At 65.2% G+C, this 57671-nt stretch carries 49 protein-coding genes, 1 tRNA gene and 1 pseudogene (1 of these 51 running past the window's edge); 29 read left to right on the top strand and 22 right to left on the bottom strand.

Translation table 11 applies throughout. The features are described 5' to 3' along the window. The 3 genes in view from EG885_RS06180 to pip are tightly spaced (at most 9 nt apart) and all read right to left on the bottom strand, a layout consistent with a single transcriptional unit that may run on beyond the window. A protein-coding gene (locus EG885_RS06180; protein ID WP_131573611.1) for an amidohydrolase crosses the window boundary here: on the bottom strand, window positions 1-1086 show its 5' portion. The gene continues 339 nt to the left of window position 1, outside the view; the window shows 1086 of its 1425 coding nt (coding positions 1-1086); its start codon is at window positions 1084-1086; the stop codon falls past the left edge of the window. 9 nt (window positions 1087-1095) lie between these two features. Beyond that, on the bottom strand, window positions 1096-2880 hold the full coding sequence (locus EG885_RS06175) for a S9 family peptidase (RefSeq protein ID WP_131573610.1): 1785 nt from the start codon (window positions 2878-2880) through the stop codon (window positions 1096-1098). After that, the gene (gene pip / locus EG885_RS06170) at window positions 2867-3844 is read right to left on the bottom strand and encodes a prolyl aminopeptidase (protein WP_165571056.1); all 978 of its coding nucleotides are present in this window, start codon (window positions 3842-3844) and stop codon (window positions 2867-2869) included. Before pip ends, EG885_RS06175 begins: the two co-directional genes overlap by 14 nt. 881 nt (window positions 3845-4725) lie before the next feature. Between pip and EG885_RS06165 the strand changes: the two genes are divergently transcribed. The 9 genes from EG885_RS06165 to EG885_RS06130 all read left to right on the top strand — a co-directional run bounded on the left by EG885_RS06165 (window position 4726) and on the right by EG885_RS06130 (window position 13056). Next, window positions 4726-5118 (top strand): hypothetical protein, encoded by a 393-nt coding sequence (locus EG885_RS06165; protein ID WP_131573608.1) that lies wholly within the window; start codon window positions 4726-4728, stop codon window positions 5116-5118. 57 nt (window positions 5119-5175) lie between these two features. Further along, the gene (locus tag EG885_RS23050; RefSeq protein ID WP_207392215.1) at window positions 5176-5436 is read left to right on the top strand and encodes a hypothetical protein; all 261 of its coding nucleotides are present in this window, start codon (window positions 5176-5178) and stop codon (window positions 5434-5436) included. Between the two features lie 56 nt (window positions 5437-5492). Next, window positions 5493-5831, top strand: coding sequence for a hypothetical protein (locus tag EG885_RS23260; RefSeq protein WP_242679529.1), 339 nt, complete (start codon window positions 5493-5495; stop codon window positions 5829-5831). A 439-nt stretch (window positions 5832-6270) separates the two neighbouring features. Then, entirely contained in the window at window positions 6271-7329 is a 1059-nt protein-coding gene (locus tag EG885_RS06155; protein WP_131573607.1) for an ABC transporter substrate-binding protein, read from the top strand. A 74-nt stretch (window positions 7330-7403) separates the two neighbouring features. Then, window positions 7404-8249: an ABC transporter permease gene (locus EG885_RS06150; RefSeq protein WP_207392212.1), complete on the top strand. Its 846-nt coding sequence runs from the start codon at window positions 7404-7406 to the stop codon at window positions 8247-8249. 3 nt (window positions 8250-8252) lie between these two features. Next, window positions 8253-9035, top strand: a complete 783-nt coding sequence (locus EG885_RS06145; RefSeq protein WP_131573605.1) for an ABC transporter ATP-binding protein — start codon at window positions 8253-8255, stop codon at window positions 9033-9035. After that, entirely contained in the window at window positions 9032-10573 is a 1542-nt protein-coding gene (locus EG885_RS06140; protein ID WP_131573604.1) for an amidohydrolase family protein, read from the top strand. Before EG885_RS06145 ends, EG885_RS06140 begins: the two co-directional genes overlap by 4 nt. 73 nt (window positions 10574-10646) lie before the next feature. Further along, window positions 10647-12104: an amidohydrolase family protein gene (locus EG885_RS06135; protein WP_242679528.1), complete on the top strand. Its 1458-nt coding sequence runs from the start codon at window positions 10647-10649 to the stop codon at window positions 12102-12104. Between the two features lie 268 nt (window positions 12105-12372). Beyond that, entirely contained in the window at window positions 12373-13056 is a 684-nt protein-coding gene (locus EG885_RS06130) for a pentapeptide repeat-containing protein (protein ID WP_131573602.1), read from the top strand. Between the two features lie 261 nt (window positions 13057-13317). Here the strand turns inward: EG885_RS06130 and gfa are convergent. Next, window positions 13318-13878: pseudogene (gene gfa, locus EG885_RS06125) on the bottom strand (S-(hydroxymethyl)glutathione synthase); the annotation flags it as partial. 503 nt (window positions 13879-14381) lie between these two features. On the opposite strand from gfa, the gene EG885_RS06120 reads away from it, so the two are divergent. Both EG885_RS06120 and EG885_RS06115 read left to right on the top strand, forming a co-directional pair. Then, entirely contained in the window at window positions 14382-14957 is a 576-nt protein-coding gene (locus EG885_RS06120) for a hypothetical protein (RefSeq protein ID WP_131573601.1), read from the top strand. A gap of 17 nt (window positions 14958-14974) precedes the next feature. After that, window positions 14975-16564 (top strand): gamma-glutamyltransferase, encoded by a 1590-nt coding sequence (locus EG885_RS06115; RefSeq protein ID WP_131573600.1) that lies wholly within the window; start codon window positions 14975-14977, stop codon window positions 16562-16564. 362 nt (window positions 16565-16926) lie between these two features. Here EG885_RS06115 and EG885_RS06110 read toward each other — a convergent pair. The 3 genes from EG885_RS06110 to EG885_RS06100 form a co-directional block, all read right to left on the bottom strand. Further along, a tRNA-Ala gene (locus EG885_RS06110) sits at window positions 16927-17002 on the bottom strand. A 129-nt stretch (window positions 17003-17131) separates the two neighbouring features. Then, entirely contained in the window at window positions 17132-17527 is a 396-nt protein-coding gene (locus EG885_RS06105) for a DoxX family protein (RefSeq protein WP_131573599.1), read from the bottom strand. Between the two features lie 55 nt (window positions 17528-17582). Next, window positions 17583-17900, bottom strand: a complete 318-nt coding sequence (locus tag EG885_RS06100) for an FYDLN acid domain-containing protein (protein WP_131573598.1) — start codon at window positions 17898-17900, stop codon at window positions 17583-17585. Between the two features lie 97 nt (window positions 17901-17997). On the opposite strand from EG885_RS06100, the gene EG885_RS06095 reads away from it, so the two are divergent. Together EG885_RS06095 and EG885_RS06090 are read left to right on the top strand one after the other, a co-directional pair. Continuing rightward, complete coding sequence (locus EG885_RS06095; protein WP_131573597.1) at window positions 17998-18693, top strand: M48 family metallopeptidase; 696 nt, start codon at window positions 17998-18000, stop codon at window positions 18691-18693. A 31-nt stretch (window positions 18694-18724) separates the two neighbouring features. Next, window positions 18725-19369 (top strand): GntR family transcriptional regulator, encoded by a 645-nt coding sequence (locus tag EG885_RS06090; RefSeq protein WP_131573596.1) that lies wholly within the window; start codon window positions 18725-18727, stop codon window positions 19367-19369. A gap of 151 nt (window positions 19370-19520) precedes the next feature. Here the strand turns inward: EG885_RS06090 and EG885_RS06085 are convergent, their stop codons facing one another. Further along, window positions 19521-20147, bottom strand: coding sequence for a lipid-binding SYLF domain-containing protein (locus EG885_RS06085; protein ID WP_131573595.1), 627 nt, complete (start codon window positions 20145-20147; stop codon window positions 19521-19523). Between the two features lie 70 nt (window positions 20148-20217). After that, window positions 20218-21213, bottom strand: coding sequence for a porphobilinogen synthase (hemB, locus tag EG885_RS06080; protein WP_131573594.1), 996 nt, complete (start codon window positions 21211-21213; stop codon window positions 20218-20220). A 95-nt stretch (window positions 21214-21308) separates the two neighbouring features. On the opposite strand from hemB, the gene EG885_RS06075 reads away from it, so the two are divergent. The 4 genes from EG885_RS06075 to EG885_RS06060 are packed head-to-tail and all read left to right on the top strand — an operon-like array spanning window position 21309 to window position 27141. Next, window positions 21309-21881 carry a hypothetical protein gene (locus tag EG885_RS06075; RefSeq protein WP_131573593.1) on the top strand — a complete coding sequence of 191 codons (573 nt, stop codon included), beginning with the start codon at window positions 21309-21311 and terminating at the stop codon, window positions 21879-21881. Window positions 21882-21923: 42 nt separating this feature from the next. Beyond that, on the top strand, window positions 21924-25430 hold the full coding sequence (mfd, locus tag EG885_RS06070; protein WP_131573592.1) for a transcription-repair coupling factor: 3507 nt from the start codon (window positions 21924-21926) through the stop codon (window positions 25428-25430). Next, complete coding sequence (locus EG885_RS06065) at window positions 25427-26545, top strand: aminodeoxychorismate synthase component I (RefSeq protein ID WP_131573591.1); 1119 nt, start codon at window positions 25427-25429, stop codon at window positions 26543-26545. Before mfd ends, EG885_RS06065 begins: the two co-directional genes overlap by 4 nt. Continuing rightward, on the top strand, window positions 26506-27141 hold the full coding sequence (locus tag EG885_RS06060; RefSeq protein ID WP_242679527.1) for an aminotransferase class IV: 636 nt from the start codon (window positions 26506-26508) through the stop codon (window positions 27139-27141). Before EG885_RS06065 ends, EG885_RS06060 begins: the two co-directional genes overlap by 40 nt. 251 nt (window positions 27142-27392) lie before the next feature. Here the strand turns inward: EG885_RS06060 and clpA are convergent, their stop codons facing one another. Next, window positions 27393-29717 carry an ATP-dependent Clp protease ATP-binding subunit ClpA gene (gene clpA, locus EG885_RS06055; protein ID WP_131573590.1) on the bottom strand — a complete coding sequence of 775 codons (2325 nt, stop codon included), beginning with the start codon at window positions 29715-29717 and terminating at the stop codon, window positions 27393-27395. A 209-nt stretch (window positions 29718-29926) separates the two neighbouring features. Continuing rightward, complete coding sequence (gloB, locus tag EG885_RS06050; RefSeq protein ID WP_131573589.1) at window positions 29927-30673, bottom strand: hydroxyacylglutathione hydrolase; 747 nt, start codon at window positions 30671-30673, stop codon at window positions 29927-29929. 57 nt (window positions 30674-30730) lie between these two features. On the opposite strand from gloB, the gene EG885_RS06045 reads away from it, so the two are divergent. From EG885_RS06045 to EG885_RS06015, 7 genes are all read left to right on the top strand, one after another. Next, window positions 30731-31552: a class I SAM-dependent methyltransferase gene (locus EG885_RS06045; RefSeq protein WP_131573588.1), complete on the top strand. Its 822-nt coding sequence runs from the start codon at window positions 30731-30733 to the stop codon at window positions 31550-31552. A 260-nt stretch (window positions 31553-31812) separates the two neighbouring features. Next, window positions 31813-32379, top strand: coding sequence for a F0F1 ATP synthase subunit delta (locus EG885_RS06040; RefSeq protein WP_131573587.1), 567 nt, complete (start codon window positions 31813-31815; stop codon window positions 32377-32379). Then, window positions 32379-33914, top strand: a complete 1536-nt coding sequence (gene atpA / locus EG885_RS06035; RefSeq protein WP_131573586.1) for a F0F1 ATP synthase subunit alpha — start codon at window positions 32379-32381, stop codon at window positions 33912-33914. The genes EG885_RS06040 and atpA overlap by 1 nt, the downstream gene beginning before the upstream one ends. Window positions 33915-33926: 12 nt before the next feature. Further along, complete coding sequence (locus tag EG885_RS06030; protein WP_131573585.1) at window positions 33927-34799, top strand: F0F1 ATP synthase subunit gamma; 873 nt, start codon at window positions 33927-33929, stop codon at window positions 34797-34799. A 20-nt stretch (window positions 34800-34819) separates the two neighbouring features. After that, complete coding sequence (gene atpD / locus EG885_RS06025; protein ID WP_131573584.1) at window positions 34820-36244, top strand: F0F1 ATP synthase subunit beta; 1425 nt, start codon at window positions 34820-34822, stop codon at window positions 36242-36244. 10 nt (window positions 36245-36254) lie between these two features. Further along, window positions 36255-36704: a F0F1 ATP synthase subunit epsilon gene (locus EG885_RS06020; RefSeq protein ID WP_131573583.1), complete on the top strand. Its 450-nt coding sequence runs from the start codon at window positions 36255-36257 to the stop codon at window positions 36702-36704. Between the two features lie 118 nt (window positions 36705-36822). Beyond that, a complete protein-coding gene (locus EG885_RS06015) occupies window positions 36823-37170 on the top strand; it encodes an H-type lectin domain-containing protein (protein ID WP_131573582.1) in 348 nt (115 codons plus the stop codon). On the opposite strand, the gene EG885_RS06010 is transcribed toward EG885_RS06015, so the two are convergent. Together EG885_RS06010 and EG885_RS06005 are read right to left on the bottom strand one after the other, a co-directional pair. Further along, window positions 37167-37943, bottom strand: coding sequence for an alpha/beta fold hydrolase (locus EG885_RS06010; RefSeq protein WP_131573581.1), 777 nt, complete (start codon window positions 37941-37943; stop codon window positions 37167-37169). The two genes, EG885_RS06015 and EG885_RS06010, sit on opposite strands and share 4 nt — an antisense overlap. Continuing rightward, on the bottom strand, window positions 37940-38551 hold the full coding sequence (locus tag EG885_RS06005) for a 2-hydroxychromene-2-carboxylate isomerase (RefSeq protein WP_131573580.1): 612 nt from the start codon (window positions 38549-38551) through the stop codon (window positions 37940-37942). Before EG885_RS06005 ends, EG885_RS06010 begins: the two co-directional genes overlap by 4 nt. A gap of 86 nt (window positions 38552-38637) precedes the next feature. Here EG885_RS06005 and EG885_RS06000 point away from each other — a divergent pair, with 86 nt between their 5' ends. Beyond that, window positions 38638-39657, top strand: coding sequence for a ribose-phosphate pyrophosphokinase (locus tag EG885_RS06000; protein WP_131573579.1), 1020 nt, complete (start codon window positions 38638-38640; stop codon window positions 39655-39657). 71 nt (window positions 39658-39728) lie between these two features. On the opposite strand, the gene purD is transcribed toward EG885_RS06000, so the two are convergent. Next, complete coding sequence (gene purD / locus EG885_RS05995; RefSeq protein ID WP_131573578.1) at window positions 39729-40985, bottom strand: phosphoribosylamine--glycine ligase; 1257 nt, start codon at window positions 40983-40985, stop codon at window positions 39729-39731. A 76-nt stretch (window positions 40986-41061) separates the two neighbouring features. On the opposite strand from purD, the gene xseA reads away from it, so the two are divergent. Next, the gene (gene xseA / locus EG885_RS05990) at window positions 41062-42645 is read left to right on the top strand and encodes an exodeoxyribonuclease VII large subunit (protein ID WP_131573577.1); all 1584 of its coding nucleotides are present in this window, start codon (window positions 41062-41064) and stop codon (window positions 42643-42645) included. A gap of 74 nt (window positions 42646-42719) precedes the next feature. Here xseA and EG885_RS05985 read toward each other — a convergent pair whose 3' ends face one another. Beyond that, the gene (locus tag EG885_RS05985) at window positions 42720-43919 is read right to left on the bottom strand and encodes an MFS transporter (protein ID WP_131573576.1); all 1200 of its coding nucleotides are present in this window, start codon (window positions 43917-43919) and stop codon (window positions 42720-42722) included. 8 nt (window positions 43920-43927) lie between these two features. Continuing rightward, window positions 43928-44572, bottom strand: a complete 645-nt coding sequence (gene eda, locus EG885_RS05980; protein ID WP_131573575.1) for a bifunctional 4-hydroxy-2-oxoglutarate aldolase/2-dehydro-3-deoxy-phosphogluconate aldolase — start codon at window positions 44570-44572, stop codon at window positions 43928-43930. 284 nt (window positions 44573-44856) lie between these two features. On the opposite strand from eda, the gene rpsB reads away from it, so the two are divergent. The 3 genes from rpsB to EG885_RS05965 all read left to right on the top strand — a co-directional run bounded on the left by rpsB (window position 44857) and on the right by EG885_RS05965 (window position 48703). Further along, a complete protein-coding gene (gene rpsB, locus EG885_RS05975) occupies window positions 44857-45642 on the top strand; it encodes a 30S ribosomal protein S2 (RefSeq protein ID WP_131573574.1) in 786 nt (261 codons plus the stop codon). Window positions 45643-45727: 85 nt separating this feature from the next. Further along, a complete protein-coding gene (tsf, locus tag EG885_RS05970; RefSeq protein WP_131573573.1) occupies window positions 45728-46606 on the top strand; it encodes a translation elongation factor Ts in 879 nt (292 codons plus the stop codon). A 396-nt stretch (window positions 46607-47002) separates the two neighbouring features. Next, on the top strand, window positions 47003-48703 hold the full coding sequence (locus EG885_RS05965) for a hypothetical protein (RefSeq protein WP_131573572.1): 1701 nt from the start codon (window positions 47003-47005) through the stop codon (window positions 48701-48703). Window positions 48704-48710: 7 nt separating this feature from the next. Here the strand turns inward: EG885_RS05965 and opgC are convergent, their stop codons facing one another. The 6 genes from opgC to EG885_RS05935 form a co-directional block, all read right to left on the bottom strand. Then, complete coding sequence (gene opgC / locus EG885_RS05960) at window positions 48711-49853, bottom strand: OpgC domain-containing protein (RefSeq protein ID WP_131573571.1); 1143 nt, start codon at window positions 49851-49853, stop codon at window positions 48711-48713. After that, a complete protein-coding gene (gene mdoH, locus EG885_RS05955) occupies window positions 49850-52000 on the bottom strand; it encodes a glucans biosynthesis glucosyltransferase MdoH (RefSeq protein ID WP_131573570.1) in 2151 nt (716 codons plus the stop codon). Before mdoH ends, opgC begins: the two co-directional genes overlap by 4 nt. Then, complete coding sequence (locus EG885_RS05950; protein WP_242679526.1) at window positions 51997-53499, bottom strand: OpgD/OpgG family glucan biosynthesis protein; 1503 nt, start codon at window positions 53497-53499, stop codon at window positions 51997-51999. Before EG885_RS05950 ends, mdoH begins: the two co-directional genes overlap by 4 nt. Before the next feature lie 225 nt (window positions 53500-53724). Then, window positions 53725-55971: a phosphoenolpyruvate--protein phosphotransferase gene (ptsP, locus tag EG885_RS05945; protein WP_131573568.1), complete on the bottom strand. Its 2247-nt coding sequence runs from the start codon at window positions 55969-55971 to the stop codon at window positions 53725-53727. Between the two features lie 59 nt (window positions 55972-56030). Next, window positions 56031-57287: an aspartate kinase gene (locus tag EG885_RS05940; protein ID WP_131573567.1), complete on the bottom strand. Its 1257-nt coding sequence runs from the start codon at window positions 57285-57287 to the stop codon at window positions 56031-56033. A gap of 134 nt (window positions 57288-57421) precedes the next feature. Further along, window positions 57422-57671 (bottom strand): DUF1178 family protein (locus tag EG885_RS05935; protein WP_131573566.1); only part of this gene is annotated, 250 nt, incomplete at its 5' end.

Here is a 57671-nt window from a genome sequence, read left to right as displayed (position 1 = left end):
CACGATGAAATCGCATAGCGCCGTGTCGGCGGGCGTCAGGCCCGCGCCGCGATAGGCGCTGGCGATGTCGCCGGATGTCAGCGTCGCCTGAATTTCGGCGGCAAAGGCGCGGTCGGCCTCATCGAAAGGCGGCGGGCCGAGGCGTTCAAGATTGGCCTGCATGGTTTCTTCCAGCGGACCGTTGGGCAGCAGGTTCGACACCGCGCTCATGATCGAGATGGCGACCTTGGTGTCGGTCATCATCGCGGCACCTTCGGCGATGCGCTTGACCCGCTCGTTCAGCTCGAACATGCCCGGCAGGCTGGTCGAGCGGATGGCAAAGCGCAGCGTGGCGCGGGCCTGCACAACGTTCGGGGCGACCCCGCCCGCATCCAGAAAGGAATAATGGATCCGGCTGTCCTGCGGCACATGTTCGCGCAGATATTGCACGCCGGTGCACATCAGCTGCGCCGCATCCAGCGCCGAGCGGCCCAGATGGGGCGCGGCGGCGGCATGGCTGGCGCGTCCGGTAAAGGCGAAATCCATCCGCGTATTGGCCAGCGACAAGGCGGGGGCCACCTCGTTGAAGCAATGCGGATGCCAGGTGATTGCGGCGGCCACGCCGTCAAAGGCGCCCTCGCGCGCCATGAAGGATTTCGCCGCACCGCCTTCCTCGGCAGGGCAGCCATAGTATCGCACGCGTCCCGGCGTGCCCGTATCGGCCAACCAATCCTTGAGCGCACAGGCCGCCAGCAGCGCGGCTGAACCCAGCAGGTTGTGCCCGCAGCCATGGCCCTGCCCATTGCCAGGCAGCGGGCGCGGCTCTGCCACCCCGGCCTCCTGGCTCAGGCCCGGCAGGGCGTCGTATTCGCCCAGAAACGCGATGATGGGGCCGCCCTCGCCTGCCTCTCCAATGACCGCCGTCGGGATGCCCGCGACGTTTTCCGTAACGCGAAAACCCTTGTCCTTCAGCATCGCCGTATGCTCGGCAACCGAGGCATATTCGGTATAGCAGATCTCGGGCATGCCCCAGACGCGGTCGGACAGGGCGATCAGGTCCGGGGCGTGGCGGTCCACGCCGGTCCAGATGTCGGCTTTGTTCTTCATGGTCTCTCCTCAGAGCTCTTTGGCGATGAAACCGGCCAGCGTCCCGAAGACGCGGCGGATGTTGTCGATGCGCTTGAAGCCGTGGCCCTCATGCGCGATGCGCAGGAAATCGCAGCGCTTGCCCAGCCCGAACATCAGCGAGTTGATGATCTCGCTTTCGCAGGGCGGCACGCGGGGATCGCGGTCGGCATGCACCATCAGCAGCGGCGCCCGCACCCGGTCGATCCTGTTCACGGGCGAGATGCGCCGCAGCAGGTCGGCGTCCTTGTCCGGGTCGCCATATTCCGCCACCCGGATCATCCGCGCCCAAGGACCGGTCGCCATCAGATGGGTGAAGAAGTTGCCGATACCGTAAAAGTTGACCCCGCAGCGCCACAGGTCGGGATCTTCCGTCAGCGCGGCCATGACCATATAGCCGCCATACGACCGCCCGAAGACGGCGCACCGGGTCGGGTCCACGTCGCCCGCGCCGGTCAGATGCGCGCGAAGGGCGGTCAGATCCGACAGGCTGTCCAGCCGCTTTTCACGGTCGTCCAGCCCATGATAGGCTCGGCCATATCCCGTCGATCCCCGCACGTTCGGCGCCACGACCATGATGCCTTGCGACACCAGCCACTGAACATCAGCGCGCCATTCGGGGCGCCACTGCATCTCGGGGCCGCCATGGATGATGAAGACTGCGGGCCAGCCACCCGCAGGGCAGGCGCCCCGTGGCGTATAGGTGAAATAGGGGACCGACAGACCGTCAAAACTGTCAAACCGCGCAAGGTCGGGTTCGATCCCGTTCTCCAAAGACTTTGCACCATGCAATGTAAGGCAAGGGCCCCCGGCAAGCGGAATCTGGAAGACTGCCGGAGCCGATACAGGCGAACCGATCGCGCAGAGGGCGGCATCATACCCTGCCGGAACCGTCAGGCCGCTGACCACGCCGGGCATTGGCAAGGCCAGAGCGCGCACCTGCCCTGACGCAAGATCGACGTGATCGAGTTGGCTGAAGCCGTCGCGGTTGACCGTGACCACGATGCTTTTCTGATCGGAAGACAGGGCAAAAGCCTCCAGATCACAGCCCTCGATCTGATGGACGCAGCCCTGAACGACGCCGTCCGAAGCGAACCGCCACAGCGCCATCCGGTCACCGTCCAGATCGCAAAGGGCCAATCCACCACCCGCCTTCAGCATCCGCGCCGCCGCGAACCTGACCCGGTGGGGCGCCTGCAACACTGGCATCCGACGTCCCGACGCAATCTCGACCAGATGCAGTTTCTGATCGCTTCCTGCGCCCAGGATCAGGCGCACCAGCAGGCTTTCACCATCGGGGGAAAAGCCCAGAACCTCCTGATGACCTGCCGGCGTCGAGACTGGGGTGACGGCACGCGTCGACAGATCCATCACCTGCAGATCCAGCCGGTCCTTTTGTGGCGCATTGGCCGAATAGGCGATGCGCGCACTGTCCGGTGAAAACGCGCCCCACATATGCACGGTCATCGGATCCCGGGTCAGTGCCTGCACCTTGCCCGTCGTCGGGTCCAACAGGTGCAACTGCCACCGCTCGTCGCCACCGCAATCTGCGGTGAACAGGATGCGATCCCCGGCGGGATTCCAGGCAAAGCTGTTCACCGGTTCAGGGCGGTCGGTCAGCGGCCGCGCTCCGCCTGCATCCGACATCCACAGCTGAGGCATGCCGGTAGCATCGCTGATCCAGACCAGCGTCCCGGTGCCGGGCGAGCGGGCCGGGGCACGGCATGACGGGATGTCCAGAAGCGGGACGATTGCAGCCGGGTCAATTGCAGACATGGGTGGTGATCCTCTCGGCCAACCGGTCAGAGGCGGCGCGTTGCGCGGCCAGCATGTCCGGAGATGGTGTATGATTTGCGCAGGTGACGATTTCGAAGCGCGCTTCCGGCCAAGCCTGATGCAGCGTCCAAGCCGAAGTCATCGGCGTCACCATGTCATAGCGGCCCTGCAGGATTTCGGCTGGAATATGGCGGATGCCGTCGATCCCGGCCAGCAATGCCCCTTTTGGCAGAAAGGCATGGTTCATGCAGTAATGGGTAAAGAGACGCGCAACCGGAAGGTACTTCTCGGGGCTTTCCAGCAGCCGCGCGACATGCGCCGCATCGGGCCCGAAGGTCTGCGTCCGCGCCGAAAAGTTGCGCAGATGCCAGCCTGCCAACCGAGCGACCTCAAGATTGGGCGACATCAACCGGGTATGATATGCCTGCAGCAGATCGTCGCGTTCGTCTTCCGGGATATGCGCAGCGAACGGGGCCCAATGGTCGGGAAAAATATGGGCGACGTCATGAAACCACCAGCGTATCTCTGACGGCCGCGCCAGAAAGATGCCATGCAGACGCAAAGCCAACACGCGATCCGGGTGTGCCTGAGCATAGGCCAGCCCTAGACAGCTTCCCCATGAACCGCCTGCGACCATCCATGCATCAAACCCGAACAGCGCCCGGATCGCCTCAAGATCGTCGATCAGGTCGACCGTGGTATTTCCCCGAATGTCCGCCAGCGGTGTGGACTGACCGGCACCGCGCTGGTCGAACAGCACAATGTCATGCTTTGTCATGTCAAAGCCGTCCAGCGCTGAGCGGGTCAGCCCTCCGCCAGGTCCGCCGTGTAGAACGACCGTCGGGATCGTCCCGCGTGTGCCGTGCCGTTCGATATGAAGCTCATGGCCCCCTCCCACCCGAAGGCGGTGCGTCGATCTTTCGAGAGCATTGTCATCCGGTCGTGATGAATTTGTGCATATCATAGCTGAATTGCTAAGGGGGAAATGTGCCGCTAGCCCAATGCAAAATTTGCATGGGCAACCCGTTTTGTGCATGGGGCTGCGACGAGACTGCTCTTATCTCTTGTTCTGTGGGTTATACGGTTGATTCAGCCGGCTGCTTATTGTGTGTGCACAGACCAATTGGCTACGACGCAGGCGGCAAGGGCAAAAAAGAAGCAGTATGCTCAATTCGTGCCCCATCAGTTTAAGCTTCTCGGTGCAAACTGTATTCAAGCCTTTGACGACGGGTTCGGCCGACGCTCTGCATAGGGTGGTTTCAGAGAAGGTTAGACAGCAGGTCCATTCCCTCCGCCATTTGTTCATTTTATTGAACGAATTAAGGTATTTAGATGAGAAATCGGGTTCCTTAACGTGACACATAAGGTGACACACCGTGGTTTTACCACTCGACTCACGGGCTTTCCGCTTATCTGCCAAATCCATCCAGAAAAAGAGCAATGTCTGGTGCTTCCGCCGCCGCGTGAAGGCTGGGTGCGAAGGTCTGCACAGGGATGCGAAGGGCAAGCCGCACTCGGTGCTGTTCTTCTCCCTCAAGACTAAGGATCAGTTGGAGGCGGCCAAGAAGGCCAATGAACATGTCCGCAGGCAGGATGCTCGCTGGGCCAATCATCTCGACGGTGGGTCTGACGGGGCAGGGGATCCTAAGGCTGCGCTGGGGCGTCTGGAAACTGCGGACCTGAAGCGGGGCGATGGGCTGCGCGATCGAAGCGTTCCTGCGCTTGAGGACATAGTGCAGGCCCTGACGGGGGGGGGCCTGCGAGCCGGGAGAATATCGCCCAGCACCAGACCCCCAAAGCAGGCTGACCCTTGACCTTCTGATGGCCAATCAGAGGCCCCGGACGTTGAGCGAAGATCAGAACAAGCATAGTGCCTTGGGGAAGGGCCCAAGGAACAAAACCGCCCTGCAGCAGTATGACCGGCCATGGTCGGTGCTCACGACGATCACCGGAGATGCCATCCTGACCGATATCCGCACTGAGCATGCCAACCTGTTTGTTAAAAAGCTGCGTGAGCGGGGCATTACTGCCGGAACGACCTCCAATTCCGTCGACCAGATCAAGCCTGTGTTCGACACGGTGATCAGGGAGTTTGAGCTTGGTGTCCCCAACCTTTTTGAGAGTCTGACCATGACTGGGAAAGGCCTTGAGCAGCCCATGAGCGGCTGCCCTATGCCCTGTCCGAATGGCAGGCCATCTGGCGACGGTGCACGGAGGACAAGCAGACATGAACCTTAGAAAACGCGTGCGCGAACAGCGCTTTCCGATGATGGCACGTCCCTCAGAATTCGCGCCATGGATCTGAAAGACGTTCTTGGCGAGATCGAGCCCGGCGATGGGAATATCTTCCATCGACATCCCGCCTCTGTGGCGATTTTGACAACATCACCTTGCCACATTGCAATGCCGTCGGGCGGGGGTGTCCACACCATCAAAATGGATCGCTGCGTCCTAGAACACCGCAGGGCGGCCGATGCCGCGACGAACACCCGCATGGCCTGTCGCTGGCCCTCAATATCGGCTTTGTCCTTGTCGGCGGTCTTGTCGCCGCGTTGATCCGGCTGCTGCCGACTGAGTTGAGGCAGGGGTTTCTGCTGTCACCAAAGACGCCGATGGGACGGGCCGAGTGGGTCTCGATGGGGCTTCTGGCCGGCGCGATCCTGATCGGCAGCATCGGGGCCGCCATCGCGTATCAGAACGGCCCGCCCGCAATGATCGGGGCCTTCGATTTCGCCTATGTCGGGTTTTCGGTCATCTGGGGCATCGTGTTCTTCAACGAGACGCCCGACCTGATTGCCTCGGTCGGCATGATCTTCGGCGCTGGCGTCTTGTCATGCGCCGGTGAGGGTCGGGAATACCGGGCATTTGCGGAATGTCCAGATCGTGACCATTCTGGAGACCGTGACCAGTCCGGGGGGCGTTGCCTCCGAACCCGAACCCGAACCCGATAAGGCCTTCTACATCTTCGACAGCCCGGGTCATTGGATGACGACCGCGCCCAGCATGACCATCGCCACGCCTGCCCGACGCTGGATCACCTTGGGCCGCCCGCCAAGAGCCTCTGATCCTCGGCCCCCCGGATGAAGATCAGCGACGCCTGGTCGATCGTGTGCCGTGTTTTGCAGCGCGGATGGGAACAAACGGCCTGTAAATAATGCAGACAGCGGACCAGCCGAAAATTCTTGCCAAAATCTCTTCATGAATTTCCGGAACGGGATCTAACCTGACTTACAGCGCAGGGAGGGCGACTTTGCCCGATGAGACTTTGCCTTCGAGCACTGTTTCACCCTCTTCTTCAGGTTGGCGTGCCAGTTGTCATCGACGATGTGGTGGACTGCACCTGAATGATGCGCTCGCCCTGTCGTCACGCTTCAACAGCGAGGTCTGGACATGTGCGATAGATGCGGAACCACCTATAACTCGATCATGCAGGCAAGCCGCCGCGGCTTTCTCAAGGGCGGTGTGGCGGCGGCGGCCAGTCTGGCCATTCCAGCCGGGCTGCTTGCACCCGGTCAGGCAGCCGCCGCGGGCCTGACGACGATCAAGGCCACGCATGGGGCCGGGCTTTGCAATCTGGGCATCTTTCTTGCCAAGGAACGAAAGCTGACCGAGGCGGACGGGGTGGAGCTGGATTTTGTCGTGACCCCGACCACGACCGACGTCGTCACCTTGTTCGGCGCGGGCATGGTCGATGTCTCGGTCATTCCCTATTCGAACTTCATCACGCTGGTCGATGCCGGAGCGCCGGTGAAGATGGTCGCGGGCGCCGGTGTCGAAGGCTGCATCCTTGTCGCGGCCGAGGGCATCCGGTCTGCCGCCGATCTGAAGGGTAAATCGATCGGCACCTTTCAGGCCGACACGCTTGAGGTTCTGGCCTATGACTACATGGCAGCGGGCGGCGTGTCCTTTGCTGATGTCGAGATAAAATATTTCAACACATCGCCGGAAATGGCTGCCGCCTTCGTCAACGGCGCCATCGATGCCGTGTGCCACATCGAACCCTATGCCACGCAATGTCTGGAACAGCGCGCCGGATCGACGGTGCTGACCGACGGTCTGGACATCTATGGCCAGGGATATGCCGATTGTGTTCTGGCCGCGCGCACCCAGTTGCTGGAAGACAACCCCGGTGCGGTCAAGGCCGTGATCAAGGGCATGATGGTGGCGCAGCAGCAATCCGAGACCGACACCGCCAAGGCCCTGGCGGATACGGCAGGCATCTATTACCGGACCTCGCTTGAGGCGCTGACGCTGGCGCAGTTCCGTCAGCCGGTCAAAATCGACCAGCGCAGCAACACCCAGTTCTTTGCCGACCGCTCTGCGTCCATGAAGAAGATGGGCTATGTCCGCAATGACCTGCCGCCCGAGGCGGTGGATTGGTCCCTGCTGGACGAGGTGATCGCCGAGAACGCCGATCTTTACGCCTCGCTGCGCCTCAAGTCGGCCTGATCCAAGGACATCCCATGACAGATGGAAACGCGGACGCATCCCGCGACAGATCGATCACATCCAGGGTTCGCCCGATGACACTGCATCGCGGAATTTTGAAGCAGGTCGCCCCCCTGCTTTGGTCCGTCGCATCGCTGTCGATTTTCGTCGGCTTGTGGGAATTTGCGTGGTGGCGGGGTTGGGCGGACCCCCTGCTTTTGCCGCCACCGCATATCTTCCTGGCCAACCTTTCTGAACAGTTCCGCTTTTTCGACCCGAACGGCGATCGCGCAGGCGCACTCAGCGAGGGCGGCTCGATCTGGTCGGTGCTGGGGGTGATCGGCTGGACCTCGCTGCGCGTCACGACAGGGCTGATCCTTGGATTTGTGCTGTCGCTGATGACCGGACTGGCGATCCGATACTTTCGGATCTTCGGAAAGCTGACATTGCCGATGATCACCATGCTGGCGCCGATCTCTCCGGTGGCATGGATCCCGGTCGCCGTCTTTGTCTTTGGTATCGGCAATCCTCCGGCAATCTTTCTGGTGCTGATCGCGATCTATTTCGTGATGACGCTGGCGACGCTGTCACTGATCGACAACGTGCCGAAAAGCTATGTGCAGCTTGCGCGGATCATGGGCTGCTCCAAGCGGCAGATCTATCGCCATGTGATCCTGCCCGCGATCCTGCCGGATCTGTTCGTCACGCTTCGCATGAACCTGTTCGGGGCATGGATGGTGGTGCTGATTGCCGAGGCCGTCGGCGTCGGGTCCGGCCTTGGGCAGATCACGATGATGGCCCGCAACACCTTCAACGCCAATCTTGTTTTCCTGACGATGACCCTGATCGGAATCACCGGCTTTCTGTTCGATCAGGCTTTGAAACTGATTCAGCGCAAGGTTCTGTGGTGGATCGGTCCTGGCAATCCTGGAGGAATCTGAGCCATGCTTGGTCTGTCAATCAAGGACGTGTCGAAAATCTGGAATCCCGGCGGCCCCGACCCCGTTCCGGCGGTCAGCAACCTGACGCTGGACGTGGCACCGGCAGAGTTCGTCGTTCTGCTGGGGCCGTCCGGCTGTGGCAAAAGCTCTCTGCTGTATATCGTGGCGGGGCTGGAGCAGCCCACAAGCGGCACGGTCACATTCGATGGCCTGCCGATCACCGAACCCTCGCCCGAGCGCAGCCTGATCTTTCAGGAGGCGTCGCTTTATCCCTGGCTGACGGTCAAGGACAACGTGACCTTCGGGCTCAAGATCAACCATACGGCACCTGCCAAGCGCGAGGCCGCGGCCCAAAAGCTGCTGAAGCTTGTCGGGCTTGGCAATGCGGGCAACAAACGGCCTCATGAACTGTCCGGGGGCATGCGGCAGCGGGCCGCGCTGGCCCGTGCTTTGGCCATGCGGCCCAAGGTCATGCTGATGGACGAACCGTTCGCTGCGCTGGACATCCAGACCCGGGCCCGCATGCAGGGGCATCTGCTGGACATCTGGGAAAGCTCGAAAGCTTCGATCCTTCTGGTCACCCACTCGATCGACGAGGCGCTGGCGCTGGCCGACCGCATCGTCGTTTTCACGTCCCGCCCGGGTCGGATTAAGGCTGAAATCACGCTGGATCTGCCCCGTCCGCGCGATCTGCGCAGCCCTGAAATGGTCGACTATGCCCGCCGTTGCGAGGCCCTGCTGGCCGAAGAGGTCGAACGCGCATTCAAGGAACAGGAACTGGCATGAGCATTCAGATTGTCACTGCCCGCTGGATCGTGACCGGCGCGCAAGCCGACGCCACACCGGTCATCCATCAGGACGCCGCCCTGGCAAGCCGGGATGGCGTGGTGCTGGAGGTCGGTCCGGCCGATGACATCAAGGCCCGGTATCCAGACGCGATGGTGACGGATTATCCCGATCACCTGATGATGCCCGGTCTGGTGAACAGCCATCACCATCTGGGCATGACGCCCCTGCAGCTGGGGGCGCCCGATTACGCGCTGGAACTGTGGTTTGCCGCCCGGTTGTCGATGCGAAAGATCGATCCCTATCTGGATACGCTCTATTCGGCCTTCGAGATGATCTCGTCGGGCGTCACGACCGTGCAGCATATCCAAGGCTGGGCGACGGGCGATTTCGATCAGGTTCTTGGCGCCGCCACGGGGGTTCTGAAAGCCTATGACGCGGTCGGTATGCGCGTGTCCTATTGCTATGCGGTCCGAGAGCAGAACCGTTTCGTTTATGAAGCGGACGAGGATTTCTGCGCCCGCCTGCCGCCCGCCACCGGCAAGGCGATGGCAGAACATCTGGCCGCGCAAAAGATGAGCTTTGCGGATTTCATGGCGCTTTACGACGCGCTGAAAAGCGGTAACCGCAACCCGCGTGCGCGCATCCAGCTGGCCCCGGCCAACCTGCATTGGATGACCGATGACGGGCTGCTGGCCATGAAGGAAAAGGCCGACAGCGAACAGGTGCCGATGCACATGCACCTGCTCGAGACCGCCTATCAAAAGGAATACGCCTTCAGGCGAACCGGGACCAGCGCAGTCAGGCATCTGGAAAAGCTGGGCCTTCTGGGGCCGCAGCTGACCCTTGGCCACGGCGTCTGGATGACCGAGGAGGATATCGAGATCTGCGCGGGGACCGGCACCTGTGTCTGCCACAACTGCTCTTCGAATTTCAGGCTGCGCTCGGGTCAGTTGCCGCTCATGGATCTGCGCAAGCGCGGCGTCGTGGTCGGGCTGGGGATCGACGAGGCCGGGATCAACGACGACCGCGACATGCTGCAGGAAATGCGGATGGCGTTGACGGTCCATCGGGTGCCGGGCATGGACGCTGCGGATGTGCCGAACCCGACCCAGATCCTGCAGATGGCGTCGGAACATGGCGGCCTGACCACGGCCTTTGGGGCCGAGATCGGTCGCCTCGATCCCGGACGTCAGTTCGATGCCGTTCTTCTGGATTATGGATCGGCGACTTGGCCCTATCAGGATCCGGGCATTGCGCCTCTGGATGCGATGATCCACCGGGCAAAGACCAGGGATGTCCATGCCGTCATGATCGGCGGCGAGGTGGTCTTTCGTGACGGGCGCTTTACCCGGATCGACCGCGCCGAGATTCTGGATCAGATCGCAGCGGCCATGGCCGCGCCCCGCGACGAGGATGAACGACACCTGGAATGGCTTCGCGGTCAGGTTTTCCCAGAGGTCGAAAAATTCTATGCTGGCTATATTCGGGACACCGCCGAGCGTTCGCCCTTTTACAAAACATCCTCTCGTCTGTGATGTGAGTTAAGGCGACATCATGCAAACGATCTTTCAAAACGTCCGCCTTTTCGATCCAGATCGGCAGGCGGGGATGACCGCACCCTGCGATCTGATGGTGTCAGAGGGTCGCATCGCGCGGGTCGGCAATGACCTTGCCATTCCGCAGGGTGCCGAAATCGTCAAAGGCGCCGGAAACCTTCTGATGCCCGGCCTTGTCAACGGGCATTTTCATTCATCCGTCAATCACATGAAGGGCCGGCTTCCCTCGATGCCGCTTGAAATCTTCATGCTCTATGAATGTCCCGAGCTTGAAGTTCTGCGCCCCACCCCGCGAGAGGCTTATCTGCGCACGATGCTGGGCTGTATCGAGATGCTGAAATGCGGCACGACCTCGGTTCAGGACGATTGCTTTTTCGTGCCGCGCCCCGAACCCGACATCATCGACGCCGTCGCGCAAGCCTATCTGGACAGTGGGATGCGTGCGCGACTGGCCCTTGATCAACCCGAACTGTCGGAACTGGATAAATTGCCCTATCTGCGCGATCTTCTGCCGGCAGATCTTCGCGCGGAGCTGGCCCAACCCACGTCGGCAGGACGGGATGACTTGCTGGAGCTTTACGACCATCTGCTGTCTCGCTGGCATGGCGCTGCAAACGGACGCATCAAGGGCGCCGTGTCCTGCTCGGCGCCGCAGCGTGTCAGCCCCGCTTATTTCGCAGCGCTGGACGATCTGAGCCGCCAGCACGACCTGCCTTTTTATGCGCATATGCTGGAAACGAAATTGCAGCGCGTCTTCGGGCATCAATGCCTGAACGGCGCGTCACTGGTGCGTCACACCGCCGAGATGGGCTTTCTGTCCGACCGGATGAACGTCATTCATGCCATCTGGGTCGATGACGCCGATCTGGATCTGCTGGCCGACAGCAAGGCGACGGTGGCCCACAATCCTGTTTCCAACCTTCGGCTCGGCAGCGGCATCATGCCCTGGCGGGCGATGCATGACAGGGGCATTCCCGTTTGTCTGGGCGTGGACGAGGCCATCGCCGACGATGCGATCAATATGTGGTCGGTCATGAAGACCGCCTCGCTTGTGCATTGCCTGACGGATCCGGATTACACGCGCTGGCCCGCACCAGACGAGATCCTGCGGGCCGCGACCATTGGCGGTGGGCATGCAATGCGCGAGCAGGGTCTTGGCAGCCTTGCAGTCGGCGCCCCGGCCGATCTGAACCTTGTCAATCTGAACGCCATTTCCTTGACACCGTTGAGCAATCTGACCCGGCAGCTTTCGCTTTGTGAAAACGGCAGCGCGGTTCTGACGACAATGGTCGCCGGAGAGATCGTCTGCCGGAATGGCTGCCTGACCCGTGTCGATGAAGACGATCTGCTGGCAGAGGCCCGGCAGATCTTTGGTGCAAAGATCGGGCTGATGGATCAGGCCGATGGCGTGGTGGCCAGAGTGCTGCCCTATTATCAGAAAATGTACCAGATGGCATCCGAACAGGACGTCGGATTCGAGCGTCGGGTTCCGTTGCCGAAGACCAGATGAAAAGCCCTAGTCTTTCCCCCGCCGCATGCCGGGGTTCCGTCTTGCAAGCGCCTGTCGCAGATCACCGACAGGGGGCAGACAGTCGATATCCCCTTGGCAAACGGATCGCTGGCGCGATGATCAGGCCGTGGAACCGGCTTTGCCGGATGCGCCGTGACGACCGCCCGCGCAGCCTGCGTCCTGACGCGCGGCTGTGCGATCCTGGGGACGTCGGCAATGCTCTGCTCTGCCGGCTTGCAGGCCCCCCAAAGCAATGCGACTGAGGCCCATGACCGCGACAGACAGCATCACGGATACCGCCCCTGACCGCGTGGCGATCGATCAGTTGGTCCGAACAGGCCAGCCCGTCACGCTGACGCAATGCGATCTGCAGGGTCTGGATCTTTCCGGCCTCGACATGGTCGGCTGGCATTTCCAGCGCTGCAATCTGGCGGGCACCGCGTTCGAGCGCGCGGTCCTGGAGGATGCGCGGTTCACATCCTGCCGGGCGGGCGCCGCGCGCTTTGACGGGGCCGAGATGTCCGACATCACGATCGATGGCGGGGATTTCAGCAATGCGGGCTTTCGACGGGCTGTCCTCAGCTCGGCCCGGATCGCCGGCTGCAAGATGACCGGCGCCAATCTGACCGATGCCCGGACCGATGGGATCGGGTTGCAGGATGTCCTGCTGGTCCTTGCGGTCCTGCCAAAGCTGTCGCTGAGAAAAGCCGTGCTGAGGCAGGTGAACTTCAGCGAGGCCGACCTGAGCCAGTGCGATTTCAGGGATGCGGTGTTCGAAGGCTGCTCGCTGCGCGATGCCAATCTGACCGACAGCCGGTTCGAGGGCGCCGATCTGCGCGGCGCCGATCTGGGGGGCGTCCGGCTGACCGATGCCGGTCGGTTCCGGGGTGCCGTCATCTCGAAACAGCAGGCGGCGGATCTGCTGGGCCAGATGGGTCTGCGGGTTTTGTGACCGATCAGCCCAGATGCGGGGCGGTTCCGCCCGGCACGTCAAACGGGGCCGGTCAGGCCGATCCCGTCACTCAACCCGATAAGCGTCACCCCGTCGTCACCCCGGCGCGGCCTAGCGGCCGAAAAGCTTGTTCAGCAGCCGGGCAAACAGCGATCCGCCCTCACTGGCTGGTGGCGTCGGGGCCGGTTGGTGCTGCGGCCTTGGGGATGCGGTTTGCGAAGCCTTTGCGGCAGACGGTGGCGGCGTCGGTGCCGCCTGCGTCTTGGCCGCATGGGTCGCGATCGCATCCATCAATGGTGGCGACAACGTGTCATAGGGATGAAGCCCCAGTTCGCGCAGCCGCGCCCGGATCCCGTCCATTCGGGATGGATCGACCCCGGATTCGATGACCGAACTGACAAAGGCCGCAAATTCCGGCGCGGACCAGCCGTCTTCGCGTGACAATTCGGTATGCACGAAATCCAGCCCATGGAACGGATGGTCTCGATTCTCGATCCGCCCATACAGATGCACGCCGCAATCCCGACAGCGGTGACGCTGAATGGTGGCCTCTGCGTTCACGATCTCCAGCTTGTTGCCGTTCTCCAGCACTTCGACCGCGTCGCGCGAGACGACGGCGACCTGACTGAAGATCGCACCAGCCGGTTTCCAGCATTTGGTGCAACCGCAGACGTGATTATGCGCGGTCTGCGCCCCGACACGCAGCTTCACGGGATTGCTGGCGCAATGACAGACCAGAACGCCCCCGGAAAAACCCGGATTGCCCCGTTTGATGCCAGAATCGACGGCAGGATGTATCAGCACGCTTTCGGTGTTCGCCATGGTCCTCTCCTCCGATGACCAGATCAGGCCAGCCTCTGCCGGACGAGAGAGTTCGGCAAGCTGGCGGAAGGTGGCAGATGCAGGCAGATGGTATCCTGTCGCAGCGGGCGGATGTCGCGAAGGTCTTGACCGATCGATTGCAGGATGTCGCAAGGGCAGACCTGCGGGGCGATGCCCGGAGTCTTGGCGGTTGATCCAGCGACTTTGGGATCGGGGAACGATCACGGCAAGGCAATGCTCGGGCTGATGGCTGATGATCATTGGTTAGGTGGACGGTCGGCGGCAGACCGCAGGCCTGTTGACGGTCAATCAGGCTGATTGATTGGGGCTGAGATCAAGACGAACGCCGTGACGCTTGTGTCATCCTTGCATGATCGCATGGCGATGCCCCGGCTCTGCACGCGGGTTCCACAGTCTTGACGTCCCGCGTGCCGGATGCATTGACCCGCCAGTGCCTTGCGCAACACGGCCTGCTGACGGATGACAGCGGTGGGGTTGCCTTGATGTGGCCAGCGTTCCCCTTGATCGGGCTGGATGCCTCGGGGCCGATGCTGTCGGCCTGCATGACGGGCGACCGGCTGGATCGCGGGGGTGGCTGTGCCACCGGGGCCAAGGCGGTGCCCGCGACCCTGTCCACCCGCATCAACGCCCTGCCGATCCGACGTGCGCATAAGGTGCGGCTGCCGCGCGACGTGCCGATCCGGCCTGTCCTCGACGCATGCCACGTCCCGCCGGCATGGCTGCGGACAAAATCGCGCAGGCCGTCGGGATCGTTCACCAGCCGCCCAAGCGTCCAAGGGGTGGCGCCTGGATGGTTGAATGTTGTCGGACTTTGGCTCAGCATCGGGTCGCTGATCCCGGTTATCCCGGGTCACCATCGCATCAGGCGGTGCTGCCAGTTCGTCAACCTGCGTGATCAGCCGCTGCCACCGGTGGCGCGCGCTGTCAGGGACTGGCGGATCGCCGAGATGCGGCAGGATATGGAGACTGTGCGCGACCGCTTTCCCGAACTGTCGCTGTCCTCATGGGGCGATCGCGATGCGGCTTGGCGGCGCTGCGTCCCCGGCAAACGGAACTGATGACAAAAGGCCATGACATGACGAATCTTTCCAAGACGCAGCGCATCCGCAAAGAGGTCGTCTGGACCGATGGCGGCGTCGTCGCCTGTCAGCACCGCAAGGCGGCCGAGGTCGGGGCGGCGGTGCTGGCTGCCGGAGGGGATGCGATGGACGCGGCCGTCGCGACCTCGTTTGCGGTCGGCGTGGTCGAGCCGTGGATGTCTGGGCCGATGGGCGGCGGCATGATGACCCTGTGGCGCGCGGATGATCAGCGCGCCGAGGTGATCGAGTTCGGCATGCGCGCCCCTGCCGCGCTGGATGTGGCCGATTATCCGCTGGAGCCGGGGCGGCAGGCGGCGGATCTGTTTCCCTGGACGCGGGTCAGGGACGACCGCAACATCTATGGTGCGACCTCGGTCGCGGTGCCGGGCACGGTGGCGGGAATGGCGCTGGCGCATCAGCGGTATGGCCGCAAGGACTGGGCCGATCTGCTGGCCCCGGCGGTGGCGCTGGCGGATCAGGGGATGGCGCTGGATTGGTATTCATCGCTGCTGATCGCCTCGGGCGCGCGGCAGCTGGCGCGTGACCCGGATGCGGCAGCGCTGTTTCTGGCCGACGGGCAATGGCCCGATATCGCGGGCTGGACCACGGCGACCGATGCCCGGCTGGATCAGCGCGCCCATGCCGCCACCCTGCGCCGTCTGGCCGATCACGGCCCGCAGGATTTCTATGATGGCGCGACTGCGCGCATGCTGGTCGAGGATCTGCGGGCCAAGGGCGGATGCCTGTCGCTGGACGATCTGCGCGATTATCGCGCAACCGCCGCTGTGCCCCGGACCGTCCGCTATCGCGACGCGGTGATCCATGCGCCTTCGGGCCTGTCCGCCGGGGCCGCGCTTGTCCAGACGCTGCAGCAGATGCAGGGGGCATTCCAGCCGGGCGATGCGCCCTCGGCCGCCAGCTATGGCGCGCTGGCAGCAGGGTTGGGCGAGGCCTATCGCGACCGGCTGGCGCAGGGGGGCGATACCGGCGAAAGTCCCCGCGCGCCCGCCTGCACCACCAGTTTCAGCGTGGTGGACCGGCATGGCAATATGGTGAACGTGACCCAGACCCTGCTGTCGATGTTCGGCAGCCATGTCGTGTCGCCCCAGACCGGGATGCTGCTGAACAACGGCATCATGTGGTTCGATCCCGAACCCGGCAAGCCGAACTCTCTGGCGCCGGGCAAGCGGTGTCTGATGAATGTCTGCCCGACCGTGGGGCAGGTGGGCGACCGAATGTTCGCCATCGGCGCCTCGGGCGGGCGCAAGATCCTGCCTGCGGTGGCCAATCTGGTCAGCTTCATGGTCGATTTCGGCATGGATCTGGAGGCCGCGTTCCACACTCCGCGCATCGATGCGTCGGCTGCCAGCGGGACCGTGATGGACGAGGATCTGCCCCCCGATGTGGCCCATGCGCTGGCCGCCCTTGGACAGGTCACCACCGCCAGACGGACGGTCCACCCCTATGCCTTTGCGGTGCCCGCAGGGGTGATGCGCGCGGCAGGCCGGAATTGCGGCGCGACCGAGATCATGAGCCCCTGGGGTGATGCGGTCTCCGAAGGCGAGATATCGCTGCCCACCGCCTGATCGGTCCTTCGCCCTACCGCCCGGCAGACATCGTAAAAACCGGTCAGGCCCGGCATATCCGGCGCCTTGGTCAGGGCGGCATCGCTGCCTTGATCCTGCCCGCGCCGGATGGACGGCCTTGTGTGTGTTGTTTTCGGCAGCGGCGGGTCGGACCCGGCCAGCGTAGGGCCGCTGGAAAACGCGGTGCGGCGTTTGCACGACCGCGTTCCGGACCATGATGTCCCGCAGCCTGCCCGCGATGGCGACCGGGATGTGCTCAGCGCAATCCATGACCCATGCGATCCAAAACAGCTTAAAAATCCCGCGAAAAGACGCGATCAGCGCCTGCGACGAAATCAATCAACCTGCAAGGAGAGTTTAAGTGGTGGAGTCAAGGGGAATCGAACCCCTGACCTCTTGAATGCCATTCAAGCGCTCTACCAACTGAGCTATGACCCCACCGAAGGTCCGCAAGGCGCCTCGGCGCCGCTGCGTGTGGGGTCTATAGGATCGGGCGCCGGGGGGTGCAAGAGGAAAATTTCACCCCCCGGCCAAGTTTTCGGGCGACCGCCTTTCAGCGGTGCGGGATCAGCCGTCGCGCCCGCTGGCCCGGTCCAGGCTGAAGGCGCCGGGGCCTGAAAAGACGAAATACAGAAACACGAAACAGAACAGGATCGCCGCATCGCCACCGTTCAGGGCCGGGAAGGGGCTTTGCGGGGCATGGGCCATGAAATAGGCAACCGCCATCTGACCCGACAGCACAAAGGCCACGGGGCGGGTGAACAGGCCCAGAATCAGGGCCGCGCCGCCGACCAGTTCCAGCATCCCGGCGATCCAGGGCAGGGTCAGCAGGGCGGGTGACATGTCGCTGGCCGGAAAGCCAAGGATCTTCTGCGTGCCATGGGCAAAGAACAACAGCGCCGCGACGATGCGCAACAGGCCCAGCATCTGCGGGCGATAGGCGGACAATCCTTGAAAGCTCATGGCGATACCCCGGGGATAAGGAAAAAGGCCGCGCCTTGGGGGCGCGGCCTTGGGATCATTCTTCTTCGTCGCCTGCGACATCGGCGATGTCGTCCAGCGACACGTCGCCGTCGTCATCATCCTCCTCCAGCAGGTCGTCGTCCAGATCGCCTGCCTCGTCGGCGATATCCTCTTCCTCATCGACCAGTTCGTCGTCATCGGTGGCGGGCACGGCCTTTTCGGTGACCAGCGTCTTGCCGCGGCCATCGGTCAGACTGTCCAGCGTGAACCGGTTGGAACAGGCCGGGCAGGTCATCGGATCTGCCTTCAGGTCGTAAAAGCGCGTCGCGCAATGCGGGCAGAGGCGTTTGGTGCCCCATTCCTCTTTGGGCATGGTATTCTCCTTCAGCCGCGATTAGGGGAAATCGGGCGTTCCCCTGCCATAGCGGCCAGAGGGTGTCAAAGGCTTTATCTGGCAGGCCAAGGCGGGCATGGCAAGCGGCGATCAGCGGATCATCCTGGAAGACGGGCTGCAGGTGCGGCTGAAACGCTCGGTCAGGGCGCGGCGGATGACGTTGCGGGTGCCGCGCGACGGGTCCGGGGCGGTGCTGACGCTGCCTGTGGGGGTGCCGCTGGCGCAGGGGCGGGCCTTTGCCCTGTCGCGCGGCGACTGGCTGCGTCAGGCGGTGGGACGGCTGCCGGCGCTGCAGTTGGCCCGTCCCGGCGCCCTGCTGCCGGTCGAGGGGCAGCCGCTGATCCTGACCCCCGCAGCGGTGCGCCGGGCGATGGTGCAGGACGGCGCGCTTCTGATCCCCGAGGGGTGCCCCGCAGGCCCGGTGGCCGCCGCCTGGCTGAAGCATCTGGCGCTGATGCGGCTGCGCGCGGCCTGCGACCGGTTCTCGGGCGGGCTGGGCCGTCCCTATCGGGCGATCGTGCTGCGCGACACGCGGTCGCGATGGGGCAGCTGCACCCATGACGGGCGGCTGATGTTTTCCTGGCGGCTGGCGATGGCGCCGCCTCTGGTGCTGGACTATGTCGCGGCGCATGAGGTCGCGCATCTGGCGCATATGGACCATTCGCCCCGCTTCTGGGCGGCGGTCGAGGCGCTGATGCCCGGCCATGCCCCACAGCGGGCCTGGCTGAAGGCGCAGGGCGGCGATCTGATGCTGTGGCGCTTCCGCGATTGACGTCTGCGCCATTTGTGATCACATCTGGACAATGACCGTCACACGCCCCTCTGATCCGACCGCCCATGAACGGCTGTATCGCAGCCTGCGCAGCCAGATCATGCTGGGCGAGCTGCCGCCGGGCATGGCGCTGACCCTGCGCGGCATCGCCCGCGATCACAACCTGTCAATGACCCCGGCACGAGAGGCGGTGCGGCGTCTTGTGGCCGAAGGCGCGCTGACCTTATCGGGATCGGGCCGCGTGGCGACCCCCGCCCTGTCCGACGACCGGATCGAGGAACTGGCCGCCCTGCGGGCCTTGATCGAGCCGGAGCTGGCTGCCCGCGCCTTGCCGCGCGCCCATTTCGCGCTGATCGACCGGCTGGCCACCATGAACGGCCGCATCGCCGACGCGGTCGAGCGCCACGATGCGGTGGGCTATATCCGCTGCAATCTGGATTTTCACCGGATGCTGTATCTGCGCGCACAGGCCCCGGCCATGCTGGCCATGCTGGAGACGATCTGGCTGCAGCTGGGCCCGACGATGCGCGCGCTTTATGGCCGGGTCAAAAGGAACGAGCCGCCCCGCCATCACCGCATGATCCTGGCCGCGTTGCGGGCGGGAGACGAGCCGGCGCTGCGTCTGGCGGTGCGGGCCGATGTGACGCATGGATTGCGGCACCTGACCTCTGCCTGAGCGGGTTTTTCGGTCAGAAAAAAGGGGGGCCAGCCCCCCGTCCTTGCGGACTCCCCCCGGGATATTTTAGCCAAGATGAACGCGGCCAGTTCTTTCATCTTGGCTAAAATATCCCGCAGGGGGTCCGGGGGGTGTGAAACCCCCCGGCCTTTCAGCCTGCGGGGGCCATCGGGGGCAGGCCCATCGTACCGAAGCGCAGGTCCGGCAGGGTCGAAGGGATGATGCGGGTGTATTTCGTCCCCTCGATCGAGGCGCCTGCGATCAGGCCGGACTGGCCGAAGATCATCGCCACGACGGGGAACTGGGCCGAGAACGTGTCGGCGCCGACCGCCATACCACCCGAGGGGATGGCGTAGAAGGCACCGGCCCCTGCGGTCCAGCCGGGGGCGGCGCGGAAGGCCGCCAACGATTCGTCGGTCTGGAAGATCAGCACATGCGCATATTGCTGCGCGCCTGCCTGAAAGCCCACGGTCGCGCGCGACGAGGAATAGTAATCGACCGTCTGCCCGCCGATGCGCAGCGCGCCCTGACCATAGGCGCCGCCGAAGCCCAAGGCGGCCTCGGTCATCAGGGGCATGTAGAGGACGCCGCGCGCCCCCTCGACCAAGGGTTGGGCGGCGGGATAGGTGCCGATCAGATATTGATGGGTCTGGTCGACCCGCGCATCCAGCTGGGCTGCGCCGTCGGTGCCCACCGCATTGGTGCAGCCGGCCGCCAGCAGGGCGGCGCCGCCGGTCAGCAGCAGGGTGCGGCGGGACAGGTGATGGGAATTGCTCATGTGTCGCCTCGTGTCGGAATGCGGGGCTCGTTCCGGCCCGTTGCGCGGCAGGATACGCGAGCCGCGCGTCTCATGCCAGCATCTCGGCGACGGTGGGCGCGAAATAGCTGAGCACCCCGTCGCAGCCCGCCCGGCGAAAGCCCAGCAGGCTTTCCACCATCGCGTCGCGCGACAGCCAGCCGTTGCGGATCGCGCCCTCAATCATCGCGTATTCGCCGCTGACCTGATAGGCGAAGGTGGGCGCGCCGAACTGATCCTTGACCGCCCGGCAGATGTCCAGATAGGGCATGCCGGGTTTCACCATCACCATATCCGCGCCCTCGGCCAGATCGCGGGCGACGCATCGGATCGCCTCGTCCCGGTTGGCGGGGTTGATCTGATAGGTCGCCTTGTCGCCCACCAGCCGCCCCGAGGCGCCCACCGCATCGCGGAACGGACCATAAAAGGCACTGGCGAATTTCGCGGCATAGGACAGGATCGCGACATGCTTGTGGCCGTCGCGTTCCAATGCCGCGCGCAGGGCGGCGATGCGGCCATCCATCATGTCCGAGGGGCCAAGGATATCGGCGCCGCATTCGGCCTGGATCAGGGCCATGCGGACCAGCGCCTCGACCGATTCGTCGTTCAGGATCTCTCCGTTGCGGACCAGACCGTCATGGCCGTTGGCGTTATAGGGGTCCAGCGCGATATCGGTCATCACCACCAGATCGGGCACGGTCTCCTTGATCGCGCGGATCGCGCGGTTGCCGATATTGTCGGGATCCCACGCGCGGGCGCAATCGTCGGTCCGGCTTTCCGCCGCCGAATGGGGAAAGACGCAGATCGCGGGGATGTTCAGCCGGGCCGCGCGTTCGGCGGCACGGCGCGCGCCGTCCAGCGTCAGACGTTCGACGCCGGGCATCGAGGCGATCTCGCCCTCGGCCCCGGCCACCTCGGTCACGAAGATCGGCCAGATCAGGTTGGCGGGGGTCAGGTTTCGTTCCGACACCATGGCGCGGATATTGGCGTTGCGGCGCAAGCGGCGCAGCCGGGTGGCGGGGAAGGGGGCGATGATCGGGCTGGCCATGGGGGCCTCCTGTGACAGCGTGGAACAACCGGGGCGCTTTTCCTTGGTCGCAACCCGTTCTAAGGTCCGGCGCAGCCAAGGACAAGGAACGGACCGTGCCGCAATTCGACAGCCTGATCGGGCTTCTGGACAGCCGGTCCTTTTCGACGATCTGGTATTGGCTGGCGCTGGTGGGCATGTGGTCCACCACCGGGCGCAGCGTGCTGGGCGTCCCGTCCGAGGTGCTGGCCCGCGCCAAGGCCACACAGGCGGCAGGCGAAGGCCCCGGCGCCGCCGTTATCACCCTGCTGGACTGGCTGTCGCTGGTGCTGCCGCGCTGGCGGCTTGGCCCGCGCGAGGGGGCGGTGTTTCTGGGCGTGACCAGTTTTCTGATGACCTCGCTGATCGTCCTCGGCTTTGTCTTCTGGCTGGAGATGGCGCAGGCGCTGGTCCTGTTGCTGGCGCCGTTCTGGGTGCTGTTCTGGATGCGCGTGCGGCTGGCCCGCCGCCTGTCGCCGCTGATCGAGGCGGCGCAGGACGCCCGCAGCCCGCTGCCCGAGGTGGCGCAGGGCGTGGTGCGCGCGATGACCTGGCACCGGCGATGGGTGACGCTTTTGTCGATGATCTCGGTCGCGCTGGCGGCTTTGTGGGGGGCCTTGTGGTCGCTGCTTCATCCGGTGGGGTTCTGAGGTGCGCTTGACTTCCCCGCGCATCGCCTTAGGTCAGCAGCCATGTCCGACCAGCTGATCCTTTCCGGCGCGCCCGAGGGCTATGACGCCGCCCTGATCGCGCGCGAGGCGCTGCGCCCCGAAAACCGGGGCGCGCCCGTCATCCATATCGCCCGCGACGACCGTCGTCTGGCGGCCACGCGCGCGGCGCTGGCCTTTCTGGCGCCGCAGCTGCCGGTGCTGGATTTCCCCGCATGGGACACGACGCCCTATGACCGCGTCTCGCCCGCGCCCGAGATTCAGGCGGCGCGCATGGCCACGCTGGCCGGGCTGGCGCAGGGCCGGGTCAAGGGGCCCTTCGTGCTGCTGACCACGCTGAATGCGGTGTTGCAGCGGGTGCCTGCCCGCAAGCTGGTGCAGGGCACCGCCTTTACCGCCCGCGTGGGCGACCGCATCGACGAGGCGGCACTGCGCGATTTTCTGGTCAGGATGAGTTTCGCGCAAAGCCCTACCGTGACCGAGCCGGGCGATTACGCCGTGCGCGGCGGCATCATCGACATTTTCCCCCCCGGTGCCAGCGGCCCGATCCGGCTGGATCTGTTCGGGGATGTGCTGGACGGCGCGCGGCGTTTCGACGCGGTGACCCAACGCACGACCGAGAAACTGGACCGGATCGAACTGGCGCCCATGTCCGAGGTGATTCTGGACGAACCCTCGATCACCCGGTTCCGGCAGGCCTATCGCACCGAATATGGCGGTGGCAGCAGCGATCCCCTGTATGAAAGCGTCAGCGCGGGGCGCAAGACCGCCGGGATGGAACATTGGCTGCCGTGGTTTCATGACCGCATAGAAAGCCTGTTCGATTATCTGCCCGGCGCCTCGGTCGTGCTGGACGATCATATCGGGCAGGTGATCGACGCGCGGCGCAAGACCATCGCCGAACAGTTCGACGCCCGCCGTGCGGCCATGTCCGCCAAGGGCCGCGCCGATACCGTTTACAAGCCCGTCCCCCCCGATGCGATGTTCCCGACCGAGGCGGAATGGGCCGCATGGCTGGCCCCGCACCGGGTGCTGCGTCTGTCGGTGTTGCAACAGCCCCCCGGTCCGGGCGTTCTGGATGCGGGCGGCCGGCCGGGCCGCAATTTCGCGCCCGAACGGCAGGCCGAACAGATCAACCTGTTCGGGGCGCTGGCCACCCATATCAAGGCGCTGTCCAAAACCCATCGCGTGGTCATCGCCAGCTTTTCCGACGGCGCCCGCGACCGCCTGTCGGGCCTGCTGACGGATGAGGGGTTGGCGGGCGCCAAGCCCATCGCCGACCTGCGCGATCTGCCCCAGGGGCCCGGCGCCATCGGCCTGACCGTCTGGCCACTGGATGAGGGGTTCGTGGCCGATGGCACGGCCTTGGGCAAGATCGCCGTCATCTCGGAACAGGATGTGCTGGGCGACCGGCTGATCCGGGGCGCGAAAAAGCGCCGCAAGGCCGAGAACTTCCTCAAGGACACCCAGACCCTGTCGCCCGGCGATCTGGTCGTGCATGTCGAACATGGCATCGGCCGCTATACCGGGATCGAGACGATCATGGCGATGAAGGTGCCGCATGATTGTGTGGCGCTGGAATATGCGGGCGGCGACCGGTTGTATCTGCCGGTCGAGAATATCGAGCTGCTGACCCGCTATGGCCATGAAGAGGGCATGCTGGACCGGCTTGGCGGCGGCGCCTGGCAGGCCCGCAAGGCGCGTCTGAAAGAACGCATCAAGCTGATCGCCGACAAGCTGATGCGCATCGCCGCCGAACGCCTGCTGCGTCCCGCCCCGGTGCTGATCCCCGAGGATCACGACTGGCAGGCCTTTGCCGCGCGTTTTCCCTATTCCGAGACCGACGACCAGCTGTCGGCGATCGAGGATGTGGCCGGCGATCTGGGCGCAGGCCGTCCGATGGACCGGCTGGTCGTGGGCGATGTGGGCTTTGGCAAGACCGAGGTCGCGATGCGCGCGGCCTTCATCGCCGCATCTCAGGGCATGCAGGTCGCGGTCGTGGCGCCCACCACCCTGCTGGCCCGCCAGCATTACCGCAGTTTGGTGGACCGGTTCCGCGGCACGGCGATCACCGTGCGCCCGCTGTCGCGTTTCGTCAGCGCCAAGGATGCGGGCCTGACCCGCACCGGCCTGTCCGATGGCAGCGTCGATATCGTCGTCGGCACCCATGCGGTGCTGGCAAAGGCGATCCGGTTCAAGAACCTGGGCCTGCTGATCATCGACGAGGAACAGCATTTCGGCGTCGGTCACAAGGAGCGCCTGAAAGAGCTGCGCAGCGACATCCATGTCCTGACCCTGACCGCGACCCCCATTCCCCGCACGTTGCAGCTGTCGCTGACCGGGGTGCGCGATCTGTCGGTCATCGGCACCCCGCCGGTGGACCGTCTGGCGATCCGCACCTATGTCAGCGAATTCGACAGCGTGACCATCCGCGAGGCCCTGCTGCGCGAGAAATATCGCGGCGGGCAGTCGTTCTTTGTCGTCCCGCGACTGACCGATCTGCCCGATGTCGAACACTGGCTGTCCGAAAACGTCCCCGAGATCAGCACGATCGTGGCCCATGGCCAGCTGGCGGCGGGGGATCTGGATGCCCGGATGAACGCCTTTTACGATGGCAGCCATGATGTGCTGCTGGCCACGACCATCGTCGAATCGGGTCTGGATATCCCGACCGCGAACACGATGGTCGTCTGGCGCGCCGACATGTTCGGCCTGTCGCAGCTGTATCAGATCCGGGGCAGGGTGGGCCGGTCCAAGGCCCGCGCCTATGCCTATCTGACGACCAAGCCCCGCGTGCCCCTGACCCCGCAGGCGATGCGGCGGCTGAAATTCCTGGGCAGCATCGACGGGCTGGGCGCGGGGTTCAATCTGGCCTCTCAGGATCTGGATCTGCGCGGCGCGGGCAACCTGCTGGGCGAGGAGCAGTCGGGCCACATCAAAGAGGTGGGCTTCGAACTCTACCAGCAGATGCTGGAGGAAACGATCGCCAAGCTGAAATCCGGAGAGCTGGAGGGCACGCCAGAGGATGAATGGGCGCCGCAGCTGAATCTGGGCGTGCCGGTGACCATTCCCGACAGCTATATCCCCGATCTGGACGTCCGGCTTGGGCTGTACCGTCGTCTGGCCGAACTGACCAGCAAGGTCGAGCTTGAAGGTTTCGCCGCCGAACTGATCGACCGCTTTGGCCCCCTGCCGCGCGAGGTGAACACCCTGCTGCTGGTCATGCGCATCAAGGCGATGGCGAAGCGGGCCAATATCTCGCGCCTCGATGCGGGGCCCAAGGGGGTGACGGTCCAGTTCCACATGGACAAGTTCCCGAACCCGGCGGGGCTGGTCGACTTCCTGTCCGACGAACGCGGCACCGCCAAGGTCACCGACAACAAGGTGGTGCTGAAACGCGACTTCACCTCGGATGCCGAACGGATCAAGGGTGCTTTTGCCGTCGCCCGCGATCTGGCCGCCAAGGTGCGCGAGGGCGCGGCCCGCCATGCGGCCAAAAAGGCCGCCGACAAGACCAGCCCCAGGGCATGATCCGGTTCGATCACGGCCCCTTGGGCGGGCCTGCGCAATTCATCGCGCCGCAATCGGTGATCCGCGCCGATACGGCGGCGGGCGTGGCGCCCGCGCTGGCCGCGATGCAGGCGGCGACGGCGCGGGGCTGCTGGCTGGCGGGCTATCTATCCTATGAGCTGGGCCATGCGCTGATCCCGCGCCTGTCCGCCCTGATGCCCGAGGGTCGGCAGATGCCGCTGATCCTGATGGGGGTCTTTGACGGCCCCCGGCCCGCCGAGCCCCTGCCTGCGCCATCAGGCGTCACCATCGGCCCGCCGCGCCCCTTGTGGGAACGGGCGCGCTATGATGCGGCGATCGCGGCGGTGCAGGATTACATCGCGGCGGGCGACACCTATCAGATCAACCTGACCTTTCCGATGCAGGCGCGCGTGACCGGCGATCCGCTGGCGATCTATGCCGCACTGGCCGCCCGCCAGCCGGTGGGCGAGGGGGCCTTTGTGGACCTCGGCGGCCCGGTCATTCTGTCGCGCAGCCCGGAACTGTTCTTTGCCGTCGATGCCGCAGGCACGATCCGCACCCGGCCGATGAAGGGCACCGCCCCGCGCGGCGCCACCCCGGCAGAGGACCGCGCCGCCGCCGCCGCCTTGCAGGGATCGGACAAGAACCGCGCCGAAAACCTGATGATCGTCGATCTTTTGCGCAACGATATCAGCCGCATTTGCCATCCCGGCAGCGTCCGCGTGCCGCAGCTGTTCCATGTCGAGGAATACGCAACGCTGCATCAGATGGTCTCCACCGTCGAGGGGCGGCTGCTGCCCGGCACCGGGCTGGGGCAGATCCTGACGGCGCTGTTCCCCTGCGGCTCGATCACCGGGGCGCCCAAGATCCGCTCGATGCAGATCATCGCCGAACTGGAACAGGCCGCGCGCGAGGTCTATTGCGGCGCCATAGGCTGGGTCGATCCGGCGGGGCCGATGCGTTTCAACGTGGCGATCCGGTCGCCCTGGATGGTCGAACCCGGCCTCTTGCGGCTGAATGTCGGTGGCGGCATCGTGCATGACAGCGAGGCCGCTTCGGAATGGGAGGAGGCGTTGTGCAAATCCGCATTCCTGGCCCCATCCCCGCAGGCGTAAGCGTCTTCGAGACGATGCGCCGCGAGGCCGATGGCCGCATCGCGCTGTGGCCGCTGCATCTGGCGCGGCTGCGGCGCGGCTGCGCGGCCTTGGGCCTTCCGCTAGACGAGGCGCGGGCGCTGTCGGCCCTGCGGGCGCTGCCCTTGGGCGCGGTGCTGCGCGCCCGGCTGGCCGTGGCGGCGGGTGGCGATCTCAGCCTGACCCATGCGGGACTGCCCCCGAACCCGCCCGAATGGCGGGTGATCCTGTCACCCTTGCGGCTGGACCCGGCTGATCCCTGGCTGGGCATCAAATCGACACGGCGCCCCGTTTATGACGCCGCCCGCGCCGCCCTGCCGCCGGGCGTGGACGAGGCGCTGTTATCCAACAGGCGCGGCGCGCTGTGCGAGGGGTCGATCACCAGCCTGTTCCTGCAACGCGGCGACCGGCTGCTGACGCCGCCACTGTCGGATGGCCTGCTGCCCGGCGTGCTGCGTGAAAGCCTGCTGGCGATGGGCCGCGCGATCGAGGCGCCGCTGGTGCCCTCGGATCTGTCCGACGGCGCCTTGTTCTGCGGCAACGCCCTGCGTGGCCTGATCCCCGCCCGGCTGATCTGACATTCCGGAGTGGCGCGGGTGGCAGGCCTTATTGATGGGCGGCGATCGAGGCGCCCTGTCTGGCGATTTTCCGAGCGGTGGACATGGCGGACCGTCATCCCTGCGGCAGAGGTCGGCCACTGTCCCCTTGTCAGCGACCTGACAGCCCCCGGGGCCATGCCGCAGCCGACAGGACGGCCGTGGCACGGCCTTTGACAAACGAAAAAGCCCCGCCGGTCAGGGCGGGGCTTTCGAATGTTCCGGACCGCCGGTCAGTCTGCGGTCAGCAGCGGGGTTTTTGATTTGCCGATGCGAGGGGCATCGGGGCCGGTGATGTCGAAGACGGGCTTGTCATCCTCGATCTTCACGCGGACCACGCCACCCTTGGTCAGGCGACCGAACAGCAATTCCTCGGCCAGAGGCTTCTTGATGCTTTCCTGAATGACCCGGCCAAGCGGGCGGGCCCCCATGCGGTCGTCGTAACCCTTTTCGGCCAGCCAGTTGGCCGCCTCGGGGGTCAGTTCGATATGAACGTTGCGGTCCATCAGCTGCGCTTCCAGCTGCAGCACGAACTTTTCGACCACATGCACCACCACATCGCGCGACAGCGGCGCAAAGCTGATGATCGCATCCAGACGGTTGCGGAACTCGGGCGTGAAGGTCCGCTCGATCGCGGCGGTATCCTCGCCCTCGCGCCGGTCGCGACCGAAACCGATCGCGGCCTTGGCGGCATCCGATGCCCCGGCATTCGAGGTCATGATCAGGATCACGTTGCGGAAATCCACCGTCCGGCCGTTATGGTCGGTCAGACGCCCCGCATCCATGATCTGCAACAGGATGTTGAACACATCCGGATGCGCCTTTTCGATCTCGTCCAGCAGCAGCACGCTGTGGGGATGCTGGTCGATCCCGTCGGTCAGCAGCCCGCCCTGATCAAAGCCGACATAGCCCGGAGGCGCCCCGATCAACCGGCTGACCGCGTGTTTCTCCATGTATTCCGACATGTCGAAACGGATCAGTTCGACCCCAAGACTGGCGGCCAGCTGCTTGGCAACCTCGGTCTTGCCGACGCCGGTGGGGCCTGCGAACAGATAGTTGCCGATGGGCTTTTCGGGTTCGCGCAGACCGGCCCGGGCCAGCTTGATGGCGCTGGACAGCATGTCGATGGCATTGTCCTGCCCAAAAACGACGCGTTTCAGACCGGCATCCAGATCGCGCAGAACCTCGGCATCGTTCTTGCTGACATTCTTGGGCGGGATGCGGGCGATCTTGGCCACGACGGCCTCGATCTCTTTCGGGCTGATCGTCTTGCGACGCTTGCTTTCGCTGACCAGATGCTGTGCGGCGCCGGCTTCGTCGATGACGTCGATGGCGCTGTCGGGCAGCTTGCGGTCGTTGATATAGCGGCTGGCCAGTTCGACCGCCGATTTGATCGCATCATTGGTATAGCGCAGATCGTGATGTGCCTCGAAATGCGGCTTCAGACCCATCAGGATCTTGATCGTATCGGGGACCGAAGGCTCGTTCACGTCGATCTTCTGGAACCGGCGGGCCAGGGCGCGGTCCTTTTCGAAGTGCTGGCGGTATTCCTTGTAGGTGGTCGATCCCATGCAGCGCAGCTTGCCCGCCGCCAGCGCCGGTTTCAGCAGGTTCGAGGCATCCATCGCCCCGCCCGAGGTCGCGCCCGCACCGATCACCGTATGGATTTCATCGATGAACAGAATCGCATCGGGATGCGCCTCGAGTTCCTTGACGACGGCCTTCAGCCGCTCTTCGAAATCGCCGCGATAGCGGGTGCCTGCCAGCAGCGAGCCCATGTCCAGCGAAAAGATCGTGGCACCGGCCAGAACCTCGGGGGTTTCGCCCCGGGTGATCTTCAGCGCCAGCCCTTCCGCGATGGCGGTCTTGCCCACACCGGGATCGCCCACCAGCAGCGGGTTGTTCTTGCGGCGGCGGCACAGCACCTGAATGGCGCGTTCAACCTCGGGTTCGCGACCGATCAGCGGGTCCACGTCGCCCTTGCGCGATTTCACGTTCAGATCGACGCAATATTTGCCAAGCGCGCTTTCGTCCTTGGCCTCTTGCGCGGCCTCGGCCTGTTTCTGCTCGACCGGCTCTTCCGAGCCGACGACCTTGCGGGGTTCGTTGAAGGACGGGTTCTTGGCCACGCCATGCGCGATGAAATTGACCGCGTCGTATCGGGTCATGTCCAGTTCCTGCAGGAAGAACGCCGCATTCGATTCGCGTTCGGCGAAGATGGCGACCAGCACGTTCGCGCCGGTCACCTCCTGCCTGCCCGAGCTTTGGACGTGGATGGCGGCGCGCTGGATGACGCGCTGGAAGGCGGCCGTGGGCACGGCCTCGGACCCTTCGACATCGGTGATCAGCGTGGACAGGTCATCCTCGATGAAATCGACAAGCGTCTTGCGCAGCTCTTCCAGTTCAACGTTGCAGGCCCGCATGACCTTGACCGCTTCCGGTTCCTCGGTCAGGGCCAGCAGCAGATGCTCCAGCGTCGCAAGCTCGTGTCGATGTTCGTTCGCCAGCGCGAGCGCTTGGTGAATGGCCTGTTCCAGGGAGGTCGAGAAACTTGGCACGGTCGTCTCCTGTCAGTCGGCTGGCGGTATGGGCCCGTTCGCGGCCCACCTGCCCAGACTGTCATGATGGCTTTAAGATTTGGTGGATTTGCCCCGGCATCAAGTGGTTTCAGCCACATCTGCCACGATTTTCCCACGGTTGAGGCAGATGTGATGCCGCAACGCCCGTATTTCAAGCGCCATCGTGACGCTTGGGCTGCGGCAAACCATCAGAAATCGTCCTTCATCGCGCGCAACCGGGCAAAGACCTGCGCATCGGTGGCCTCCTCCATCCCCAGGGGGCCGCGCAGATCGGCCACCCGCAGAAAGGGATTGGTGGCGCGTTCCTCGTCCAGCGTGGCAGGCGCGCAGGAGCTGCGGGCCTCGGCGATGGCGGTCAGGCGGTCCTGCAGGGCGGGATTGTCGGGATCGACAGACAGGGCAAAGGCGCCGTTCGCCGTGCAGTAATCATGGCCCGAACAGATCAGCGTCGGGCCGGGCAGGGCGTTCAGGCGCGACAGACTGTCCCACATCATCGCCGGATCCCCCTCGAACAGGCGTCCGCAGCCCATCGCCATCAGGCTGTCGGCGGTAAAGGCCATGCCGCTTTGGGGGAAATGAAAGGCGACATGGCCGATGGTATGGCCCGACACGTCGATGACAAAGGCCGTTTCGCCCAGAATCTCGACCACGTCGCCGGGCGCGACCGACTGGTCCAGCGGCGGCAGGCGATGCGCATCCGCCGCAGCCCCGATCACGCGGGCACCGGTGGCGGCGACGATGTCGGGGACCGCCTGAATGTGATCGTCATGGTGATGGGTCAGCAGTATGGCGTCCAGCGTCCAGCCCCGCGCGCCCAGTTCCGTCAGGACCGGCATCGCCTCGGGGGCGTCGATCAGAACCGTTCCGGCAGGCCCGTGCAGCAGATAGGCGTAGTTGTCCCGAAGGCAGCGCAGCGTGACCAGATCCAGCGGCATTGGCAAATCCCTTCCCTTGTGGTCACCTGAGCCTGTCAAACCCGGGACCCCTGCGCAATGCATCACGACATCGATCAGCTGCGGCGCTTTTATTATCAGCGCGCGCTTGGCCGCGTGGTGCAGCGGATCTTGCGCGACCGGCTGACGGGGCGGTGGGCGCCGGGCAGCGTCACCGGCATGACGATGGCGGGCTTTGGCTTTGCGGCGCCGATGATGCGGCCCTATCTGCCCCATGCGCGGCGGGTGACGGCGCTGATGCCGGGGCCGCAGGGCGTCATGGGATGGCCGGCGGGCCAGCCAAACCACTCCGTCCTGTGCGACGAGACCGCCTGGCCCATCGAGACCGGCAGCATCGACCGCCTGATCCTGCTGCACGGGCTGGAAACCAGCGAACATCCGCGCGAATTGCTGGCCGAGGCCTGGCGCTGTCTGGGGCCGGGGGGGCGGATCATGATGATGGTGCCGAACCGCGCGGGCCTGTGGGCGGCGTCCGACCGCACGCCGTTCGGGTTCGGCCGCGCCTTTACCACCGGCCAGATCGAGGCGCAGATGCGGCGCGCCGGGTTCCAGCCGGACTGGCACGGATCGGCGGTCTATATCCCGCCCTCGGACCGGCGGTTCTGGCTGCGCAGCGCGCAGTTCTGGGAACGCAGCGGGGCGCGCATCAGCCGGGTGCTGATCGCCGGGGTGATTCTGGTCGAGCTGACCAAGCAGACCCGCGCCCCCATCGGCCCCGCAGTCCGCATCCATGTCCCCAGCCCGCTGGAAATCCTCGACGGCGTCGCCCGCCCGCGCCCCCGCAATGTCCCGGCAGGGTCCGGCCCCCGAGTCGCCGGACGATCGGAAGGGGGCACGGACGGGCCCCCGTCCGAGCCTTGATGCGACATCCTGCCGCACCCCGCCGCACCCCTTGCGGGCAGTGTTAGCGCTGCCCGCGACCTGTTTGCCCCAACCCGCCTTCTTTGGTCGTAAAGGCCCGCCATTCCGCCCCCTTGACGGTTGCCGGGGCGGAAATCACCTGCTAGAGACGCCCCAGATTTGCGCGCGACCCTCCATAAGCCGTGCGCCCGCGACCCGCACCCCGCGACAGACCAGGCAATAGCCCGGCCCGCCAGCGGGGTTTGCGCAAACCGTAAAGGATGACCGTGGCCAACTCTGTTTCCATGTCCCACAGCATCGCCGGACGCTATGCGCAGGCGGTCTTCGAGATTGCGAAGGAAGAGGGCAGCCTTGACGCCCTGGCCACGCAGACAGCCGATCTGGACGCCGCGCTGAAAGACAGCCCCGCGCTGCGCGATCTGATCGTCAGCCCGATCTATTCGCGCGACGATCAGGCCCGTGCCATCGGCGCGCTGGCCACCAAGATGGGCTTTGCGCCGGTTCTGGCCAACACGCTGCAGCTGATGGCCCGGAACCGTCGCCTGTTCGTGCTGCCCCAGCTGACGGCGCGCCTGGCCGAGCTGATGGCCACCGAACGCGGCGAGATCACTGCGGATGTCACCAGCGCCATCGCGCTGACGGACGCCCAGGCCGATCGCCTGAAACAGACCCTCGCCGATAAATCCGGCAAGACGGTCAAACTGAACACGCGCGTCGATGAAACCCTCATCGGCGGGATGATTGTCAAGCTGGGCTCGAAGATGATCGACAGTTCGATCCGCTCGAAGCTCAGCTCCCTCCAGAATGTCATGAAAGAGGTCGGATAATGGGAATCCAGGCTGCCGAAATTTCGGCGATCCTCAAGGAGCAGATCAAGAACTTCGGCCAGGACGCCGAAGTTGCCGAGGTTGGTCAGGTCCTGTCCGTCGGTGACGGCATCGCCCGCGTCTATGGTCTGGACAATGTTCAGGCCGGCGAGATGGTGGAATTCCCCGGTGGGATCCGCGGCATGGTGCTGAACCTCGAGACCGACAACGTCGGTATCGTGATCTTCGGCGACGACCGCACCATTAAGGAAGGCGACACCGTCAAGCGTACGCGCACGATCGTGGACGTTCCGGTGGGCAAGGCCCTGCTGGGCCGCGTCGTGGACGGTCTGGGCAATCCCATCGACGGCAAGGGCCCGATCGAGACGACCGAGCGTCGCATCGCCGACATGAAGGCCCCCGGCATCATGCCGCGCAAATCAGTGCACGAGCCGATGGCGACCGGCCTGAAATCGGTCGACGCCATGATCCCGGTCGGCCGTGGCCAGCGCGAGCTGATCATCGGTGACCGCCAGACCGGCAAGACCGCCATCGCTCTGGACACGATCCTGAACCAGATGAGCTATAACGGCCGCGAGGCCGAGGGCATGAAGACCCTGCATTGCATCTATGTGGCCATCGGGCAGAAACGCTCGACCGTCGCGCAGCTGGTCAAGAAGCTGGAAGAGACCGGTGCCATGGCCTATACCACGGTCGTCGCGGCCACCGCGTCCGACCCGGCCCCGATGCAGTTCCTGGCCCCGTTCTCGGGTGCGGCCATCGGTGAATATTTTCGCGACAACGGCATGGATGCGCTGATCGTCTATGACGATCTGTCCAAGCAGGCCGTGGCGTATCGCCAGATGTCGCTGCTGCTGCGTCGCCCGCCCGGACGCGAAGCCTATCCCGGCGACGTCTTCTATCTGCACTCGCGCCTGCTGGAGCGTGCCTGCAAGCTGAACGAGGCCAACGGCTCGGGCTCGCTGACGGCGCTTCCGATCATCGAGACGCAGGCTGGCGACGTGTCGGCCTATATCCCGACCAACGTGATCTCGATCACCGATGGCCAGATCTTCCTGGAAACCGAACTGTTCTTCCAGGGCGTCCGCCCGGCCGTGAACACCGGTCTGTCGGTGTCTCGTGTGGGGTCGGCTGCCCAGACCAAGGCGATGAAATCCGTCGCCGGTCCGGTCAAGCTGGAACTGGCGCAGTACCGCGAGATGGCGGCGTTCGCCCAGTTCGGATCGGATCTGGATGCCTCGACGCAGCGCCTGCTGAACCGGGGTGCCCGCCTGACCGAACTGATGAAGCAGCCCCAGTATCGCCCGCTGACGACGGCCGAGATCGTCATCGTGATCTATGCCGGCACCAAAGGCTATATCGACAGCGTGCCGGTGCGCGAAGTCGTGGCATGGGAAGACGGCCTGCTTCAGTTCCTGCGCGGCCAGAAGAAAGACCTTCTGGACGACATGACCCGCAACGATCGCAAGATCAGCGGCGAGCTGGAAGCGTCGATCAAAGCGGTGCTGGACGAATACAACAGCACCCGCGCCTGAGAGGGGGAATAGATGCCCAGTCTTAAGGATCTCAAGAACCGGATCGGAAGCGTCAAGAACACGCGGAAGATCACCAAGGCGATGCAGATGGTCGCCGCCGCCAAATTGCGCCGTGCGCAAGAGGCGGCGGAAGCCGCGCGTCCCTATGCCGACCGCATGGCTGCCGTAATGGCCGGTCTGACCGCGAATGCGGCAGGCCAGTCCGGCGCGCCGCGCCTGCTGGCCGGGACGGGCGACGACAAGCGTCACCTGCTGGTCGTGATGACGGCGGAACGTGGCCTTGCGGGGGGCTTCAACAGCTCGATCGTGCGTCTGGCCCGCGTTCATGCCGAACGGCTGCGCGCCGAGGGCAAGGATGTCGCCATCCTGACCGTCGGCAAGAAGGGCCGCGAGCAGCTCAAGCGTGATTACGCCAGCCTGTTCGTGCATCACGTCGATCTGTCCGAGGTCAAGCGCATGGGCTATGACACGGCCCGCAGCATCACCGACGAGGTGCTGGGGCGGTTCGACGCAGGCGATTTCGACGTGGCGACGATCTTCTACAACCGTTTCGGGTCGGTCATCAGCCAGATCCCGACCGCCCGCCAGATCATTCCCGCCGAGGTGCCCGAGGATGCTCAGGCCGCCAATGCGCTTTATGATTACGAGCCGGGCGAGGAAGACTTGCTGGCGGAACTGCTGCCGCGATCCGTCGCGACGCAGATCTTTGCCGCCCTTCTGGAAAATGCCGCGTCCGAGCAGGGCGCGCGGATGAGTGCGATGGACAACGCCACGCGCAACGCGGGCGACATGATCGACCGGCTGACGACGCAGTACAACCGCTCGCGTCAGGCCGCGATCACCACCGAACTTATTGAAATCATTGCGGGCGCCGAGGCGCTTTGACCGTAAATCAGAGGTGACACATGGCTGATGCCAAGGGTAAAATCACGCAGGTCATCGGGGCCGTCGTGGACGTGCGGTTCGAAGGCGAACTGCCGGCAATTCTGAACGCGCTGACCGTCATGAACAATGACAAGAAACTGGTGCTGGAAGTGGCTCAGCATCTGGGCGAAAACACCGTGCGCACCATCGCCATGGACGCGACCGAAGGTCTGGTCCGCGGCGCGGCTGTAACCGACAGCGGCAGCCCGATCATGGTGCCGGTCGGCGACGTGACGCTTGGCCGCATCCTGAACGTCATCGGCGAGCCGGTGGACGAAGGTGCGCCCTTGGCCGCGTCGGAAACCCGCGCGATCCACCAGCCCGCCCCCGACTTTGCGTCGCAGGCGACCAGCTCGGAAATTCTGGTCACCGGCATCAAGGTCATCGACCTGCTGGCGCCCTATTCCAAGGGCGGCAAGATCGGCCTGTTCGGCGGCGCCGGTGTGGGCAAGACCGTTCTGATCATGGAACTGATCAACAACATTGCCAAGGTGCACTCGGGCTATTCCGTGTTCGCCGGTGTTGGTGAGCGGACCCGCGAAGGCAACGATCTGTATCACGAGATGGTCGAATCGGGCGTCATCGTTCCCGACAACCTGACCGAATCCAAAGTGGCGCTGGTCTATGGCCAGATGAACGAGCCGCCGGGTGCCCGCATGCGCGTTGCCCTGACCGGTCTGACTCTGGCCGAACAGTTCCGCGACGCCTCGGGCACGGACGTCCTGTTCTTCGTGGACAACATCTTCCGCTTTACGCAGGCAGGCTCCGAAGTTTCGGCGCTGCTGGGTCGTATCCCGTCCGCCGTGGGCTATCAGCCGACGCTGGCGACCGATATGGGCGTCATGCAGGAACGCATCACCTCGACCAAGAACGGCTCGATCACCTCGATCCAGGCCGTTTACGTTCCGGCCGATGACCTGACCGACCCTGCGCCGGCCACGACCTTTGCCCACCTGGATGCCACGACCAACCTGTCGCGGGCCATCTCGGAACTGGGGATCTATCCGGCTGTGGACCCGCTGGACAGCTCGTCTCGTCTGATGGATCCGCAGATCCTGGGCGAAGAGCATTATCAGGTGGCCCGCGACGTTCAGGGCATCCTGCAGAAATACAAGTCGCTGCAGGACATCATCGCCATCCTTGGCATGGACGAACTGTCCGAAGAGGACAAACTGACCGTGACCCGGGCGCGCAAGATCCAGCGTTTCCTGTCGCAGCCCTTCGATGTGGCCAAGGTGTTCACCGGGTCCGACGGCGTTCAGGTGCCGCTGGAAAAGACCATCGCCTCGTTCAAGGCGGTCGTTGCGGGTGAATACGATCACCTGCCCGAGGGCGCCTTCTATATGGTCGGCGATATCGAGGACGTGAAGGCCAAGGCACAGCGCCTTGCCGCCGAAGCCGCGTAAGGGGATCCAGATGGCCGATACCATGCAGTTCGACCTCGTGTCACCGGAGCGGAGCCTGGCGTCCGTTCCCGTGCGCGAGGTGCGCCTGCCGGGCAATGACGGCGATCTGACCGCCATGCCCGGCCATGCGCCCACCATCGTGACCCTGCGTCCGGGCATGGTCACGCTGATCGGGGCCGATGGCAGTTCCAGCGAATTCGCCGTCACCGGCGGCTTTGCCGAGATCAACGCCGATTCGGTCAGCCTGCTGGCCGAGCGGGGCCACCCACGCGAAGAGATCACGCAAGAGGTCTTCAACGACATGATGAAGGACGCCCACCGCGTCCATCGCAGCGCGACCGAGCGTCGCGAGCATGTCGGCGAAGAGGTCGTGACCGCTGCCGTCAAGCTGCTGGGCGACATGCAGGCGCTTGGCACTCATATCGGGCTGGACCCGAAACAATCGACCGTGCCCGACTGATCACCGGGAAGGCATGGCTATCCTGTCAGGCCCCGGCGATGCGCCGGGGCCTTTCTTTTTGCGCAAGCCGTCGCTAGACCACCGGGCAGTCAGTGTTGGCGTGGTCAGGGAATGATGTATGCTTCGATTTACCAGCAACGAGATCGGCGTCTGCCGCGGTGATGTGATCCTTGTGTCGGATTTCGACACGCAGGGCCCGATGTGGACAGACGAGGGCGAACGCCAGATCCGCAACCGCATCACCTATTCCGAACGGTTCCTGATGCCGCCGGTCGTCCATGTGTCGCCCGACATGTGGGATCTGGACAGCAGTCGGAACCTGCGCGGCGATCTGGCGGTGGAAAACGTCACCGCCTCGGGGTTCGATCTGGTGTTCAAGACCTGGGGCGATACCCGGGTGGCCCGGATGCGCGTCGCCTGGATGGCGATCGGCGCGCTGCCGGACGAACAGGACTTTACCCTTTAAGCCCGTTCCAGATTGACGGCGATCAGCCCGGCCACCTGTGCGGGATGGGTCAGGGGTGCCATATGCCCGGCGCCCGGCACGGTGGCCCGCCCGACATCGGGCAGGCGGTCCGCCAGCGCCTCGGCGATCCCCGCGATCACCGGCGGGCTGTCCGCGCCTTGGATCAGCATGACCGGGGCGGCGATGGATTCGAGGCCCCCATCGCGCAGGATGCGGGCGCTGTCATGGCGCAGCGCGTCATGGGTGGCGGCGATCAGCCGGATCTGCCGGGTCATCAGCGCCTGCGCCTCGGGCGGCATGCGCGACAGGGGCTGGGCGCCCCAGACCGCCAGAAACCCGGCTGTCGCCTGTTCGTCCTGCCCCGCGGCCAGCCGTTCGGCCAGCTGCACATCCAGCGCGTCCTGTGCGGGATCGGGGCGGGCGGCGAACAGCACCGGCTCGATTAATGTCAGGCTGCGCACGGCCTCGGGGGCGGCGACCGCGATGCGCAGGGCCACGGTCGCGCCAAAGCTGTGGCCGATCAGGTCCAGCGGTCGTCCGATCATCGCCGCCGCCAGCCGGGTGACGGCGGTGTGATAATCGGGGCCGTCGGGGGCCGGGGCCCAGTCATCGCTGCGCCCATGGCCGGGCATGTCGAAACCGCGCAGATCGACCAGCCCGTCCAGACCCCGGGCGATGGCGCCCCAGCCCGACCCGCTGCCCATCATGCAATGCAGCGCCAGCGCGGGCCGGTCGGGATCGCCCGGCCAATGGCGCAGATGCAGGCCGCTCATGCGGCGTCCGCGCGCTGCGCCAGATGACGGTCCAGAAACTCCAGCCGGTCCTGACCCCAGAACCGCTGATCCGTCTCGCGCACCACATAGAAGGGGGCGCCGAAGGCTCCGGCGGCAACCGCCTGTTCCAGATTGCGGCCATAGGTTTCGGCGCCCACGAACAGACCCTTGTCGGCCAGCGCCGGATCAAAGCCATGGGCGCCCAGAATGTCGCGAATCACCGCATCATCGCTGATGTCGCGATCTTCCGCCCAGACCGCGCGCAGGAATCCCTGCACCAGCCCGCCCAGATCGCCGCCCCCCGCATCCTGCGCGGCAATCACCGCATAGGACGAGGGCGCCATGTTCACCGGCCAATGCGCGGGCTTGAGGGTCAGGGGCAGGCCAAGATGCGCAGACCAGCGGGTCAGTTCCTGCGTGCGGTATTCCATGCGGCTGGCATGGCGGTTCGCGGGCCGGATGCCGCCCGTCCGGTCGAACAGCTGCAGCAGATCCAGCGGGCGATAGGTGATCTGTGCCCCGTGGCGGGCAGCGATGGCTTCCAGCCGGTCGCCCGCCAGATAGCACCACGGGCTGATCGTCCCCAGATAATAGTCGATATGTGCCATGGCTTTGTCCTTCTTGGTTTGCCCGCAGGCTAGCCCGGTGCTAAGCCAACCGCAATCTGACGCAACCTTCCAAAGGCCCGCCCCCCATGCCCGTCATGACCGAACCCAAGCTGATCTCCGGCAATGCCAACCGACCCTTGGCCCAGTCCATCGCGCGGCGCATGTCCATGCATCGCGGCATGAGCGTCAGTCTGCTGGACGCCCGCGTCGAACGCTTCAACGATGCCGAGATCTTCGTCGAAGTCTATGAGAACGTCCGGGGCGAGGATATGTACATCATCCAGCCGACCTCGAACCCCGCCAATGACAACCTGATGGAACTGCTGATCATGACCGACGCCCTGCGCCGGTCCTCGGCTGCGCGCATCACGGCGGTGATTCCCTATTTCGGCTATGCCCGGCAGGATCGCCGCGCCAAGGCCCGCACGCCGATCAGCGCCAAGCTGGTGGCCAACCTGCTGACCGAGGCGGGTGTGGACCGGGTGCTGACGCTGGATCTGCATGCAGCGCAGATCCAGGGCTTCTTCGACGTGCCGGTGGACAACCTTTATGCCGCCCCGGTCTTTGCGCTGGATGTCCAGCATCATTTTAAGGGCCGGATGGGCGATCTGATGGTCGTGTCGCCGGATGTGGGCGGGGTGGCGCGCGCGCGCGAACTGGCGACCCGGATCGGCGCACCGCTGGCCATCGTGGACAAGCGCCGCGAAAAGGCCGGAGAGATCGCCGAGATGACGGTGATCGGCGACGTGTCGGGCAAGGCCTGCATCATCGTGGACGATATCTGCGACACCGCCGGAACGCTGGTCAAGGCGGCACAGGTGCTGATCGATAACGGCGCGACCGAGGTGCATGCCTATATCACCCATGGCGTGCTGTCGGGTCCGGCGGTCGAGCGGGTCAGCAATTCGATCATGAAATCGCTGGTCATCACCGATTCGATCCAGCCGACCGAGGCGGTGAAGAATGCCCCGAACATCCGCATCGTGCCCACCGCGCCGATGTTCACCCAAGCGATCCTGAACATCTGGAACGGCACCTCGGTCAGCAGCCTGTTCGAGACGGACACGCTGCTGCCGATCTATGAGGGGCTGTATTCGCCGATCTGAGGGCGGGTGTTGTGTCCCTGCCGGATGCCTCCGGCGGGGATATTTTTGCCAAGATGAAGGGGCTGGGGGTGCTAGAGGGCGCGCCAGCCGATGTCGCGGCGGCAGAAGCCTTGCGGCCAGTCGATGGCGTCGATCAGAGCATAGGCACGCTGATGCGCCTCGGCCAGGGTCGCGCCGCGTCCGGTGCAGCCCAGCACGCGCCCGCCGGTGGCGATGATGGTGCCGTCGCGTTCGGCGGTTCCGGCGTGGAAGGTCATCTGGAAGCTGGTTTCGGGCAGGGCTTTCAGGCCGCGGATTTCGGTGCCTTTGGCATAGGGGCCGGGATAGCCTTGGGCAGCCATGACCACGGTCAGCGCGTGATCATCGGCCCAGGTGACGCCGGTCTGCGACAGCCGCCCCTCGGCGCAGGCCAGAAGCAGGTCCAGCGCCTGTCCGCCAAGCCGCATCATCAGGGCCTGACATTCGGGATCACCGAAGCGGACATTGTATTCGACCAGCCGCGCCTGTCCGTCGCTGATCATCAGCCCGGCATAGAGGACGCCCTGAAACGGTGTGCCGCGTCGCGCCATTTCTGCGATGGTCGGGCGCACGATGCGATCCATGACCTGATCCTGAAGCGCGGGGGTCAGCACCGGCGCAGGGCTGTAGGCGCCCATGCCGCCGGTATTGGGGCCGGTATCGCCCATGCCCACCCGCTTGTGGTCCTGCGCGGTGCCGATGGGCAGGCAGTCGGTCCCGTCGCTGAGGATGAAGAAGCTGGCCTCTTCGCCGGGCATGAAATCCTCGATCACCACCGACATTTCGCCGAATTCGCCGTCAAAGATGGAATCGATGGCGGCATGCGCCTGATCGATGGTTTCGGCCACGGTGACGCCCTTGCCCGCCGCCAGCCCGTCGGCCTTGATCACGATGGGCGCGCCGCGTGCGGTCACGTCTTCGCGCGCCGCCGCCGCATCGGTGAACCGCGCCCAGGCTGCCGTGGGCGCCCCGCAGGCGTCACAGATTTCCTTGGTGAAGGTCTTGGACGCCTCCAGCTGGGCGGCGGCCTGCGAGGGGCCGAAGACCAGAAACCCGGCCTCGCGCAGCGCATCCGAGACCCCGGCGGCTAGCGGTGCCTCGGGGCCCACGACGACGAAATCCACGGCGTTGCCTTGGGCGAATTCCAGCACATCGGCGCGCGACAGCACGTCCAGATCGGCGCATTCCGCAACCCCCGCGATGCCCGCATTGCCCGGCGCCACGATCAGCCGGTCGCATTTCGGGTTTTGCCGGATGGCCCATGCCAACGCATGTTCGCGCCCGCCGCCGCCCAGGATCAGGATATTCATCTGCCGCCCTTTCGCTTGACCTTGCGGCGTTCTAGTCTGGTGGGCCAAGGGGAACAAGCTGCATGGACCTGCCCGGATGGACCTGATCGATGACGATGCCCCGGATGACGGGGCCGCTGGCAACAATGCCCATGCCTTTACCGTGTCCGAACTGTCGGGCGCCCTCAAGCGCAGCATCGAGGATCAGTTCGGCCGCGTCCGGGTCCGGGCCGAGGTCGGGCGTGTGTCGCGGCCCGGCTCCGGGCATCTGTATTTTGATCTCAAGGACGACCGGGCCGTGCTGGCCGCCGTGACGTGGAAGGGTCAGGCAGCGCGGCTGATCCAGACCCCGGAAGAGGGAATGGAGGTCATCGCCACGGGCCGACTGACGACCTTTCCGGGCCAGTCCAAATATCAGATGATCGTCGATCAGATCGAACCTGCGGGGCAGGGCGCGCTGATGGCGATGCTGGAAAAGCGCCGCCGCGCACTGGCCGCCGAGGGGCTGTTCGATCAGGACCGCAAGCGCGCCCTGCCGTTTCTGCCGCGCGTGATCGGGGTGGTCACCTCGCCCTCGGGGGCGGTGATCCGCGACATCCTGCATCGGTTGCGGGAACGCTTTCCGACCCGGGTTCTGATCTGGCCGGTGGCGGTTCAGGGCAAGGATTGCGCGCCGCAGGTGGCCGCCGCGATCCGGGGCTTCAACGCGCTTGGGGATGATGGCCCGGTGCCGCGTCCCGATCTGATCATCGTCGCGCGGGGCGGCGGCAGTCTGGAGGATCTGTGGGGCTTCAACGAAGAGATCGTCGTGCGCGCCGCCGCCGACAGCGCCATCCCGCTGATCTCGGCGGTGGGGCATGAGACCGACACGACGCTGATCGATTTCGCCTCGGACCGGCGCGCGCCGACGCCGACGGCCGCTGCAGAAATCGCCGTCCCCGTCCGGGCCGAGCTGGCCGCGCGGATGGCCGAGGCTGGCGCCCGCATGGCCCGCGCCAATGCCCATGGGCTGCAACGCCCGCGCCAAAGGCTGCGCGATCTGGCCCGCGCGATGGGCCGCCCCTCGGCCTTGACCGAAGGGCCGCGTCAGCGTCTGGACCTGTGGGGCGCGCGGCTGGACCCGGCCCTGCGCCAGTCGCTGCACCGGCGCCGCGACCGGCTGGCGGCCCGGCCCATGCCTGCGGCCACGCTGCGCCAGTTCACCGCCGCCAAGCGCCACGGGCTGGACCGCGCGGCCACCCGGCTGGACGTGGCCCGCAGCCGCCGTCTGGAACGCCCCCGCGACCGCCTGACCCAGTTGCAGGAACGTCTGGACAGCTCTCTGAAGCGGGTCGAGGCTGTGGCCCGCAGTGCCACCCGGCAGCAGCGCGCCCGGCTGGTCGAACTGGATGGTCGCCTCGGTGCCGGATTGCGCCGCGCCCTGTCGCAACGCGGCGATGCGCTGACCCGCCTTGACCGGATGCGCCAGTCGCTTGGGCCCGACGAAACCCTGCGCCGCGGCTTCGTGATCGTGCGCACCCCCGATGGCCGCGTCGTCACCGCCCCCGAGGCCGCGCAGCAATCCCCGCGACTGGAGCTGCAATTCGCAGGCGACCGCCGCATCCCGGTCCGCCCCGAGGGCGCCCCCGACAAACCCAAACGCCGCAAACCCGCAGCGCCGGAACAAAAAACTCTGATCTAGCGCTTCTTCTTCATGAAAATATCCCACAGGGGTCCGGGGGTGTGAACCCCCCGGTCCTCACGCCGCCACAATCCTCACGCCGGTCTTGGCCGCATCACCAGCCAGATCAGCGCCGCACCGGCCAGCACCAGAAACGGCAGCATCGCCAGATTGACCGCGCTCCACCCCGCCTGCACGGTTCCGCCCGAACAGTTCATTAGCCCGCCCGACGACAGCGAGGCCAGGAACACCCCACCAAAGACCACGAAATCGTTCATCCCCTGCACCCGGCCCCGTTCGGACGGGGCATGGGCACGGGTCAGCATGGTGGTCGCGCCGATATAGCCGAAGTTCCAGCCGATCCCCAGCAGCACCAGCGCGACATAGAACTGCTCCAACGCGATGCCCGACAGGGCGACCGCCCCGGCCGAGGCCAGAATGACCAGCCCCAGCCCGACGATCCGTTCCGCCCCAAAGCGGGTGATCAGATACCCGGTCACGAAACTGGGGGCGAACATGGCCAGCACATGCGCGCTGACGATATTGGCGGCATCGGCTGTGTCATAGCCGCAGCCCACCACCGCCAGCGGCGTCGAGGTCATCACCAGGTTCATCAGCGCATAGGACACCATCGCGCAGATCATCGACACGGCGATGGCGGGGCTGCGCAGGATCTGACCCATCGGGCGCCCGGCGGCGGCGCCGGGCAGGGGGGCGGGTGGACGCGGGATGTCCAGAAAGGCGAACAGGAACGGCCCCGTCAGGTTCAGCGCGATCACCGCCAGATAGGTGGCCAGGAACGGCACGACGGTCAGATCGCTGGTCAGCCGCACCAGTGCCGGGCCGATGATCGCGGCGGCCAGACCGCCCGCCATGACCAGACTGATCGCGCGGGGGGCGTAATCCTCGGGCGCGGTATCGGTCGCGGCAAAGCGATAGAAGCCCTGGGCCGACATATAGATGCCGGTCAGCATGGAACCCGCCATGAACAGCCAGAACGACCCGATCCACAAGGCCGAAGCCGCCACCGCCGCCCCCAGGCCTCCGGCCAGCACGGCCAGCAGGAACCCCGCCTGCCGCCCCCGCGCCTGCATGAAGCGCGACAGGGGCCGCGCCGACAGCGCGGACCCCAGAATGATCATCGACAGGGGCAGGGTCGCGATGCAGGGGTTCGGGGCCAGCATCTGCCCCGCCAGCCCGCCCACGATGAAGATGACCGACATCTGCGCGCCCAGAATCGCCTGAGCCAGCACAAGGATCAGGGTGTTTCGGCGGGCGCGCGCCAGATCGCTCATGATGCCCGTCAGCCGCGGGGCAGGGCGGCGGCGGTGCGGGCGCGGTCCTCGATCGCCTGCCAGTTGCCTGCGGCGACATCGGCATCGGTGACGATCCAGCTGCCGCCCACGCAGATCACATTGGGCAGCGACAGATAGCTGTGGGCATTCTGGGGCGACACGCCGCCGGTCGGGCAGAAACTGATGCGCGGCAGCGGGCCTGCCAGCGACTTCAGCGCGGGCGCCCCGCCCACGGCCTCGGCGGGAAAGAATTTCAGCATGTCAAAGCCCGCCTCGGACGCCCGCATCACCTCGGAGGCGGTGACGGCGCCCGGCAGCAGCGGCAGTTCCAGATCGGCGCAGGCGGCGATCAGGCGGTCGGTCAGGCCCGGAGAGACGGCGAATTTCGCCCCCGCATCCTTGGCGCGTTTGGCGTCGTCGGGCGTCAGCACGGTGCCCGCGCCGACATGCCCGCCCTCGATCCCCGCCATGGCGCGGATCGCGTCCAGCGCCGCGTCGGATCGCAGCGTCACCTCCAGCACCGGCAATCCGCCGGTGACCAGCGCGCGGGCCAGATCGGCGGCGCGGGTGGCATCGCGGATGACGATGACCGGGATCACCGGGGCCAGCTGGCACAGGGCCTTGGTTTTCTGCGACTGGATTTCGGGGGTCATGGCGCACCTGCAGGTCGGGAAAAATCGCCCCGAACCTGAACCGAAAGCCCACGACGATGCAAGCGAAAGACAGCCCCCCGGGGCGTCTTTGTTAACGCTATCGGACCATGCCCCGGGGCGCGCGATTTGCGAATCCGCTTGCATCGGCGGCGTGCGCGGTCTAAGGCGCGCTCACTTCACAGGCAGGGGCGGGCCTTTTGCGGGAGATATCCGCACAAGGTCCACCGGTTGGGGCATTCGCCCTGAGATCCCTTGCCAAGGCGCAAACCGGAAAGGACACTGTCATGGCGCTTCCCGAATTCACGCTGCGTCAGCTTTTGGAAGCTGGCGTTCACTATGGTCACCAGACCCAACGCTGGAACCCCCGTATGGGCGAGTTCATCTATGGTGACCGCAACGGCATTCACATCCTCGACCTGACGCAGACGCTGCCCATGCTGGACGCAGCCCTGCAGGTCGTGCGCGATACGGTCGCCAAGGGCGGCCGCGTGCTGTTCGTCGGCACAAAGCGTCAGGCTCAGCGTTCGATCGCCGAGGCGGCTGAAAAGTCGGCACAGTTCTATATGAACCACCGCTGGCTGGGCGGCACGCTGACCAACTGGAAAACCGTCAGCCAGTCGATCAACCGCCTGAAGGCGATCGACGAGACAATGGCCGGTGGCGCCGAAGGCCTGACCAAGAAAGAGCGCCTGCAGCTGGAGCGCGAGCAATCGAAACTGCAAGCCTCGCTTGGCGGCATCCGCGACATGGGCGGCCTTCCCGACCTGATCTTCGTCATCGACGTGAACAAGGAAGACCTTGCCATTCTGGAAGCCAAAAAGCTGGGCATTCCGGTCGTGGCCGTGGTCGACACCAACTGCTCGCCCGATGGCATCGACTATATCATTCCGGGCAATGACGATGCGGCCCGCGCCATCTCGCTCTATTGCGATCTGGTCAGCCGCGCCGCCCTTGACGGGATGACCGCGCATATGGGCGCTTCGGGCGTCGATCTGGGCTCGCTGGCCGATGCACCGGAAGAGCTGATGGAAGACGCGCCCGCCGCCGAAGAGGCTGTGGCCGAGGCCTGATCCGCAGGGATCAACCCCATTTCATCGAATTGTCGTCAGGCGGGGATATGCCCCGCCTGACGCGTTGATCACAGAGGAGACGGATATGGCAATCACCGCAGCGATGGTGAAGGAACTGCGCGAGATGACCGGCGCAGGCATGATGGACGCCAAGAAAGCCCTGACCGAGACCGAAGGCGACATGGAAGCCGCCGTCGACTGGCTGCGCGCCAAGGGTCTGTCGAAAGCCGCCAAGAAATCGGGCCGCGTGGCCGCCGAAGGTCTGGTCGCCGTCGCCGTCAAGGATGGCAAGGGCGTCGCGGTCGAGGTGAACTCGGAAACCGATTTCGTCGGCAAGAACGAAGAATTCCAGGCCATGGTGCGCAAGATCGCCCAGGCCGCGCTTGAGGTCGACGATGTCGAGGCGCTGAAGGCCGCGACGATCGACGGCAAGCCCGTTTCGGAAATCCTGACCGACGCGATCGCCAAGATCGGCGAGAACATGTCCCTGCGCCGCATGGTCGTCGTGACTGCGCCGACCGTCGTGCATTATGTGCATAACGCGGCCACCGATGGCATGGGCAAGATCGGCGTTCTGGTCGGTCTGGACGGCGGCAATGCCGAGATCGGTCGTCAGATCGCGATGCATGTCGCGGCCACTGCGCCCGCCTCGCTTGGCGAGGCCGATCTGGACCCCGCTCTGGTCGAGCGTGAAAAGCAGGTTCTGACCGAGCAGGCCCGCGAATCGGGCAAGCCCGATGCCGTCATCGCCAAGATGATCGAAGGCCGGATGAAGAAGTTCTTTGAAGAGGTCACGCTGACCGGTCAGAAATTCGTCATCAACCCCGACCTGACCGTGGCGGAAGCCGCCAAGGAACAGGGCGCCACCATCGTGGGCTTTGCCCGCGTCGCCGTCGGCGAAGGCATCGAGAAGAAGGAAGAGGATTTCGCAGCCGAGGTCGCTAAGACCCTCAGCGGCGCCTGATCCCCCTCTGATCTGATCGCGACTGACAATGCCGGCCCCGGATATCTCCGGCGGCCGGCATTTTTCTGTCCCGGGTCTGCTCGGTGGCGGCGCCGGTCAAGGCAACCCAACCTGACGCCGCCTGTTCCTGACACCGAAATGTCACCACTCACGGAACAGCCCGATCAGACGCCATGCAGCCGCGAAGTGAAACGGTGGAAAACCTTACCGTTTGGGCAAATTCTGCAAATGATCCGGTTCATCTTTGATGGTCCGACCGGTTTTGCGGCACTTTGGTGATCGCAGTCGCCCCCGTGCGGCCCCCGATTCGCGCCTATGTCGCAGGGAATTGTGGATAAACCGTCTCGACTAGCGGGCAATTCCCTGCGACGTTTAAAGACCAATCAGGGATGCCTTATGAAACGACGTAGCCTTCTTTTGCTGGGCGCTGCCGCCTGTCTTCCCATTCCGGTGGCGGTTCTTGGACGCGGCGGGGCGGCCCTTGCGCAGGGCACGGGCGCTGCGGGGCCCGTGCCGGTCGCGGTCGGATTGTCCGGCATCGCCGATTGGGAGGCTGCGCAGCCCTTCATCGACGTCTTCCGCCACAGCCGGGAATGGATGGGCCGCAGGCCCGACGAATTCGTGTCCCACACCCATGCTCAGCTGGCCGAGGGCGGGCATCTGGACGAAGGCGGCTGGCCCGTCAGCATCCCCGATGATGCGACCTCGGTCGGTACGGTGATCCTGTGCGACCTGGCGGCCGACGATACCAGCCTGAGCGGCCATTACCGGATGACGTGGGACGGCGCGGCCACCGTCGCGATCAACGGCACCTGCACGAATGTGACGCAGGGCGAGGGTTGGGCCGAATTCGACTATGAAACCTCGGATAGCGGGATCGTGGTGGTCGATCTGTCCGATCTGGCCCCGGGCAATCCGGCACGCAATTTCCGCTGCATCCACGCATCGTTGCAGGCCGCCCATGACGACGGTCAGATCTTTCGCCCCGTCTGGCTGGACCTGATCCGCAGCTTTGGGGTGATCCGGTTCATGGACTGGATGGCCACGAACAACAGCACCGTGTCGGACTGGTCCGACCGGCCCACCCTGACCTCGGCCACCTGGACATTCGGCGTGCCGGTCGAGGTGATGGTGACCCTTGCCAATGATCTGGGCGTCGATCCGTGGTTCTGCTTTCCGCATCTGGCCACCGACGATTACATCACCCGCTTTGCCAGCTATGTCCGCGACAATCTGGACCCCGGGCTGCGCGCCTATTACGAATATTCGAACGAGGTCTGGAATTTCCAGTTCGAACAGTGCCACTGGGCGCTGCAGCAGGCCGAGGCCTTGTGGCCGGGCCAAGGCGACGGCTGGATGCAGGTCTATGGCGGCAAGTCGGCAGATATGGCCGTGCTGCTGGATGCGGTCTATGGCTGCGATGCCAGCCGCTATCGCAAGGTCATCACCGCCCATACCGCATGGATCGATCTGAACCATTCGGCGCTGGACGCCCCCTTGTGGGTCGCCGCCGAAACAGGGCGCCAGCCGCCCAAGACGCATTTCGACGCCTATGCCGTCACCGGCTATTTCGACGGTGGCCTCGGGCGTCCGGCCAATGTGCCCCTGATCCAGTCATGGCGCGAGATGGGCGAACCACAGGCCTTCGCCCTGATGGCCGAACAGGTGCTGGACGGTCGTCATGTGTCGGGCGAGGAGGCCGGGACCACGATGGATGGCCTGCAAGCCATGTGGGAGGCGCAGAAGGCCATTGCCGACGATGCCGGGCTGGCGCTGGTCATGTACGAGGGGGGCAGCCATGTCACCCCCGACCATGACGCGCTGGAGGCCGATCCCGGTCTGCTGAATTTCTATACGCGGTTTCATTACTCGGACCAGATGGGCCAGTTGTACACGCAGGCCCTGACCCGCTTTGCCGAAGCCGGGGGCGAATTCTTCAACGTCTTTGTCGAGGTGGCAGGTCCGGGCCGCGCCGGGTTCTGGGGCGCGCGGCGCCATGTGATGGACGACAACCCGCGCTGGAACGCCATCATCGACTACAACGCCACCACGACCCGCCAAGCCCGTCCTGTCGAGGCCGAGGCCTCCTGCCCCTGAGGGCCCGTCAGGCGGGGCGCTTTCTGGCGGCGCGGCGGTCTTTCAGGGCGCGCTGCCACGGGGCGCCAAAATCCAGCCACAGGGCCGACAGCCACCATAGCGTCAGACAGGCCCACAGATCGACCATCAGCCGCTGCCAGATCGGCTGATCGGCGGGGGTCATCTGAAACGCATCGCCCAGCACCGACAGCAGCACGCAGGCGACAAAGGAAAACAGCCCGCCCTTGCCGATCTGCTGCAGCGCGACACCGGGGCGGGTGGCGGCCAGCTTTTCCATCACTCGCGCCAAGGGCACCGCCACCAGCCATGCGGCGGCGACGATGGCCAGATAGCGGGTGCCGTCCAGGCTCCATTTGTCGATCGTGCCATAGACCTGCATCAGCGCGCGGCGAAACTCCAGCGCCGGTTCGCCGATGCGGGCGCCGATGACGATGGCGCTGCCAAAGGCGAACATGCCCAAGGCCAGCACGGTCACCACATGGCGCCACGGCCACAGGGTTTCCATGATCCGCTGGCGGAACAATCCCATCGCCACGCCGGTATAGAACAGCATCTGCCAGCCGAACGGGTTGAACAGGAACCCGTTTTCGACCCGGTGATTGGGCACCATCGCGTTCAGCTGTGGCGCATGCCACCACAGGGCCACCGAGCCGAGGGCCACCAGCCACGGCCAGCGCAGCATCGCGGGCACGACGATCAGCGACAGGGTGATCAGGATCACATAGACCGCCAGCACATCGATGATGTTGGGCTGCACCCAGAATGTCGCGACCGTGCCGATGAACCCAAGCGGATTTTCCAGCACCCAGATCGCATATTGGTTCCAGATCGCCGTATGGGGCCGGTCCACGGCCAGCAGCGCCGCCGACAGCAGCGCCATCAGCACGGCACCGATAATCATCGCGCGCCAGACCTCGAAGGCACGGCGGGCAAAGCGGCGCTGCACCATGCGGCGCCCCTCGCGCGCCTCGAGGCCGCGCCAGACGATGCCGACCAGAAAGCCCGACAGCAGCACGAACATCTCGGACGCATCGAAGATCGAGAAATTGGGCAGCGTCACATGCCGCATCGCCGAGATCGGCATGTGGTTGACCATGATGCTGACCAGCGCATAGCCGCGCAGCATATCCAGCGCGATAACACGGTTCATGCGGGCAGGCGGCTCCACCGGGTCAGGAGCGTCGGGTCCAGCAGCATGGCGTCGGTCTCGGGCGCGTCCAGATCGTCCAGCGCCTGCGCGCGCGTCGCGGCATGGTCGATCTTGGCGCCTGCGGTGACGCGGGCCAGCCGCAACGGGCGCGGCAGATCATCGGGCAGCGGCGCCAGCATGGCGACATGGCGGGCCAGCAGGTCGGGATCATCCCCAAGCCGCATCAACCCGTTCCGGCCCGGCACCGGGCGGGGCAGGCTGCGCGAAATCGCGGCGGCCTCGGTCAGGATGGCGGGGGGATCGCGTTCCTCGGGGGTGACCAGCAGCCCGCGCAGCCGCGCCCACCGGCCAAAGACCGGGCTGGCCGACAGGCGCGAGGTCAGCGGCGACAGGATCAGCCCGGCCAAAATCGGCGACAGCCAGATCAGCTGTTCGGGCGAAAACGTCGCCAGCACCAAAAGCGTCAGCGCGCCCAGCACCACATGCGCCCAGTGATGGCGCGCCACGACCCCCCATGAGGGCATCGATCCGGCGCGGGTCTGCGCGTCCCAGCCACTGTCGCGGCCCGACAGGATCTCGAAGATCTGGCGGGTCTGAACCAGCATCTGCACGGGCGCGATCAGGGCCGACAGGATGGTTTCAAAGATCGCGCTGGTAAAGATGCGCACCCGGCCACCGGAATTGCGCGCCAGAGGCCGCATCCAGGCGCGGAAGGTGGCGATGAACTTGGGCAGCAGCAGCAGCGTCATCGCGCCCGCGAACAGCCACAGCATCCGGCGGCTGTCAAAGACCGGCCATTCGGGAAACAGCTGATAAGCGTTCGGGAAATATTCCGGCGTGGACAACAGCACCGTGGCCGACAGGACCAGACCCACAAGGATCAGCGCCAGCCACAGGGGGCTCATCAGAAAGCCCATGATGCCGATGATGAAATGCGCCCGGCTGAGACCGCGCAAGCCGCGGATGCGCAGCAGGCGGGAATGCTGCAGGTTGCCCTGCGCCCACCGGCGTTCCCGCGCGGCCATGTCCAGCAGCGTCGGCGGGCAACCCTCATAGCTGCCGCGCAGGTCGTGATCCAGCCGCACGGTCCATCCGGCACGGCACATCGCCGCCGCCTCGACGAAATCGTGGCTGAGGATGGTACCGCCGAAGGGCGGCTGGCCGGGCAGGGTGGGCAGACCGCAGGCGCGGGCAAAAGCCTCGACCCGGATGATGGCGTTGTGACCCCAGTAATTGCCGGTATTGCCCGACCATGCGGCCACGCCGCGCGCGATCATCGGGCCATAGACCCGGCCCGCGAACTGGGTCAGCCGGGCAAAGATCGTCTCGCCTCCGACCAGCATCGGCATGGTCTGGATCAGGCCCATGCGCGGATCGGCATTCATGCGCGCCGACAGCGCCTTGATCGTGGCGCCCGACATCACGCTGTCGGCGTCCAGCACGACCATCTGGTCATAGCGTCCGCCCCAGTTGCGCACGAATTGCGCCAGATTGCCGGATTTGCGATCCTCGTTGGTCAGGCGGCGGCGATACCAGATCGGCAAGGGCGACAGGGCGCGGGCGGCATCGATCACCAGCGTCTCGTTCACCGCGATATCGGGATTGCGGGTGTCGGACAGCACGAAGATCTCGGCCCCGGTCATGCCAAGGGCGTCCATCTCGCGCGCAAGGGCCACCAGCAAGCCGGTGCTGACTGCCACATCCTCGTGATAGATTGGCATGACGACCACCAGCCGCGCCTCGTTTGGACCGTCGGGGGTGGTCAGGGCCGGGGCCAGAAACCCCGCCAGAGAGCCGCAGAAGGAAAACCCGACCCATGCGAATGTCGGCACGAACAGCACCAGCAGGGCGATCTGCATCGGCGTCGGATTGGCGCCAAAGGCCGCCAGCATCTGAGTAAAGCCGATGACGGCCAGCGCCGCCATGCCGCCAAAGGCGATCAGCCGTGCCAGCCAGACCCTGAGGCCGTTGGTCTGCCGACCCGGCCCGCCGTGCGGTGCCGCCGCGAAATCCTGCACCGGCATCGCCAGCGGCGCCAGCGGCGGCACGATGGCCGGGGTCACGCCCCGGCCCGCCGCCCGATCTGCCGCCCGATCCGTCACCGCGTCGGGGCCGCTTGCCTGCGGCATGTCGGGGGCCAGGGTCATGCGGTCCAGCGCGTCAGCCAGGTCTCGCTCAGCGCAAGCCCGTCGGGATCGGTCAGCACGGCCTGCAATTCGGCCAGCTCGATGCGGCCCGGCTCGAATTCAAAGGCCAGCCGCAGGGCGTTCTGTTCGGGCAACGCCTTGATATAGGCATGCACGATCCGCCCGTCCGAGGCGCTGACCTGATAATTCGGCAGGGTTTCGCGGAACATGCCCAGATCGAAATCGATGACATAGCTGCGCGTCGTTTCGACATTGATCGACCGGCCCGACCGGACCTGCCGCACCTTGGCAAGGGGCAACTCGCTTGGCGGCAGGGCCGCGAAACTCATCCGATAGCGGAATTCGCGGCGTTCGCCCCGGATCAGCGGCTCTTTGGGCAGCCAATAGCTGACGATATTGTCATTGAACTCGTTCTCGACCGGGATCTCGATCAGCCGCACCTCGCCCTCGCCCCAGTCCCCGTCGGGTTGGATCCAGGCCGAGGGGCGCAGATGATACATCGCCTCGGCATCCTGATAGGTCTCGAAATCGCGGGGGCGCTGGACCAGACCAAAGCCCTGCGGGTTGGTGTCCACAAAGCTGGACAGCTGGATCTTGCGCGGTGCCATCAGCCCGCGCCACAGCGACTGGCCCGCGCCGGTCTGCATCTGCAACCCGTCACTGTCATGGCAGGCCGGCCGGTAATCGTCGACCTCGCGGCGCGAGGCCGGGCTGAACCAGAACATCGAGGTCAGCGGCGCGATTCCGGTTTCGCGCAGATCGGTGCGCGGGAACAGCGCCACGCGCGTGCGCACCATCGTCACCGCACCGGGCGAGATATCGAACTGGAACGCCGCGGCAACCGACCGGCTGTCGAGGATCGCATAGATGCGGACGGTGTGCTGGCCCGGTTCGGGTTCCACGATCCAGAAATCGGTGAACAGCGGAAATTCCTCGCCATCCGGGCTGCCGGTCTTGATCGCCAGACCGCGGGCGGACAGGCCATACAGCGTGCCACGCGCCACGGCGCGGAAATAGCTGGCGCCCTGAAAGACGGCGAACTCGTCCATGATGCCGGGACGGTTCAGAACCGTACGCATGCGAAAGCCCGACCAGCCCATATTGCCGATCGTGTTCAGATCGGGGCCATCGGGGAATTGCGCGGGATCGAACTCCAGCATCTCGGGGTCGAAGGGGATGGGGCGGGTGACGCCGTCGCGGACCAGATTGATCTGGACCGGTTCGTAAAAGATCGAACCGGGCGACAGCAGGTCCACGCCAAAGGCGGTATGACCGGCCAGCGGGTCCAGATCGCGGCGAAAGCGGATGCCGCGATAATCGTCGTAATCCAGATCGGCAAAGGTGCCGACCAGTTCCGAGATCGGCTGGACATAGACCCGCAAGGACCGCTCCTCGGCCAGCGCGGCGACCTGTTCGAAATCGAACGGCGCCGGCGCGGGCGGGCCAAAGCCCGCCGGCTGATCGTCGGCAGGGGCCTGCGCCTGAGCGGGGACCGCCATCAGCGAACCGCCTGCGGCAAGGGCTGTGGCGGCATTAAGGAATTGACGGCGCTTCATGTGTGGGAATGTCTCGATGGAACCGTTGAAGTATAGGCATCTTGCCGCAGCGCAGCAAGCTTGCTCACCAAGTCGTCAGCTTATCGACCGGGAACGCCCTTGCAAGCAAGAGTGAAACGGCCGGTCGATTCCTTGCCGTCAATGCCTTGTTTGCTGGCGGTCCCTTGCTTACTGGCGGGCCAGCCATGCGGTAACCGGGGCGCGGACCGTCGTCAGCCCCTCGGCCTCGGCCTGATCGATGACGTTGCGTAATCCGGCGATGTCAACGCGGCGGATCAGATGCTTGACCGGCCCGATCGAGGCCGGGCGCATCGACAGCCGCCGGATGCCAAGGGCGGCAAAGACCAGCGCCTCGATCGGGCGCCCGGCATCCTCGCCGCAAAAGGACAAGGGCACCCGCGCCTCGTCGCAACGCGCGATGATCTGGCGCAAGAGCGCCAGAAAGGACACTGACAGCGTGTCATAGCGCCGCCGCACCCGTTCGTTTTCCCGGTCGGCGGCGAAAAAGAACTGTTTCAGGTCATTGCCGCCGATCGAGATGAAATCGCACATCTCGAAGAACCGCTTGGGCGCAAAGGCCATGGACGGCGTTTCCAACATGGCGCCGACCCGGATATCGCTTGGCATCGCGTGGCCAAGCCGTTGTTCGCGCGCCAGTTCCTGCATCAGGATGCGGTGCGCGGCCTCGTATTCTGTGATGTCGGCGACAAAGGGGAACATCACATGCAGCGGCCGCCCGACGGATGCTCGGATCAGCGCCTGCAGCTGCATCCGCAAGACGCCGCGCTTGTCCAGACCGACCCGGATCGCCCGCCAGCCCATCGCCGGATTGGGTTCGTCCTGCGGCTTCATATAGGGCAGCACCTTGTCGGACCCGATATCCAGCGTGCGGAAGATCACCGGCTTGCCCTGCGCATTGTCCATCACCCGGGCATACAGGCCCGCCAGTTCGGCGCGGCGCGGCACATGGCTGCGGATCAGGAACTGCAATTCGGTGCGGAAGAGGCCCACCCCTTCGGCCCCCGACCCCTCCAGCGAGGGCAGGTCGGCCATCAGCCCGGCATTCATGTACAGCTGGACCGTCGTGCCGCAGGTGCCGGTGGCGGGCAGGGTGCGCAGGCTGGCATAGCGGTCCTGCGCCTCGGCCTGCATGGCGATCTTGTCCTGAAACGCCTTGGCGACCGATTCCTCGGGGCGCAGATGCACCACGCCCTGATCGCCATCGACCAGAATCGCATCGCCGTTCAGCGCCTCGGAGGTGATGCGACCCGCATGGATGACCAGCGGAATGGCCAGCGCCCGCGCGACGATCGCGGCATGACTGCCGACCGACCCTTCCTCCAGCACCACGCCGCGCAACCGGCGGCCATATTCCAACAGTTCCGCCGGGCCGATATTGCGCGCCACAAGGATCGGATCGACCGGCATTTCGGCCCCGGTATCGCTGCCTTGCCCGGTCAGGATGCGCAGCAGGCGGTTCGACAGATCGTCCAGATCGTGCAGCCGGTCGCGCAGATAGGGATCGGCGGCCATTTCCAGCCGGGCGCGGGCGGCGGATTGTTCCTTTTCGACGGCGGCCTCGGCGGACAGGCCAAGGCGGATGTCCTCTTCCATCCGCTTCAGCCAGCTGCGCGAATGGGCGAACATCCGATAGGTTTCCAGCACGGCGGCATGTTCGCCCTCGCCGCCCATATCGGCGGCGGCGACCATCTTGTCGACGGTCAGGCGCAGCGTTTCCACGCCTTCGTGCAGGCGGGCATGTTCCTTATCGGGATCGTCGCCCACCGGATTGGCGACGACCACGCGGGGTTCGTGCAGCCAGACATGCCCCTCGGCCGCGCCTTCCTGCCCGGTGGCGCCGCGCAGCATCAGGGGAAAGCGGTGGGCCTGCGGCAGGCTGTCGGAATGGCTGCCCTGAAAGGCGCCCAGTTCGGTCATTTCGGCCAGCACCATGGCGACGACCTCAAGGCCGTAAACCTCGTCATCGCTGAACTGGCGGGCGGTGGCGCATTGCACGACCAGCACGCCAAGGCGTTCGCCGACGCGCTGGATCGGCACGCCCAGAAAGGCGGGGAACACCTCTTCCCCGGTTTCGGGCATGAAGCGGAAACCGGGCTGGGACGGCGCATCGGCGGTGTTCACATGGCGGCCCGTCCGCGCGACGCGGCCCACCAGACCCTCGCCAAGGCGCAGGCGGGTCTGATGCACGGCTTCCGGGCGCAGGCCTTCGGTCGCGCTCAGCTCCAGCGTGTCGGCATCGCGGAACAGATAGATCGAACAGACCTCGGTTCCCATCGAATCGGCAATGTGATGGGTGATCTCGTCCAGACGATCCTGACCGCCGCCTGCGGCCGCCAGAATGTCTTTCAGCCGCCGCAGCAGCTTGCGCGAGTCGCTTTCTGTGCGATCCTGCATTGCCTGGGCCCGCCTTCCGCCTGCCTATGGGCCCCGGTCCGGGGCCGAACGTGCAAGGCTTATGCCTTGTCCAGTTCAAAGGCATCATGCAGCGCCTGCACGGCCAGTTCCATGTATTTCCGGTCGATCAGGACCGAAATCTTGATCTCGCTGGTCGCGATGACCTTGATGTTGACGTTTTCATCGGCCAACGCCTTGAACATGCGCGCGGCGACGCCCGTATGGCTGCGCATGCCGATGCCCACGACGCTGACCTTGGCGACCTCGGTATCCACGACCAGCTCGTCATAGGCGATATGGCCCGACTGGCGCGCCTCTTCCATGGCGCGCTTGGCGCGTTCGACCTGATTGATCGGCACCGAAAAGGTCATGTCGGTCACCGATCCCGGGTGATCGTCGTAATCCTTTTCCGAGATGTTCTGGACGATCATGTCCACATTCACCCCCGCATCGGCCAGAGGCGCAAAGATCGCGGCGGAAATGCCGGGGCGATCCTCGACCGTGACCAGCGTGATCTTGGCCTCGTCGCGCGAAGAGGCGACGCCGTTGACGACTTTCGATTCCATGATTTCATCCTCATCGCAGATCAGCGTGCCGGAATTTTCGTCGGTCTCCTCGAACGAGGACAGCACCCGCAGCCGCACCTTGTAGCGCATCGCCAGTTCCACCGACCGCGTCTGCAGCACCTTGGCACCAAGAGACGCCAGTTCAAGCATTTCCTCGAAGGCGATGCGCGGCAGCTTGCGCGCGCGCGAGGTGATGCGCGGATCGGTCGTATAGACGCCGTCCACATCGGTATAGATATCGCAACGCTCGGCCCCGAAGGCTGCGGCAAAGGCCACGGCGGTCGTGTCCGACCCGCCGCGTCCAAGCGTGGTGATGCGCCCGTCCGGTGCCACGCCCTGAAAGCCCGCGACGACCGCAACCTTGAAGCCCTCGGCGAATTTCTGATCCAGATTGCGGCGCGGGATATCCACGAAGCGGGCGGCGGAATGGGCGGCGGTGGTGTTGATCGGCACCTGCCAGCCCTGCCAGCTGCGCGCGGGCACGCCCATTTCCTGCAGGGTCAGGGCCATCAGTCCGGCGGTCACATTCTCGCCCGAGCTGACGATCGCATCGTATTCGCGCGCATCGAACAAGGGCGAGGTCTGTTCGACCCAGCCCACCAGCTCGTTCGTCTTGCCCGACATGGCGCTGACGATGACGATGACATCATAACCGCGATCAACCTCGCGCTGCACCTTGCGGGCGGCGTTCCTGATCCGGTCCAGATCGGCGACCGAAGTCCCGCCGAATTTCATTACCAGAAGCGGCATCAAGGGCCTCCAGCCAAAGGGTGCGTGTCGGCGGGGCTTTTAGGAGGGCGCGCCGGAAAGGGCAAGGGGCTGCGGGGTTTGGACCGAACCTCTCGACCGATGCGACGGGGCGGTGCGCGGGACGGTACGAGGCGTCAGTTCGTCCGTTTGCGGGGCAGAAAGGGCAGGGGGGCGATGGGCACGCCATCCTCGATCAGGCGTCGGGCCTCTTCGGGGCGGGCCTCGCCATGGATCGCCCGGGCGGGGCGGTCGCCGTCATGCATGGCCCGGGCCTCGGCGGCAAAGCTGAGGCCGACGTAATCCGAACTGGCCTCGATCTTGCGGCGCAAGGCTTCCAGCGCGGCCTCGGCGGGGTTGCGGGGGCTGGACAGGGGGGCCTTGGCG

Source organism: Paracoccus nototheniae (genome assembly GCF_004335005.1).
Taxonomy (GTDB): Bacteria; Pseudomonadota; Alphaproteobacteria; order Rhodobacterales; family Rhodobacteraceae; genus Paracoccus; species Paracoccus nototheniae.
The sequence above is the reverse complement of the archived record's forward strand: the minus strand, read 5'-3'. Positions and strand labels throughout refer to the sequence as shown.

Bases quoted from the DNA above. Each gene is read 5' to 3' on its own strand.
- EG885_RS06140 (WP_131573604.1), top strand. From the start codon at position 9,032: ATGAGCATTCAGATTGTCACTGCCCGCTGGATCGTGACCGGCGCGCAA.
- EG885_RS05965 (WP_131573572.1), top strand. From the start codon at position 47,003: ATGAAACGACGTAGCCTTCTTTTGCTGGGCGCTGCCGCCTGTCTTCCC.
- EG885_RS06145 (WP_131573605.1), top strand. From the start codon at position 8,253: ATGCTTGGTCTGTCAATCAAGGACGTGTCGAAAATCTGGAATCCCGGC.
- opgC (WP_131573571.1), bottom strand. From the start codon at position 49,853: ATGAACCGTGTTATCGCGCTGGATATGCTGCGCGGCTATGCGCTGGTC.
- mfd (WP_131573592.1), top strand. From the start codon at position 21,924: ATGTCCGACCAGCTGATCCTTTCCGGCGCGCCCGAGGGCTATGACGCC.
- EG885_RS06030 (WP_131573585.1), top strand. From the start codon at position 33,927: ATGCCCAGTCTTAAGGATCTCAAGAACCGGATCGGAAGCGTCAAGAAC.
- EG885_RS06155 (WP_131573607.1), top strand. From the start codon at position 6,271: ATGTGCGATAGATGCGGAACCACCTATAACTCGATCATGCAGGCAAGC.
- EG885_RS05940 (WP_131573567.1), bottom strand. From the start codon at position 57,287: ATGCCGCTTCTGGTAATGAAATTCGGCGGGACTTCGGTCGCCGATCTG.
- EG885_RS06005 (WP_131573580.1), bottom strand. From the start codon at position 38,551: ATGGCACATATCGACTATTATCTGGGGACGATCAGCCCGTGGTGCTAT.
- EG885_RS06040 (WP_131573587.1), top strand. From the start codon at position 31,813: ATGACCGTGGCCAACTCTGTTTCCATGTCCCACAGCATCGCCGGACGC.
- rpsB (WP_131573574.1), top strand. From the start codon at position 44,857: ATGGCGCTTCCCGAATTCACGCTGCGTCAGCTTTTGGAAGCTGGCGTT.
- EG885_RS06135 (WP_242679528.1), top strand. From the start codon at position 10,647: ATGACCGCACCCTGCGATCTGATGGTGTCAGAGGGTCGCATCGCGCGG.
- EG885_RS06090 (WP_131573596.1), top strand. From the start codon at position 18,725: ATGACCGTCACACGCCCCTCTGATCCGACCGCCCATGAACGGCTGTAT.
- atpD (WP_131573584.1), top strand. From the start codon at position 34,820: ATGGCTGATGCCAAGGGTAAAATCACGCAGGTCATCGGGGCCGTCGTG.
- mdoH (WP_131573570.1), bottom strand. From the start codon at position 52,000: ATGACCCTGGCCCCCGACATGCCGCAGGCAAGCGGCCCCGACGCGGTG.
- EG885_RS06010 (WP_131573581.1), bottom strand. From the start codon at position 37,943: ATGAGCGGCCTGCATCTGCGCCATTGGCCGGGCGATCCCGACCGGCCC.
- EG885_RS06020 (WP_131573583.1), top strand. From the start codon at position 36,255: ATGGCCGATACCATGCAGTTCGACCTCGTGTCACCGGAGCGGAGCCTG.
- EG885_RS06120 (WP_131573601.1), top strand. From the start codon at position 14,382: ATGTGGCCAGCGTTCCCCTTGATCGGGCTGGATGCCTCGGGGCCGATG.
- EG885_RS05985 (WP_131573576.1), bottom strand. From the start codon at position 43,919: ATGAGCGATCTGGCGCGCGCCCGCCGAAACACCCTGATCCTTGTGCTG.
- tsf (WP_131573573.1), top strand. From the start codon at position 45,728: ATGGCAATCACCGCAGCGATGGTGAAGGAACTGCGCGAGATGACCGGC.
- EG885_RS23260 (WP_242679529.1), top strand. From the start codon at position 5,493: ATGGGACGGGCCGAGTGGGTCTCGATGGGGCTTCTGGCCGGCGCGATC.
- EG885_RS06150 (WP_207392212.1), top strand. From the start codon at position 7,404: ATGACACTGCATCGCGGAATTTTGAAGCAGGTCGCCCCCCTGCTTTGG.
- EG885_RS06015 (WP_131573582.1), top strand. From the start codon at position 36,823: ATGCTTCGATTTACCAGCAACGAGATCGGCGTCTGCCGCGGTGATGTG.
- eda (WP_131573575.1), bottom strand. From the start codon at position 44,572: ATGACCCCCGAAATCCAGTCGCAGAAAACCAAGGCCCTGTGCCAGCTG.
- hemB (WP_131573594.1), bottom strand. From the start codon at position 21,213: ATGGCCAGCCCGATCATCGCCCCCTTCCCCGCCACCCGGCTGCGCCGC.
- EG885_RS06100 (WP_131573598.1), bottom strand. From the start codon at position 17,900: ATGCCCAAAGAGGAATGGGGCACCAAACGCCTCTGCCCGCATTGCGCG.
- EG885_RS06045 (WP_131573588.1), top strand. From the start codon at position 30,731: ATGCATCACGACATCGATCAGCTGCGGCGCTTTTATTATCAGCGCGCG.
- gloB (WP_131573589.1), bottom strand. From the start codon at position 30,673: ATGCCGCTGGATCTGGTCACGCTGCGCTGCCTTCGGGACAACTACGCC.
- EG885_RS06115 (WP_131573600.1), top strand. From the start codon at position 14,975: ATGACGAATCTTTCCAAGACGCAGCGCATCCGCAAAGAGGTCGTCTGG.
- EG885_RS06065 (WP_131573591.1), top strand. From the start codon at position 25,427: ATGATCCGGTTCGATCACGGCCCCTTGGGCGGGCCTGCGCAATTCATC.
- EG885_RS06105 (WP_131573599.1), bottom strand. From the start codon at position 17,527: ATGAGCTTTCAAGGATTGTCCGCCTATCGCCCGCAGATGCTGGGCCTG.
- EG885_RS06175 (WP_131573610.1), bottom strand. From the start codon at position 2,880: ATGTCTGCAATTGACCCGGCTGCAATCGTCCCGCTTCTGGACATCCCG.
- ptsP (WP_131573568.1), bottom strand. From the start codon at position 55,971: ATGCAGGATCGCACAGAAAGCGACTCGCGCAAGCTGCTGCGGCGGCTG.
- pip (WP_165571056.1), bottom strand. From the start codon at position 3,844: ATGATATGCACAAATTCATCACGACCGGATGACAATGCTCTCGAAAGA.
- EG885_RS06000 (WP_131573579.1), top strand. From the start codon at position 38,638: ATGCCCGTCATGACCGAACCCAAGCTGATCTCCGGCAATGCCAACCGA.
- xseA (WP_131573577.1), top strand. From the start codon at position 41,062: ATGGACCTGATCGATGACGATGCCCCGGATGACGGGGCCGCTGGCAAC.
- EG885_RS05950 (WP_242679526.1), bottom strand. From the start codon at position 53,499: ATGGCGGTCCCCGCTCAGGCGCAGGCCCCTGCCGACGATCAGCCGGCG.
- purD (WP_131573578.1), bottom strand. From the start codon at position 40,985: ATGAATATCCTGATCCTGGGCGGCGGCGGGCGCGAACATGCGTTGGCA.
- EG885_RS06085 (WP_131573595.1), bottom strand. From the start codon at position 20,147: ATGAGCAATTCCCATCACCTGTCCCGCCGCACCCTGCTGCTGACCGGC.
- EG885_RS06130 (WP_131573602.1), top strand. From the start codon at position 12,373: ATGACCGCGACAGACAGCATCACGGATACCGCCCCTGACCGCGTGGCG.
- atpA (WP_131573586.1), top strand. From the start codon at position 32,379: ATGGGAATCCAGGCTGCCGAAATTTCGGCGATCCTCAAGGAGCAGATC.
- EG885_RS23050 (WP_207392215.1), top strand. From the start codon at position 5,176: ATGGATCTGAAAGACGTTCTTGGCGAGATCGAGCCCGGCGATGGGAAT.
- EG885_RS06095 (WP_131573597.1), top strand. From the start codon at position 17,998: ATGGCAAGCGGCGATCAGCGGATCATCCTGGAAGACGGGCTGCAGGTG.